Consider the following 57671-nt stretch of genomic DNA (forward strand, 5'->3'; position numbering starts at 1 on the left):
GCCGTTGGATTTCTGGTTGTTCAGAGGCAGCAGCGACAGTGGATTTTGTATCTTCGGTCAACTTTTGATACTTCACCCATTGATACTGAACCTTTCCAACTGTTGTTTCCAATTTTTTAGCAATTTTTCTAAAAGATAACCCTTGTTCACGGTATGCAATAATTTGCTCGAGCATCTTATTCACCTCTGGGAATAATAATTTATGGTTATATGCAGTTGTCACACTATTTATTCTTCTATTTAATGGTATCACCAAGGGTAAAAACCTACAATAAACGCATTTTGTCGCTTTTTGCTGGCCTGCATGGAGACAATGGCAAACACACAAAAAAAATTCGTTTTCTTTTGATTTAACGAGATTTTCAACCGTTCACGAACGGGAAACGACAAGTTTCTTCTATTGTAATCAGACACCTTCATACTATTTTTTCAAAGCTTGGCGATGACACCACCTAGTGAAAAGAAGAAATCTATGCTATAAATAATAGGTAGTAAACTCATACGAGGTGAATTTATGACAACTGTAATCATCAGCCTGCTTTCACTTTCTGCCTTGCTTTTTATCATTTCTTTTTTTCAAAAAGACCGGTATAAAGTGCTGGAAAAGGATGTGGATGACCTGTCAATGAACTTTCTTCAGGAGAATTATACGTTAAAGAAACGCTTAAAAGTGCTGGAGGAAGAATTGCTAATGGATAAGACGCCTGTATTTCAGGCTCCGCAAGCACGCCCGAAAAAGAAAGTGCATGAAATTGTAAAAAATCAAGTCCTGGCTCTACATGCTCAAGGGATGGACCTCGAGCAAATCGCCAAGCAGTCGGCACTGCCATTAAATGATGTACAAGATATTATCAGGGATAGAAGTGTCTGAAAGGAGTTTTCATGAATAAGCAAAGTACGAGGGCTTTTGCCGCAGGGATTTTTCTTTCTGCCATCATATTGATTATTTATCATTATTTTATGGATAATCCCCAGGATCCAAAAAACGTTTTGGAAGATCAGGGGTATGTCATCCTGACTCAGGAAGAAGCAAAGGAACACAATGAAAAGGTGTCGGACTTGGAAAAACAGGTAGATGCCTTGACTCAAAATCATAAGGAAGATACCAATGAAGTTCAAGAAGGTGCAGATGATAATACTGCTGATCGAAAGAAAATCACACTGACCGTATCTTCAGGAATGACACCGTTAGAAATTGCTGATGAACTGGAAAGCAGCGGCATCATAAGAAATTCAAGTGATTTAAACAGTTACCTGACAAACAGCGGCTTGGCCGATAAAATACAAATCGGAGAATATGAGCTTCATTCTGAGATGACTCTTGAAGAAATCTCCACCCTTTTAACAGAGTAAAAAGGCAGCCCGGCGGCTGCCTTTTCTTGTTCCCTATGTGTTTAAATCGAAGCGTCTGCCTTTAACTAGATAGAATACTCCTTCTGCGACATTTGTTGCATGATCTGCAGCACGCTCAAGGTAACGGCAGATAAAGGATAGTTGTGTAATCTGGTCTGTGAATTCGGGCTTTTGCTTATTTAATGTCAGTAATTCCCTAATGGTTTCACCATACAAATCATCGACTTCATCATCTAAATCGGCAATTTTCTTCGCTTTGACCACATCTTCTTCTACAAACGATTCCAGCGTCAGGTTAATCATGTTGGATGCCAGGGAATACATCTTTTTGATATTTTGAATTGGTTTGATCAGCGGTTCCTTGCCGATTCTTATGGTGGATTTAGCTATATTTACAGCAAAGTCAGCGATTCGTTCAATATCGGACGCCACTTTGATCGTCACAATAATCCTCCGCAGATCGGTTGCGACCGGCTGCTGTTTTGCAATAAGCAAAATGGCAATATCATTAATTTCCTCTTCAAGCAAATCGGCATGCGTATCATCTTCAATGATTTCCAATGCTTTTTCAATATCCTGTTCTTCAAGTGCTTTGACACTTGCATCGAGAGCTGTATTGGCAAGCCTGCCGAGCTCCATTAACTTAGACTGCAAATCTTGCAAACTCTCATCAAATTGCCCTCTGGCCATGAGTATCCCTCCGAATGTTCATTTTGATTCGTTATCAACCAAATCTTCCTGAAATATAATCTTCTGTTCTCTTATCACCGGGTGTAGAGAAGATTGAATCAGTCTTGTCGAATTCGATGACTTCACCATTCAAGAAGAATGCTGTCTTATCAGAAATACGGGCCGCCTGCTGCATGTTATGAGTAACAATAATGATGCTGTAGTTGTTTTTCAGGTCCTGTACCAGCTCTTCCACCTTTAATGTAGAGATCGGATCCAGGGCAGAAGTAGGTTCGTCCATTAGGATGACATCCGGTTCGATTGCCAGACATCGTGCGATACACAGACGCTGCTGCTGACCGCCTGAGAGACCATATGCATTCTCTTTCAAGCGGTCTTTTACTTCATCCCAGATGGCAGCTCCGCGAAGACTTTTCTCAACAATCTCATCCAGGACCTTTTTGTTCTTAATACCATGAATTCTCGGCCCATAAGCCACATTATCATAAATCGATTTTGGAAATGGATTTGGTTTTTGAAATACCATGCCGACTCTTGTCCTTAGATCCTCTACCGTAAAGGATTTATCAAGAATGCTTTGGTCCCTGTAGGTGATATCTCCGGAAATGCGGACGACCGGGATCAATTCCACCATTCTGTTCAATGTTTTAATAAATGTGGATTTTCCACAACCTGAAGGCCCGATAATGGCCGTGACTTCATTTTCATTTATTGCGAGGTTGATATTTTTTAAGGCCTTGTCTTCTCCATACCAAAGATTAAGATCCTTCGTTTCATATACAATATTCTTCTTTTGGCTGCCAGTTATATCGCCATTCAAAATTACTTTGCTTTTTCGCTCATTATCAGATAGTACTGCCACTGATAAAACCTCCCAAGATTAAATTAAAATCTCTTTTGAAATTTGTTCCTGATGATAATTGCGATTGAGTTCATAGCAAACAACACAATCAACAAAACAACAATTGTTGCTGCTGCTAAAAATGCGTATTCATCTGTTAGCGCAGAATCAACGGTCCAATAGTAAATCTGCATCGGCATTACTGTAAACTTGTCAAAAACACCTTCCGGCAGAGGTATCAATAGTGCTGGAATACCAATAACCACAAGTGGTGCTGTTTCGCCAATTGCACGAGATAAAGCTAAAATCACGCCCGTCAAAATTCCCGGAATGGCAGTCGGCAAAACGATGTTTTTGACCGTCTGCCATTTGGTCGCTCCCATTCCATACGAAGCTTCCCTTAAAAATTGCGGCACGGCTCTTAATGCCTCCTGGCTTGCCACTACAACGATGGGAAGGACGAGCAATGACATGGTCAGTCCACCGGCCAATACAATGTTCCCTAAATCCGCCATCCGGACGAATACGGTTAAGCCAAGAATTCCAAACACTACTGACGGTACACCGGCAAGATTGCTTATGTTCGTTTGAATGATGCTTTTCAGCTTGCCTTCTTTTGCATATTCTTCAAGATAAATTGCCGTACCGACACCAAGGAACATTGTTACTGGCGCCACTACGAGCATCAGCCATAAAGTCCCAAGTATAGCACCAAATATACCGGCTTTTTCAGGATTTACAGATAGCTTCCCTGTCAGGAAATTCAGGTCAATCCAGCCGAGACTGTCATTGACCACACGATAGATTAACGTGATTAAAACTGCTAATCCAAATAAAATGGATAATAAGAAGATCGCTTTGGCAAGTTTATTTGTGAATAAACGCTTGCCCATATTTTTCTGTACTTGTTCTGCGTCTACATACTTCATATCAATATTCCTCCCTGAATCTACGAGAAATATATTGTGCAATCAAATTCATGATGAGTGTGAATACAAATAGTGTCATTGCGACTGCATATAGGCTGTAGTAAATGGTGGTGCCGGCAGCAGCTTCCCCGCCGGTCACTTCTACGATATAAGCCGTCATCGTCTGCATGGACTGGGTGATATCAAACGTGAAGTTCTTATTGCTTCCAGAGGCAATCGTTACAATCATCGTTTCTCCAATCGCACGGGAAATACCTAGCACAAAGGAAGAGATTATACCGGAAATAGCAGCAGGAATAACTACTTTCCAAGTTACTTCGAGCTTTGTTGCACCTAGTGCGAGTGCCCCTTCTCTCATCGAGTTGGGTACAGAACTCATAGCATCCTCAGAAAGCGAAGCAACCATCGGGATGATCATGATTCCCATTACTATTCCTGGACTGAGGATATTAGTGGGTTCAAGAGCAGGAATAAATGATCTTAATAGAGGAGTCACAAATGTGAATGCAAAGAATCCGTATACGATTGTCGGAATCCCCGCAAGGATTTCAAGTATGGGCTTAAGTGTTCTTCTGACTCTCTCAGATGCATATTCACTAAGATATACAGCTGACATCAAACCAACCGGAATGGCAACAAACATAGCAATTACAGAAGAGATGATCGTGCCTGTCAGCAACGGCAGTACCCCAAACTGCGGTTCTCTTCCGATTGGATTTAATTCAGTTCCGGTAAAGAAATCTAAAAATGGAACATCTTTAAAGAAGTGGACCGTTTCAGTTAATAAAGTAATGACGATCCCTATAGTAGTGAAAATCGAAATTGCCGCAATGGCAAACAAAAATTTCGGAACGAATTTTTCCATGATAGAATTGATATTCATGGTACTCTTTTTCTCTTCGATCATTTCACGAACATTCAATTTATCCTGGGTTCCTAGATCCTTCATGGTGATAACCCCTTTCATCCTTCATCCCAGCAGGAATAAAATTCCTCTGTATTACTAACACATAAGAAGATGAGAAGGATTTCGCTTCTCATCTTCCAACCAATTCAGATTCTGACGTACAATTACTTAATCTCTTCTAATTTTGAAAGATTCTCGTCGATTGTCTCATCTGAAAGCGGCGCAAAACCCGTTTCAGCTGCAACGTCTTGAGCGTTATTCATAACAAATTTGGCATAGTCAAGAACTTGAGCCTTTTCTTTCGCCATGTTCACATTCAAGTAGGTGAATACAGGGCGAGTGAATGGTGCGTATGGAGCATCGTCAAGTCCGATTGTTTCGAGACTAGGTTCGACTGGACCGTTGCCAAAGTCAACTGAAACCGCGCCAAGCTTATCTTTGTTGTTTTCATAATACCCATATCCGAAGAACGCAATGGCGTTCTTATCTTTAGATACCAGGTCAACTAGAGTAGAGTATTCTTGCTGCAAGTTGATGCTGTCTACAAAATCTTTTTCTTCCATGATTGTTTCATACATGAATTCGTTCGTACCATGGTTTTCGTTTGGACCCATAGGCTTGATTTCTTCATCTGGCCACTCAGGGTTGATATCAGACCATTTTGTTACTCCGCCTTCAGCAAGGAAGATGTTCACTACTTCTTCTTGAGTCATTTCAGTTGCCCAGTCATTCTCAGGGTTGATGACGAAAGTTAAACCATCAAGAGCAACTTGGAATTCCATTGGGTCGATACCAAGTTCTTCAGCCTGAGCTTTTTCTTCGTCCTTGATTTGACGGGAGGCATCATTGAAGTCTGTACCGCCTTCTTCAACTAAGAACTTCTTAAATCCTGCAGATGTACCTGCACGGCTTACTTCTACAGAAACATTTTCATTTTCAGTCATGTAGTTCTCTGCCATTTGCGCCATGAATGGGTAAACCGTACCAGAGCCGTCGATTACAACGCTTCCTTCAACTGAAGCTGTTTCTTCACCTTCAGCATTACCTCCGGTGTTTCCGCCATTGTCGGCCGCGTTATTACCGTTGTTAGATCCGCAAGCAGCAGTGAACATTACTACAGCAGCCATTACTACTAATAGAAGCAGTCCTTTGAAGTTCTTCATTCCTAAATTCCCCCTAAAGAAATTTTGTTTTATCTTGCCTACGAATACTAGAATAATAGAGAAGTGTTAATCCGGTTTTAATCGAATGTAAAGGTTTTGTAAATTCGACTTTTTTCTTGTTTATTTGACTAGTGAGTGGGCTATGTATAGCCCGGGTTGTACAATGATTTCCCAAGAAAAAAGGGACCTTCCACTTTTGGAAGGTCCCTTTCAGCTTGTAGACAAAGTCCAAGATTTGGACCATATCTACAAGCTTTTTTTGTATAATTAAGTTAACTACTTCTTAACTAAAAACTTGGGTGGTTGGAATGAATAGTTGATTTCCGCTACAGGCGCACGACTCCGCGGGGCGTGCGGTGAGCCTCCTCAGCTTCGCCTGCGGGGTCTCACCTGTCACGCTGGTCCCGCAGGAGATCGTACGCCTTCCACTCCAATCAACCTTTTGTAAATTAAATCTGGTTTTGACACCATACATAAAAAATCTGTGGGGGATTCACAATGTTATCAAAACATGTAGAAGATGGAAGAAATCAAATTGAGATGGTTGCCCTGGACCAGTTGGTCCCGCATGACCACTTAGTTAGGAAGGTTGAACAAGCCATTGATTTTGAGTTCATCTATTACTTGGTCAAGGATAAATACTGTCTCGACAACGGAAGACCGAGTATCGACCCTGTTGTTCTAATTAAAATGGTATTCATTCAATACCTGTTCGGCATTCGCTCCATGCGTCAAACCATTAAAGAAATTGAGACCAACGTTGCTTATCGCTGGTTTATTGGGTATGCCTTTACGGAAAAGATACCCCACTTTTCTACCTTCGGCAAACACTACGTTCGTCGTTTTCACGATACTGACTTGTTTGAACAGATTTTCTACGTATCTTGAAAGAGGCTATGACAAAAGGGTTGGTAGATCCATCTGTTGCTTTCATTGATTCAACGCATGTAAAAGCGAATGCCAATAAGAAAAAATTTTAGAAAAAAGTGGTTCGAGTTGAAACGAGGAGTTACCAGGCTCAATTGGATGAAGAGATTAATATCGATCGTGAGGACCATGGAAAAAAGCCCTTCCCCCCACAGAATAAGGAAGAGACGAAAGAAATCAAGGTAAGTACCACAGACCCTGAAAGTGGATACTATGTCAAAGATGAACGTGAGAAACTGTTTGCTTATTCATTCCATACAGCGAGTGATTCGCGTGGGTTTATTCTAGGCTCCCTTGTCACGGGTGGAAATGTTCATGATAGTCGGATGCTGGATCAACTTGTGGACCTAGTCAGTAATAAAGTTGGAAAAAGGAAGTATTTGTCCTTCCGCACAGATATAGCAGTCGAAATGTTCATTATAAACGTAATCGTATTTCTTTAGGTAACCCTCTTTCGTTCGGGGACGAGTATAGGGCATGACCGGTCTGATTTCTTGGTCCATTAAGAACTTAGAATATGGGGTGTCTTATATCCAGCGTCAACAGCTACAGAAGAAGATACCGTACCACCACAAGAGATGGATAAAACAGTATGCTTCTAATCCTTTAAAATGCAAGGACTGCCCATTATTACAAAAATGTACTCAGAGCCATAATCATACATAGATGATCCATAGACACATTTGGCAGGATTACATAGACGAGGTTGAACATCTGAGGCACACTAATTTGAATAAAACACTTTACGCGCAGCGCAAAGAAACAATTGAAAGAGTTTATGCTGATGCGAAAGAGAAGCATGGGATGCGTTGGACGACCTTGAGAGGTCTGAAAAAAGTTTCAATGCAGGCGATGCTTACGTTTGCTGCCATGAATCTTAAGAAGTTAGCAAACTGGACATGGCGAGGGCCATGTCCAGTTTAATGTTTATGGGCTTTTCCTCAAAAATTAACAAACCCTACTTCAATCAAAAGGTTGAAGTAGGGTTTGTCTACGGTCTGAAAGGGACCTTCCACTTTTGGAAGGTCCCTTTTTTCTTTATTCTTCTGTCGAGCTGTCGCCGCCATTCTCCTCTGCATTCTCTTCACGCGTTTCCTCCTGAAGCTTTTCTGCATCATCCACATTTTCAACTTTGCTTTCAACATCAGAAGAGTTCATGCCTTCCTCTTCACGTTTTTTCTTCAAATCATAGTAAGCGTCCATGATTTTCCTGGAGATGATTTTGTTGATATATGGATCATTTTTGACGTGAGACCAAGGAACGACAGTGGAAAACGCAACCTCAGGCTGATTATAAGGAGCATAGCCTATCAGTGTAGTGTTATAAGTATCATAGTAATTCCCACTGACAGGATCTCTGTATCGGGCTTCAGCTGTCCCTGATTTACCGGCGGCGACATATGGAGCGTCATGGAATTCCTTAGACGCAGTACCGCTAGGATAATTATGGTACACACGGTAGAATCCTCCCTGAACATGCTCAATCTGCCCCTGTGTTACATCTACTTTATTCAAAATCTGCGGTTGTTTGACTGTTTCTACCGGCCCCATGCTTTCTTTTTCACCGCTCGGCTTCCGGATTTCCTTCAGGATATGAGGCTGTACACGATAACCGTCGTTTGCAATCGTCGAAACATATTGGGCAAGCTGTAAAGGTGTATACGTATCAAACTGGCCGATGGCAAAGTCCATCATATTACCAGGCGTATCAAAGGTACCTTTATAACCATCCACTTCACCAGGTAAGTCAATACCTGTCTTAACACCCAGACCGAATTGAGCAAAGTGGTTTCTCATGGTATCAAGATCTTTTGCAGAACCGCTGATCGGGGCATCACGTACATAATACGGATTTCCGGCTATTCTCATGGCGACCTTCCACATATAACCGTTTGAAGATACCTCTAGGGCCTGCTGGTCGGTCAATGTTCTAGATCCCCCATACCAGGATTTCTTGATTGGTGTATCCTTGATCTTGATAGGTTCATCGCGTATTACCTCATTCGGCGTCAACACACCAGTCATATAACCGGTCAATACAGTGGCACCCTTTACAACCGAACCTACTTCATAGAAGCTCGTGTACGTGCCCAAGGCATAATCTTCAATCCTGTATTCCCCTGTATTTGGATCTTTGGCATACTTCTTGCCGACCATCGCCAAAACTTCGCCGGTATTAGGATCCATCATTACGACAAATGCACGGTCTAAATATCTGGATTCTGATTTATGGACATTTTTAAGAAGCTCGTCTGTTACGATTTTCTCGACTTCCTGCTGAAGTTCCATATCGATTGTCAAGACGACATCTTTTCCGCGCTGGCCATCCTGTATCAATACAGATTCCAGGACGCTTCCGTCTTTCGTGATATTCTTAATCTTTTCTTTCTGGCCTTTCAGGACATCCTCGTATTGCAATTCCAGGTACGTCTTTCCAACCCTGTCATTCCGGTTATAATCCCTCGCTAAATAGTAGTCTACCATTTCACTTGGAAGGCCTTCCCTTGAAGAAGACACATTCCCGAGGATAGAACGGAGTGTTTTATCAAACACATAAGTTCTTTCCCAATCCGTTGTCGTATTTACTCCGGGCATCTCGGAAAGATGCTCGCTGACTCTTGCGAACTCCTCTTGTGTTACTCCCTGATTCTTGACCATCTGCGGGGAAAGGGCGTAGCCGCTGTTCATTTCCCGGAAAATGGCCAGGTCTTCCATATCCTGTTTTGATAAGGACTCCAGGTCTTTTTCCGTTATTCTGTCCAAGGTAAGCTGATAAATTTTGGAGTTGATTTCATCTTCGGAAAGGTCCTCGTTACTGCTTATTTTGGCTTTCTCTTTTTTTGAAACCTTTTCATCAGCTTCATCTTTATTATTTAAAATCCAGTAATCCTTTTTGTCACGATCAGTTACTGCTTCCATTTCCATTTCGATCAACTGGGCAAGCTTCCGGGCGACATCGACGATCTCTTCCGTTTTTGTGGACTGTGTCCGTGTATAGGTAATGGCATTCATGGGAGTATTGTCGACAATGACATTTCCTACACGATCATAAATCTTCCCTCTGGGTACACTGTTATTTACAAGTACATCCTCTGTCCTTTCGACTTCACGCTTATATTCTTCTCCTGAAACAATCTGTACAACACCTAGGCGCAGGATCAATAAAGAAAATAATAAAAAGACCGCGAAAAATAAGATGTTCATTCGAACGGGCACATGGGTCTTTTTCTTTTTCTTATTTTTATTCAAGCTCTTCCAGTCCTTCCTCTATAGTAATTCTAAGTAATAATCGATTCACATACTCTTAATAGTATCGAAAAAAAGGGTCCTTTTCCACCCATAACATCTCATGGATATAAAAAAAGTATTTTCCAATTCAAAAAGGAAGCAGAGAAGATCAATCTTCTCTGCCTAAAGACTTGGTCAGGTTGCAGAAAGGTTTACTTTCCTGACAAACAAGTAAATGAGTGTGTGGCCTGACCCTAGGATCAGTAGCAATATCGGTATACTTTTCTCTTGATTAAAAAATGTAATCGTAAATATGAAGGCAAGGATGGATACAATCCTGCCAAGGTTGATAAAAATCTCCCTGACGACAATATATTCGATTCTCATTTCAGCAGCCTTCCACCCTTTTCCAATCACATCATAGGTCATGGAGATATAGGGAACCAGCAAAAGCGGGTATGCGATTGCGATAACTCCTGCATACACAAGCAGCTTTGCATAAGTTAGATCGAAGACGATTAAAAAGATGGCCAAATACAATAACAGGCCGCCAGCCAATATCGATCTTTTTCGATATTTCTTCTTGATCAGTCTTGAAGTCAAAAAGTAACCGATAAACGCGATCCCTGAATTAATCAATCCAAAAGTACCGATGGCAAATTCGCTTCCGGTACTAATGAAAACAAAAACAGAAATAATGAATACAAACGTGCCTTCCCTCAGCCCCTGGAAGAAATGGGCATTTGTAATCAGCCGCCAATTTTCATTATTTTTTCTTTCTTTAAGGATTCGCCTGAAAAAGTACCTCCCATGTGCAGGGCGCCTTTTCAGAAAGAAACTTAAAATCACTGCCAGGGAAAACAAGCCGAGCGACAATCCGAAAACAATTGTATACCCCTGGAATGAAGTGAACCTTGAGATGATATACCCTGCTAGAATCGGACCTACCATTCCTCCTGCAGACGTGAGAGTGCCTAAAAATCCATTAAAAAAATCCCGGGTCTCCGGTTCTGTAATTTCGAAGGTGAGTACATTGAACGCAAGCCAATAAAAACCATAACCGATTCCAAGCAGCGCGCCTAGTATAACAAGGTTGTTACCCGCATTCTCACCAAAAAACAGCACCGATAAGTAAAAAGAAGCCAAAAAAATGACCCCTATCCTTAACACGATGACCCGGTCTATCTTTTTGGCCCACCTGCCGGCCAGGATGAAAGTCAGCGGTTGAAAGATCACAACTGTCAAATTATAAATCCCGAGATCCAGGAACTCTCCTGACTGCTTCCACAGATAAATATTCACAAAGGTGTTTGATAAAGCTACACTCATGGAGTATAACCCACCGATCAACAATAGGAACACAATATCATTTTTTAACTCAATATCACCTAAAAGCCTGTTAAACCTTGTCATTTTATTACTCCCCTTTTTCGTACACTTATTTTTTGAAAAAGGGAGTCAAGTTATACCCATTAAAAAAAGAAGGTCCCGAAAATGGGACCTTCTTTTATGACCTATATTATTTTGCTGCGCTGTAGCGCTTAGCAACTTCATCCCAGTTAACGACATTCCAGAATGCGTTAATGTAGTCAGGACGACGGTTTTGATAGTTAAGGTAGTAGGCATGCTCCCATACATCCAAGCCAAGGATAGGTGTTTTGCCTTCCATTAGCGGGGAATCCTGATTAAGCGTGCTCGTTACTTCAAGTTCTCCGTTGTTCACAACAAGCCAAGCCCAGCCGGAACCAAAGCGGCCAGCACCTGCAGCAGCGAATTCTTCTTTGAATTTTTCGAAGCTGCCAAACTTGCTTTCAATCGCGCTTGCAAGTTCACCATCCGGGTTTCCGCCGCCATTTGGAGACAGGATTGTCCAGAATAAAGAGTGGTTAGCATGGCCGCCGCCATTATTGCGGACTGCAGTGCGCGCACCTTCTGGAACTGCGTCAAGGTTAGCCACTACTTCTTCTACAGACTTGCTGAGAAGTTCGTCGTTTCCTTGAAGAGCGTCATTTAATTTAGTTACGTAAGCATTATGGTGCTTCGTATGGTGGATGTTCATTGTTTCCTTGTCGATATGAGGTTCTAATGCATCGTAAGCGTAAGGTAATTGCGGTAATTCAAATGCCATGATAAATTCCTCCCTATGTAATAGTTAGAATCGTTGGACGATTCCGGTGTATCCATTTTTAGATTACCAAATTAAGCTTATTCCTTCAAACGAAACGCTCTTTTATAGAAAAAAGATTGATGACATCATTATCATCACCAAAATAAAAGAATCTATTCCTTTCAGTTTGTTGAACCGGATTTTAATTTCCACACTTAAATAGCCCACTCTCCAACACAGCCATTATATGACAATGATAAAATAAATAACCATGATCACTTGTATGATCCCCTTGGTGAGAACACTGGAAATGAATCCGACCAGTGAACCTGCTCCTACTTTCAAGGCCTGTTTGAAACTTGTACGATTGACAAGCATCTCCCCGATTACAGCTCCGAGAAAAGGACCTGCAAGGATACCGAAAATCGGAATGACAAATGGGCCAATTAACAAGCCTATTGTGCTGCCCCAGATTCCGGCTCTCGAACCGCCATATTTTTTGATTCCAATGAGATTTGCCGCATAGTCTGCACCGAATAACAAGATGACAAACAAACCCTGTATGCTCCAGAACACCCAACTGAATGGTTCAAAACTGAAAAATACTCCGTACAGAAGAAAGGCTCCCAATAGAACCAGCACACTTGGTATGATCAGATAGACCAGCCCAATAAATGAAGCCGCGATCAAAATGATGATAATACTCCAGAAAACAACCGTCATATTCTTTACCTCCATCCAAAATAAGTCCCCCAGCGCCTTGGTCAGCCCGTTAAGCATTTGGCCAAGCCAGCGGGAAGGCTGCCGACTAATCTCTTGATTGACTACCTTATGACTCGATGCCATGAGTGATTGAGCGTGAAATGGATATCCCAGCTGAAAGAATCCCCATACGTCATTTATTAATTTCAAACTAACAAAAAAAAAGACTGACCGAGGCATTACACCTTTGGTCAGTCCCATTATACCCTATTAATCGTCATTTTCCCCAAGCACTGCTTCTGCAATATTTACGGCGTGATCTCCAATACGTTCCAAGTTGCTGATGATATCAACGAACACAATTCCTGCCTGTCCAGAACATAGTCCTTCGTTAAGCCGCAGAATATGCTTCTTCCGCAGTTTACGTTCCATTTTATCAATCATATCTTCTTTTTCTGCAACTTCACGTGCAAGCTGGTAGTCATTATTATCCAATGAGGAAACAGCCTTTTTTACCGTTTCGATTGTCAATTCAAACATGCCATCCAGGTCAGCCATTGCATCCTCAGTAATCTTGACTTTGTTAGCTTGCTGATACTCTACAAGCTCAAGAATATTTTCAAAATGGTCTCCGATACGTTCAATATCCCTAACGGTATCCATTAAGATCGAGTGTTTCTCTGATTCAGCCTCTGTTAAAGATTCAGAAGAGACATCGACTAAGTAATTTGTAATTTTCTTATCAAGGTTATTGATTGCATCTTCGATTTGGTATGCTACATCGGAGTGTTTATTCTGCTTCGTTTTCAGGAAACAAAGAGCTTCCTCCATACCCTTAACCGCAAATTCACCCATGCGCAGTACTTCTTCTTTTGCTTGTCCCAACGCGATGGAAGGTGACTGCTCGATGAACATAGGGTCCAGATGCTTTGCTTTATAATCGACCAGTGCGTCTTCTCCGGGAATCAACTTGGTTACGACCAGCGCCAGTAACCCGATAAAAGGAAACTGAATGATCGTATTTGTGAAGTTAAAGGCACCGTGGGCAAAGGCAATGGTCATTTCGGGATTAAGACCGAATATATCCTGAAGGAATAACACCAGCCTGTGATACAACGGCAGGATGATCAAGAAAATGGTTGTTCCGATCAAATTGAACAAAACGTGTGTTGCAGCTGCCCTGCGTGCAGCTACGGATGCACCGATTGCAGCCAATACCGCTGTAATCGTTGTACCAATATTATCACCAAACAAAATTGGCAATGCTGCGTTAATATCGACAAGACCTTCAGAGTATAATCCCTGCAGGATACCGATTGTAGCCGATGAACTTTGTACGACCACAGTAAAAACTGTACCGATCACTACACCAAGTATGGGATTTGAGCTCATGCTCACAGTAAGATCATGAAAGGATTCTAATGAACGCAGCGGCTTCATTCCGCCGCTCATCAATTCCAGCCCGTAGAAAAGGCCCCCAAAACCAAATACTATTTGTCCCAGGTACTGTACTTTTTTATTTTTAAAGAAGAATAGCATCACAGCACCCACAGCTATGATTGGAAGTGCATATTCTCCAAGATCGATTCCAATGATGAAGGCAGTAACCGTCGTACCAATATTGGCACCCATGATGACACCAATTGCCTGCCGCAGGGTCATGAATCCGGCACTTACCAGACCAACTGTTATAACGGTTGTACCGCTGCTCGACTGAATGAGGACGGTTACGATAATACCAGCAAGAACACCCATGAAAGGGTTGGTCGTAAATCTATCAAGAATATCCCTTAATCGGTCACCAGCAGACTTCTGCAATCCATCTCCCAGGTACTTGATTCCAAAAAGGAATATCCCAAGACCGCCAAAAAATTGAAATAACATTTCTTGCCAATTTAACTCCAAAGATTTCAACCCCTAAAATAAGATTTCGACATTAAACAACAAAAACCCCTTTCAATTATTAAGGCATATTGAATCTAATGTAAAGACTTTTTTAAAATTTTTTTATTACCCTTTTCTAAAACCCGTTAAACATTCTAACATGAAAAAATTCACCCTATAATGCGCTTGAAGTTTTGGATGCACCAAGCCTAAAATGAGAAAGGATCAATAATTGAGGTGGTGTAATAAACCGATGAATATATTCAAACAGTTATACAAAAGCTTGTATTCTCCAAAGGATATAGCTGCTTTCCGGTTTCAAGGCATCGGCAAGACGATTTTATACATTTTTCTCCTTGTATTAGTGTCTATCTTGCCAGCTGCTTATAATCTTGCAATATTTGCTAATGAGGCAATTGAAGACAGCATTGAAGCAGTTGAGACAGACCTTCCTTCCTTCTCCATTGAAAATGGGCAGCTCATTTCAAAGTCACAAGAACCCATTGTGGTCCAAAAAGATTCACTGACCATCTTGTTCGACAGCACAGGAACTCTTGCAACTTCTACATTACAGGAGGAAATGAATGCTGCTGCTCTTTTGAAAGATGAGTTTGCCATTGTGGCAGCGGGGCAAGTGCAGACGTACCCTTATTCCCTATTCAATGGATTAAACGCTGATAATGATGATCTATCCCGCTTTCTCTCTTCACTTGAGTCGTTAAAGGGGATAATCCTGACAATCTTCATTGCCATAATGTATCTTCTGTCGGCTGCCATGACCTTCATAAAGGTAAGCCTCTTTGCCATCATCTGCCTTTTATTCGCAAATGTGCTGAACAGGAAAATTCCGTACAGGCAGACTTGGAGAATATCAGCATATGGGGTAACGCTTTCAACTATCTTTTTCACTATTATGGAGATGCTAAACACTTTTATTCCTGCAAGCTTCTTTCTTGATTGGATGGTCACATCGGTCGTTCTTTATTTAGCTGTAAAGGAAATCCCCCAACTGAAAAAGAATTAATATTCAAGTATAAAAGGAGACCCAGACTGCATTGGGTCTCCTTTCTATTTCACGATAAATCTCTTCGATATGTAAGCAAGTGAGTCAGACAGCGATTTCAGCTTCATCCCTATTTCATGGGTTGCTTCCATTTCCAAAATCTGCGAACTTCGGTTAATCGACCAAAACCCAAGCAAGCCTCACAAGAATTGGTGTATTCCTCGGATTAATAGACCAATTCTTAAGGAGTGCCATCTAAATTTGGTCCATTCCTCCGATTAATCGGCCAAAACCTCAGCAAGCCTCACAAGAATTGGTGTATTCCTCGGACTAATCGACCAATTCTTCGGCGGGGGCATCGAGATTTGGTGCATTCTTTTGGTTAATCGACCAAATCCCAAGTAAGCCTCACAAGAATTGGTGCAATCCTGCTTGTAGCAAGCATCTCCTCTGTACTGGCAAGGGTTTCTTGTGATACTGACGAAAAGCCTTCTGCAGCCTGTTCCATTTGAGGCATTTCCCATTTAAGCTCATGCAGTGCTGCCTGCATCCTTTCGAGATTAATACTCACCGTACCAACTTCTATCATCAGTTCTTCAAACGAATGACCAGCCTCACTTGCTGTTATAAGATTTCTTTTAATCTTTAAGAGCATTTCATCAAACTCTTCTGCAGCCCTTATCGTAACATCTTCCATCACTGCTATTGAGCCGGTTATATCTTCTGCAGCTAAGGTCGATTGATCTGCAAGTTTTCGAACTTCTTCCGCAACCACAGCAAACCCTTCACCTGTTTCTCCAGCACGTGCTGCTTCATTAGCAGCGTTGAGGGCAAGGAGTTTTGTCTGCTCCGCTACTCCTTTGATCAGCCCCACCAGGTTTGCTATCGAGAAAGCGTGGTTCCTGACCTCCTGTACAGTGGAAGTCATAAGCCCGAAGTCACTTTCAAAGGAATGGAATGCTTCTATTAAATCACTATTGGTCCTTTCTCCCCTTTTGGCCGAGGCATTCATATCCATTGAACTTTTTTGTACTGTATCCATGTTGTCTATCAAAAGCATGACTTTCTGATTCATGGTGATAAACCCATCGACACTCTGTTCCGAACTGCCTGCTGTTTGCTGTGCTCCATGTTTAACAACATTGATCGCCTCGACCAGTTCCCGGCTGTAAGCAAGTGCCCCGGCAGAGGAATCAGCCAAGCTGCTTCCAGTTACCTCAAGTTCAGCTGTAGTGTCGTTGAGTTCGTGTAAAATCCCCCTCATTTGTTCAATCATCATATTGAAGCTCTTCTCTAGAGATTGGATTTCCGGAAGGTTCGTCTTAATAGCGGCTTTCTAATTCAACCGCCCTTCCCGCACTTCCCTCATCACCTTCTGAAGCTGAACCAGGGGTTTGGTGAAGGTGCGGACAAACAGGATGATCAAAATAGTCGAAGCTGCCAAACTGGCCAAGATGATGATAATGGTAAACACGGCCATATCACTAACAGGACCTAAATAAGATCTTTGAGGCACGGATAATATATACTGCCCGCTGATTTCAGCTAGTTGTAAAGTAGATAAGGTGTATTCTTGTCCATTCAAGGTTGTGTGCAAAACGGATTTTGCTTTCTCAGACATCTCCGCAACCTGATTACTTGAAAATGTAAGGTTTGCATCTGAACTCGCCTTAAATGGGACAACCTCATTGTTTCTAAGATAGAAAATGTCTGATTCTATTCCATCTTCTTTTAACTGTTCTTTCTGCTCCTTCACACTGCTTTCGAGTTATTGAAAGAAGTAGTCATCATCACTGACATAAAGAAATTTAAGATTTCCAGCTACAGATTTCATTAAGTCAGCTTCGCGGCTGAGCCTGCTTTCGATGGTATGGACGATTGCTTCTTTCGCTTTTATGTACGAACTTGCCCCCACCACAGTAATAGTGGTGGTCGACAGAAATATGAATAAGACTAGTAACCTGTTTTGCAAACTGATTTTAGAAAGCAGCACACCCCGTTTATTTTGACTCCTTTCATTATTCACCTCATTGCTTTGATTCTTCTTAACTACCCGCTTCACCTGGATCCCTCCTGTAGTATCTGTATGACATTTCCAGGAACATTCTCTCCTGGTTCGACTTTATACCTATTTCATTTTTACAGATAAACATTAAGGGAATGTAAATATCCTGTAATAGTTTATTAAAGTGACGCAGGTCCTGTCGTTTCCATTTTGTCTACAGGCACTATCCGACAAATGTAGAGCCGCACGAAATCAATTAAATAGTAGGAAACAGACCTGTGAGTGCCGAATAGTAAATATAAATAAGTTTGTCCATTCTCGGAAACTTTGTTTAAGCGGAGGCGGGCCATTTGAAAAGATTTTATATATTTTTACTGGTTATGATTATCTCGTACAGCGTATATTATGATTTAAAAGCAGGCACACTCCCACGAGCTGAGAAAGCTGCCGTTCAAGTTAACATCAATAACCCTCTGGAATCTCAGACTGAAGAAGCAGAAACGGATGAGATTGAAATAGATTATAAGACCGTTAAGATAACATCTGGAGATACAATCTTATCCTTAATGGAAGAAACACTTGATGGTCCGCTCCCTGTTTCAATCGATCAATTAATTGAGGATTTCGAGTTTCTTAACGGTGGACAATCTCCACATGATATTCAAGTAGGAAAGGATTATAAGCTCCCTGTATATTGACTCTGTTTATAAAACAACAAGAAATTCATACAGGCAGTTTTTTGCCAACATCTATTTCTTGTCAATTCCAAGCAAACATTGTTACAATACTTTCGTACGCTTATTATTTTGTTTCACTAAAATTGAATTTTTCCAAAGGAGCGAATAACCCTTGAGTGAAATAATCCATCGTTCTAAAACTCGTCCCGTCAAAGTCGGCAACCTGACCATCGGCGGCAACGATGAGCTTATAATACAAAGTATGACAACGACAAAGACGCATGACGTAGAGGCGACGGTTAAAGAAATCCACCGCCTTGAAGAGGCGGGATGCCAAGTAGTCCGTGTCGCTTGTCCTGATGAAAGAGCAGCGAATGCCATCGCTGATATAAAAAAACAGATCAATATCCCATTGGTTGTGGATATCCACTTTGACTACAAGCTGGCCTTGAAAGCAATTGAAGGCGGGGCTGATAAAATCCGGATCAACCCTGGTAACATCGGCCGCAGGGAAAAAGTAGAAGCGGTTGTAAAAGCAGCGAAAGAAAAAGGAATCCCAATCCGCATCGGGGTTAATGCAGGAAGCCTTGAGAGAAAGATCATTCAGAAATACGGATATCCGACAGCAGACGGAATGGTGGAAAGTGCCCTTCACCATATCAAAATCCTTGAGGACCTTGATTTCCATGATATCATCGTCTCCATGAAAGCATCTGATGTCAACCTTGCCATCGAAGCGTATACAAAGGCGGCACAAACATTTGATTACCCGCTGCATTTGGGTATCACAGAATCCGGAACCCTATTTGCTGGCACAGTTAAAAGTGCAGCAGGCCTTGGTGCGTTATTGAGCAAAGGAATCGGTAATACTCTCCGCATCTCCTTGAGTGCGGATCCTGTTGAAGAAGTGAAAGTCGCCAGGGAACTGCTGAAGTCATTTGGGCTTGCTTCAAATGCAGCTACATTGATTTCCTGCCCTACCTGCGGGAGGATCGAAATCGACTTAATCAGCATTGCGAATGAAGTGGAAGAATACATTTCCAAAATCAAGGCACCGATCAAAGTAGCGGTCCTCGGCTGTGCGGTAAACGGACCTGGTGAAGCAAGAGAAGCGGACATCGGGATTGCCGGTGCCCGCGGAGAAGGCCTTCTTTTCCGCCACGGCAAAACAGTCAGAAAAGTTCCGGAAGAAACTATGGTTGAGGAACTTAAGAAAGAAATCGACATCCTTGCTGAAGAACACTACAGGAAACAAGCAGAAGAAGAGAAAAAGCAAGAAATTTAATCTAAGTGCTGGACAATAAGAAAAGCATGGCTGATAAATCAGCCATGCTTTTTCTTTGTTCCCGGAATGCTCCCAATTCCAGGACAATTTTAGATCAGAAGAACGGCAGGACAAAGATTCCGATGATGATGGAGACGGCACCGATACCGATTGCCCAGGCTCCCAGGGCATCCGATCCCCTTCGTCTGGCTACAAACCCGAGGACAATCCCTGCTGCCCCAAAAAGGACTGGAACTATGAAGAGCGACAAAATGGAAAGAGCCAATGCTGAATATCCCAGGATTCGTCCCGAAGTACTCGTTTCTTCTGCCTCATCCCGTTCAAAGTCGCCTCCCAGTGCCATTGGAGTTGTAAGCTCTGCTGCAGTTTCTTCATTGTACTTGTCACGAACCACTTCAACTTCCGGATTGTCATTCACATTGATATAGTCATTATAGATGTCTACATTTTGAAGATCTTGATTAACGCTGTCATTTTTGCGTCTCTCATTATCCACTATGCAATCCCTCGCTTTCCGTGTTCAGGAGCATTTATTATTGTTTGTCAAAGTCTTGTTTTTACCTATGCTAATGATTGTCAATAATAAAGAATGAACAATGGAATAACCTATTATCAGCGAGAATATGGTACACTTTGTTCTGTAGCAAAAACTGAAGGAGATGTACATATGAAGAAACGATTTGGTATAGATATTGATGGCACGGTGACATGCCCGACCTCTCTTCTTCCTTATATTAATAAGGAGTTCAACTTAAATCTGACATTAAACGACATTACAAAATACGAACTCACTGAAGTATTGGATATCACCCCAGAGGTGTTTGGAAACTGGTTCAAAAAAACAGAAGGTACAATCTATAAGGAATCTCCATTGGCGCAAGGAGCAAAATCAGTACTGGATCATTGGAAAGATCATCATGAACTTTACTTTATCAGTGCACGCCCGTCTCACCTATTGGAAATCACAAAAGACTGGTTCAATTACCAGGACCTTTTGTATCACCACATTGAGCTGATCGGCTCTCATGATAAAGTTTCTACAGCCGAGAAATATAATGTAGATATCTTCTTTGAAGATAAACACGACAATGCTGTCATGATACATGAAGAATTGAATATTCCTGTGATTCTCTTCAATACTCCCTATAATCAGGATAAAATTCCTGAAGGTGTCATACGGGTCAACAACTGGAATGAAGCCAGGGAATGGGTGGATGGTTGGTTGAAAACCCCTTGAATCAAATGAAAAAGCCGGTAGACATTCAGTCTCCGGCTTTTATATATTCGGCTGTTTTCTTATACATTGTGACTTTCGGATAAATCTCCCCGGGTTACCAGGGGGTTATTTCTGAACCGTTTCCTGACCGGGATGACTGTCGTGAATTATTGAGGTCTTGTTGACGCAGCAACAAATTTATGGAAAAGAGCATATAGTATATTAACTGTAACTCGTTCGGTTGAACAGCGGGTTTCCCGTTAAACTTTGCCTTCTTCAGCAATGAAACCAGGTTCTTTGCTAATTGAGGTATATAGAGGGAAAAATTCCCCTTAATTAGCAAATAGTATTGAAAACAGCTTAAATAGAGGGAGAAATTCCTCTTATTTGACTCAAAAAACGTGAAAATAGGCAGCTTTGCTTTGTATAAAGGGAAAAACTCCCCTTATTTTCCGCAAAAACCACGTCTACTTTACATCTAACGGTAAAATCTCCCCTTATTTTTCTATTACTCGTTATTCCCCTTCATCTCCCATCTATTGTATCTGGCACTAACGAATCCGCGGACAAATTTGTAACATAAAATGCAGACCAGTTTGCAACACCACATAAATTTATGCGGTAGTGCAAATTGGCCTGCAAATCAGTATGCAGCAATAAGCGAAAAAACACCGAAACCATTGATATGCCGATAAAAAAGCCGATACAAAATGCTAGGCAAATTGTACCGCAAATTACCTTTCAATTTATTGGTTTCTCCCTCTGTACTGAACGGGTTAATATTAACTGCACTCAGGGCATTTTCCATAAATTTCAAACTTATGACCTGAAATATCGTACCCATTCAAGCTCTCCTGAAGGACCTCCATTGGACAAGTATTGATGGCCTTTGTCTTGCCGCAATCCATACAAATGAAATGATGATGATGGTGATTACTTGAGCATGTAAAGCGAAAATGTTTTTCACCGGAGAGTTCCGTTTCTTCCAGGATCTCCAGATCAACAAACATAGAAAGGTTCCGGTAGATCGTATCAAAACTTAAACCAGGATAATCATCCTTCATGTTTTCTAAAACATCCTTTGCAGTCAGGTACTTGTCCGAATAAGAGAACAATTCCAACATCTGCTCGCGTTTTCCGGTATGCTTATACCCTTTTTCCTTCATTAACTTCAATGCTTCATCCAGTTTCATACCTTCACCCCGTATTTTTTCACAGCTGTATTTGATGTGATTTTTTTATATAAAATCGTCAGGAGCAGGATGACAATTGCTGATAGCACAATCGTACCTCCCGGAGCTAAATCAAGATAGTATGCCGAAATCAGGCCAGTAATAACTGACAATTCACCAAATAGCAGCGAAAAGCCGATCGTCTGCTTAAAACCCCTTGCCACTCTGATGCTTGCAGCAACAGGAAGTGTCATCAAGGAAGATACCAGGAGAATCCCGACAATCCTCATGGATGCTGCAATAACTAATGCGACCATGACCATGAAGATAAAATGGATCATCTTGGCTGAAATCCCTGAAGCCTTCGCATACTCCTCATCAAATGATAGTAAAAATAATTCTTTGTATAGGAAAATAATAATGGCAATTACGATGACAGCTACTGCTGCTATCAAATATAAGTCCGTTCTGCTGACAGCACTTACACTTCCAAAAAGATAGCTGAACAAATCTGTATTAAATCCGTCAGCGAGTGAAATGAAAATAACCCCTATTCCGATTCCGCCGGATAAAATGATCGGAATGGCGAGTTCCTGATAATGTTTATAAAGGCTTCTCAGCCGTTCAATAAATAAAGACCCCGTCACAGAAAATGCCATTCCAAGATATAGAGGATTTAACCCTGCCAATGCACTGAAATTTTTACTCAGGAACAAGCTTGCAGCAATCCCTGACAGAGTAACATGGCTGAGGGCATCTGCAATCAGGGATAATCGCCGGACGACAATAAAAGCACCAATTAGCGGCGCAACGATACCAATCAGAAGGCCTGTCAAAAAAGCATTCTGTAAGAATTCATAGTTCAGCAATGCTTCAATCATTTGCCCACCCCCTCTTGGCTGTGAGTATGATCATGATGCAGCAGTTGAACATCATGGCCATAAATGCCTGAGAGGTCGCTTTCCCGCATATTCTCAAACTCCTGGGTATTGCCGTGGAAATGGAGCTGCTTATTCAAACAGGCTACATGGGTGACCTTGCTTGAGATGGTCCCTATATCGTGTGTAACAAGCAACAGTGTAATGTCTAAATCCTTATTCAAGTGTTCAAGCATCTCATAGAACGACTGAACATTTTTGCTGTCCACCCCCACTGTAGGTTCATCCAAGATTAAGACATCCGGCTCGCTCACTAACGCCCGGGCAATGAAGACCCTCTGCTGCTGGCCGCCTGAGAGTTCACCGATATTCCTATTTGAAAAGGCAGACATTCCGACAGACTCAATTGCTTTCTCAATATGGCCCGCATGTTTTTTGCCGATCATCTTGAACATTCCAACCTTTTTCGTTAACCCGCTTAAAACGACTTCCCTGACTGTAGCTGGAAATCCCGTATTGAATGAATTGGCTTTTTGTGAAACATACCCTATTCTGTCCCAATCCTTGAATTTCTGCTGAGCCTGGCCAAAAAGATTAATTTCGCCGTCTTTGGCCTTTAACAGCCCGAGGATCAGTTTTAAAAGTGTCGACTTGCCTGAACCGTTCGGACCAACGATTCCAAGGAACGCTCCTTTCGGAATCGAGAGATTAATGTCTTCTAATACAATTTCTTTGTCATAACGAAAACTTACATGATTTATATCAATAACTGATGTGCTATTCTTCATGAGAAAATTCCCTTCTATAAGAATCATTCCGATTTACAATAAGAAGTATACAGGATGTATAATTTAATGTAAACCGGGAAATCTTGTGCTTCTACATACATTATGTACAAGTGGATATTTATCTGGAGATCACAATCTGCAATTCTTTGCTTAAATATATCCCTCTCGTCTGGGAACAGCATCATTTTCGAATATTTTTATATTGATATACCCCACTGGTGCTGCAAACAGCTCCATACCATAAACTAACCACTTTCAGCGCTCCAGCGAATTTACATAAAAACAACAAGCCTCACCCTTTTTTGTTGTCACATTCACTTTGTCCCTGTCATATGTATCCTATGAGGAGTGATGTGCGATGAAATTATTGCAAAATGTTGTGAATCATAAAATCAATAACATAACGGGTGATGAGTTATTAGGGTATGGAAAGCAGTTTGGTGTGAAAATCAATCCAGAACAAGCTACAAAAATTGCTTCCTACTTAAGAGGAAAAAACATTAACATCTTCAATGCTGCAGAACGAAGCAAAGTCATCAAGGAAATTGCTAAAATCGCCGGACCTGCCACTGCCAAAGAGGTCAACAAAATATTCACTAATTTTACAAACTGAAAACAAGCGAGGACTTCTCAGATGAGAAGTCCTCGCTTGTTTTATTATGATTCCTGGATCTTTGTCAACAAATCTTCATCCCAGGCTTGATTCCTCAGCATCTCTATTTCAAACTTGTAAGGAGCTTTTTTGTTCTTTTTGTCTTCACCAACAAAGGGTGTTTCAAGTATCTTTGGAACACCATCCAATTGAGGATGATGTACGATTCTGGATAAAGCATCAAAACCGATATGTCCAAAGCCGATGTTTTCATGGCGATCCTTTGCTGCTCCACATACATTCTTACTATCATTGATATGGAGTACCTTCAAACGGTCGATGCCGATGATTCTGTCAAATTCATCAAGCACTCCATCAAAGTCATTGACGATGTCATAACCAGCATCATGGGTATGGCATGTATCGAAACACACAGATAGACGATCATTATGGTCTACTCCATCAATGATCATAGCAAGCTCCTCAAACGATCTTCCGCATTCAGAACCTTTTCCGGCCATGGTTTCAAGGGCAATCTGTACTTCCTGGTCTTTGACCAAAACCTCATTCAAGCCCTCAATAATTTTTTTGATTCCTGCTTCCGCCCCAGCCCCGACATGGGCTCCAGGATGGAGAACAATCTGTCTGGCACCGAGGGCAGCAGTCCTCTCGATTTCAGTTTGAAGGAAAGTGACTCCGAGTTCAAATGTCGCTGGATTTGTTGTGTTACCGATATTAATGATGTATGGCGCATGCACGATGATATCATCAATACCGTTTTCTTTCATATGAAGAAGACCCTTCTCAATGTTCAAGTCTTCAATTTTCTTTCTTCTCGTATTTTGAGGAGCACCGGTATAAATCATGAACGTATTAGCTCCATACGCCGCCGCTTCTTCACTTGACCCCAGCAGCATTTTCTTTCCGCTCATTGACACATGTGATCCTAACTTTACCATTTGCATCCAACTCCCTTGTGTTCAAAAATCAGGAATTATTCCGTCTCTTGACTCTTCTTTCACGTTTCTTGATTTGATCCATTTTATATTTCATCTTCTTCTTATATCCCGGCTTGACCTTTTTCGGCTTGCGAACAAGTGACTTCGCCTTCTGGTCAATGTCATCCTCGGCTTTCTGACGGTTCTTCCGTTTATTACGGTCAGCCAGCTCTTTCCACTCTCCTCGGATAAGGTCCTGGTTCTCGAACGTGATCCCCATTTTCTCCAACTGATTCAACGCATCCTCATCGGAAGGCTCATAGATTGTAACGGCCACGCCTGAATGACCTGCCCTTGCCGTTCTTCCCGTCCTGTGAATGTAAAAATCCAGTTCTCCCGGAATTTCATAGTTGATGACATGGCTGACCCCTTCAATATCAATTCCTCTGGCAGCCAGATCTGTAGCAACGATATACTGATACTCCAATGCACGGATCTGTTTCATCATTTTCTTTCTTTCACGAGGAGACAGATCCCCATGGATTCTTCCTACCTTCATTCCCTTGCTCAGCAAGTAATCCGCGACTTCATCCGCTTTCACTTTGGTATTGGTAAAAACAATGGCCAAATATGGATTAAGTGAAGACAGGACCTCATGCAAAAGATTCTCTTTACTTCTGCTCTTCCTTGGCAGCAGGATATGTTTTATGTTCTTCGCAGATATGTGTTCCGGTTCAACATGGGCATACTGCGGGTTCTCCATATATTTTTTTAAAAAAGGCTTTAACTTCTCAGGAATGGTAGCTGAGAAAACAAGTATTTGAAGTTTCTCGGGCATCCTTCCTGCGATTTGATCGACATCGTAGATAAAGCCCATATCCAGCATCAAGTCTGCTTCATCCACTACAAGGATACCTGCCTTGTGGACAAGCAATGCCCCCTCTTTTACAAGATCGTTGATCCTTCCAGGCGTCCCCACAACAATTTGCGGCTGTGTCTTCAATTTATCAATCATTCTTTGCTTATCTGTGCCGCCAATATAACAGCGTGAAGTGATGTCCTCTTCGCCGGTGATTTTTAGAATTTCCTGATAGATCTGCTGAGCGAGCTCCCTTGTCGGTGCCGTTATAACAGCTTGTACCACTTGAGCATCTCTATCAATTTTATTCAGGATAGGCAGGAGATAGGAATGCGTCTTTCCGGTTCCCGTCTGGGATTGCCCGATTGCACTTTCCCCTCTGTTAATTAATGGAATCATTTTCTTTTGAATTTCTGTCGGTTCAAAAAAGCCCAGTTTTTCAATAGCATTATTGATAAATGGCTGAAAATCATATTGTTCAAATTGATTTCCCATTTTATCACTCCTTCATCGTGCATTTTTATTTGAAGAGATTATCTTTGATTTCACTCTTTGTTTATTCATACAGTTTGTTCGTAAGCCTTTGGAATAGAGAATCAAAACGGATAAAATCCTTCCTTATATAACAATACCGTTTTTTCCCGTAAATTCAAAATAAAGCTGCATAATTTGACAAATCAATTCCTTCTCAGACAAAATTCCATCTCTTCATTATAATAAACAATTTTTAAAAGTTCTAGCAGATAGACAAAATAATTAAATTCCGCATTTTCCTTAGACGTTTTGACTCCATTTGCATATTGTATTAGTAGACATTATGAGCGTAAGCAGAAAGGAGGCCAATTATGCCGCCAAGACAGCAAATGCAAATGCCTTTTAACCCAAATTATTTCGGTCAACAGCCTTTTCAGCCGATGGGAGGCATGAGAGGACCTGGCCCTTCAGGGTTCGGGAGAATGAGGCAAAGCGGGATGCAAGGGAATTTTCAAGGAGGCCAGAGATCGGGAGGATTATTATCAAAACTTCTGAACAAGGGCAACTCTTCACAAGCTGCAGCCAGTCAATTCAATCCGCTTCAGGGTGCGGCAGGTTTTCAACGGTCCGCCCAAGCAGGTGGGGGTTCATTCTTGAAAAACCTCATGAATCCAGGGTCGATCAATGGTTTTCTTAACAATACCCAGTCCGTTTTAAAAACTGCCCAGCAGGTTGGACCGATGTTTCAACAAGTACAGCAGTATGGACCGCTGGTTAAGAATCTTCCTGCCATGTGGAAACTGTACAGGGGTCTCAGTGCAGCAGAAACAGAAAAGGACGAATCAATTGATGATATAGAAGACATAAAGGAGGAAGAGGAAGCCAATGCAGCTTCCAAGCCTCAAAAGAAGAACCACCTCAAAAAACCAGAAAAGGACCTGGCCTCGGATAAACCAAAGAAAAAAAAGAATAATGGTGGTTCACAACCAAAGTTATATGTCTAATCTACGCTCTCAATCGAGGGCGTTTTCTAATTGAAGACGGGATTCATAAAAGTTCCTCTATATTCTCTGTAAAATCTCTGATAATATGGTATTCGCCTGCAGTAAAGATTTTTTGTCATCAACTTCAATCTACTTTATAATGAACCTGTAGGTACAAGTAAACATCCGACTTTATAAACAGGAGGATTTCTAAATATGAAGGTGAAAAAAATTACGCCGAGAGGCTATTGTTATGGTGTCGTTGATGCAATGGTGATTGCCCGCAACGCTGCCTTAGATAAATCTCTGCCAAGGCCGATTTATATCCTTGGTATGATCGTCCACAATAAACATGTTACAGATGCCTTTGAAGAAGAGGGTATCATTACATTGGATGGAAAAAACCGCAAAGAGATATTAGACCAGGTAAATGAAGGCACTGTTATTTTTACAGCTCATGGTGTTTCTCCCGAAGTAAAGAAGCTTGCAAAAGAAAAAGGGCTTGTCACTCTCGATGCTACATGCCCCGACGTAACAAGAACCCATGATCTGATCAGGGAAAAGGAAGCTGAAGGCTTTGATGTCATTTACATCGGGAAGAAAGGCCACCCTGAGCCTGAAGGCGCTGTCGGGGTAGCCCCGGAAATCGTTCATTTGGTTGAAACGATGGAAGATGTAACCAAACTTGATATCAAAAACAAAAAAATCATTGTCACAAATCAAACAACAATGAGTCAATGGGACGTTGCCGATGTGATGGAAAAAGTGAAAGAAAAGTATCCTCACGTGGAAGTGCATAAAGAAATCTGCCTTGCTACCCAGGTAAGACAAGAAGCGGTTGCAGAACAAGCAGGCGAGGCCGATGTCCTGATCGTCGTCGGAGATCCGAAAAGCAATAACTCCAACCGCCTTGCTCAAGTTTCAGAAGAGGTCGCTGGAACAAAAGCCTACCGTATAGCGGATATTAGCGAGCTTGAAGTGGATTGGATCAAAGATGCTGAGCTGGTTGCGGTGACCGCTGGGGCTTCAACACCTACTCCGATAGTCAAAGAAGTCATGAACTTTATAACACAATTTGAGCGAGAGAACGAAGAAACATGGACTCGCGAGAAAAAGGTTCCATTGAGCAAGATCCTTCCAAAGGTAAAAAAACCAAAAAAAATCGCAGAATAAATAGAGAAGAAGGCATTCCCGGCGAATGCCTTCTTCTCTATATTATAGAAATGTAAAAGGATCGGTATTGACTTCAGACACAAGGTATTCAACATCCATACCCAGTTCACGGCTCTTTTCAGTCATCCACCGGGCCACTCCTTCTTTCATCACTTTCTCGATATGATGTCCTGCATCCACCACATTCAATCCAAGCATCATGGCGTCATGAGCAGTATGATAATATAAATCCCCGGTAACAAATACATCTGCACCGCCGAATTTGGCGCTATGGATGAATTTATTCCCATCACCGCCGAGGACAGCCACTTTATGAATGGAGTCTGTCAAAGTACCGGTTACCCTCACATTAGCTACATGAAGCTTTTCTTTTACATAAGCAGCAAATTCTTTCAAGGACATAGGCTTCTCAAGGGTTCCGATCCTCCCGAGCCCAAGAGTTTCTCCTTTATTTTCCACCGGTAAGATATCATACGCCACTTCTTCATAAGGATGGCTGTTAAATAGGGCTTTCAGCAGCTTCTTTTCCAGCTTATCGGGATAGATCGTTTCGACTTTCACTTCACCTGCTTCTTCCAGCTTCCCTCTTGTCCCTATATGAGGGCGGGCGCCTTCTCCAGGCAGGAATCTCCCGGTACCTTCACTCGAAAAAGAACAATGACTATAGTTTCCTATATGGCCCGCACCTGCATCCCCCAATGCCTTTCTGACTCTCTCTGCATCTTCGAGAGGGACAAACACCGCCAGCTTCTTCAATTTTTCTTGAAAGGTGGGAAGCAAGACCTGGGCATCCTTCAATTCAAGAGCATCAACCAGTAAGTCATTCACCCCGCCCCTGGCTACATCCAGATTAGTATGGGCTGCATAGACTGAAATATCGTTTTTTATCAATTTTTCAATCATCCTGCCTTGAACACTGTCCGTTCTTACTGCTTTTAATGGCCGGAACAGAGGCGGATGATGGGCGATAATTAGTTTTACACCTTTCTCAACCGCTTCATCCACAACTTCCTCAAGGACATCCAAGGTCATCATCACTTTATCAACTTTATGGTTCAGGCGGCCAATCTGCAATCCGATTGGATCACCTTCCTCCGCCAGCTCTTTAGGGGCAAGCGTTTCAAATAAAGATATGATTTCATGACCGTTAACGGTTTTCATCGAATACCTCCTCAACAATGTTGATTTTCTTCTGAACCTGAGCTTTTCTCTCTCTTAATTCCTGAGAGTCTTCTGCATACTTCATCTTCTCGACAATGTTCTTCCACTGTTTCAGCTCCTGTTCCCATTTCTGGTAAAACACTGAGCTTTTCTCTTGTAAAAGAAAAGGACCAAGAAGGAGTTCACATTCCGTATGTTTATAAGGAGCCGTTGGATTCCCTCTATCAGCCGCTAGAATTTCATAGACCTTACCATCTTCTTCCAAAATATGCTCTGCTTTCAACTCCCAGCCGTTCCCCAGAAGCCACTTCCTAATGGAAATCGCCCCCACATTCGGCTGGAGGATCAGCCTTCGGACACCTTCAAGCTTATCTTTTCCGCTTTCCAAAATGCTGGAAATCAAAGCGCCGCCCATTCCGGCGATGGTGATGCAATCCGTCTCATTTGGAGAAATGACCTCCAGGCCATCTCCTTTTCTGACAGAGATGACATCTTCCAGCTTTGAATATTTCACTTGTTTTACTGCCGATTGATACGGACCCTCTGCCACCTCCCCAGCTATGCCGGAAACAGCGATTCCTTTGTCTACAGCATAACAGGGCAAGTAAGCATGATCAGACCCGATATCGGCTATTCTGGAGCCTTCAGGGATAAACGATACGACGGTTTCTAGTCTTTTAGATAATTTATCTGCATTCATGTTTTCACCTTTTTATATGTATTTGTTATATGTATGTTTGTGTTCCTTTGAAGAACCCGCTACGTTACTCATTCTAACCAAGTTTCCCCACAAAAAAAAGTTCTTTGCACATGCAAAGAACTTTTTTAGAATTATAATGACATTAACCATTCAGCCATAGCATCTTGGTTTTCAGGTGGCACTAGACCTGCTGGCATTCCGCCCTCTTTACCATTTTGAAGAATATCCTTGATTTCGTCTTTGGAATAGCGGTCGCCGACACCTGTAAGCGCAGGACCTACACCGCCTTCATAATTCTCTCCATGACAAGAAATACATGCCTGCTGGTAATGTCCCTCAGGGTCGAACTCGCCGCCTTCAGCAGTTCCGCCGCCTTCAGCTTCACCTTCAGCCCCTTGCTCACCATGTTCTTCTGCCATTTCCTCAGAATTATTCAATCCTTCTAAAGACATAAAGAAAACTAGGCCGATTCCAAATACCATAATCAAAATGAATGGAATAATCGGATTGCGATTCATAGATTTAACCTCCCTTATGTAACGATTGTTAGTTTAGGTTGTATTGTTTATTATAAACAATATTTATTTTACTGTAAAAAGGTTGAAAGTAAAAGTCCTAACCCGCACTTTTTCGACCTTTGTCGCAAAATAGACATAAACTAAAGCGGAATATCCCCGTTCAGCCAGGTATGAACTCTACGCAGTGCAGGAGAAAAAGGAAACCACTAGAACAAAGTGGGTTGGTGTTCATTTCCGATGAACAAGAATGATCACTGAATTAAATCGATGTTGACGGGAAAAGAACCAAAAACCGATTTCCTGCAGTTTGTCATTGCAGCTCGATTCACTGGGAGTGAGGCTGAAGCCTGCTAGGTAGAGGCAGCAGCTGCTGGAAAAATGGAAACGGAACGTCCGTGCAGCAGCGTTCAGAAAGGAGGTGATTACAGGCCTTTCTTTCTTCATCGCCAGAGTATTTTAGAGAGATCAAGGTGAAACCTTGTGGTTCATATGATGTAGCAATAAAGGTTAAAAAGGGCCTTTCGTAACGACTCCAATTGACAAAGACATAATAAAAAGCCCGGGAGAAGAACCCGGACTCAAATCACTCGTATTAACAGCCAATCAAGCGGGAAATAACCATTCTTTGCACTTCGGAGGTTCCTTCCCCAATTTCAAGAAGTTTTGCGTCACGCATATAACGCTCCACCTCATACTCCTTCATGTAACCATAACCGCCGTGAATCTGGATGGCTTCATCGGCAATTTCCATTGCAACTTCGGATGCATACAATTTACACATGGACGCTTCCTTCGCAAACGGTCTGCCTTGGTCCTTCAGCCAAGCTGCTTTAAAAATCATATTCCTGGCCAACTCTATCTTCATTGCCATGTCGGCAAGTTTGAATTGAGTCACTTGGAATTGAGACAATGTTTTGCCAAATTGTTTCCTTTCTTTTGAATACTGAAGGGCTTTTTCAAAGGCAGCTTCAGCAATCCCAAGAGCCATTGCCCCGATGCCAATCCGCCCGCCGTCAAGTGTGGAAAGGAATTGCTTGAATCCTTCCCCTTTTTGCCCAAGAAGATTTTCTTCCGGTACCCTTACATTCTCCAGGACAAGTTCCGTTGTATTGGAAGCATTCAGGCCCATTTTTTCGTAGTTATCGACAACCGTGAACCCTTCGGCATCCGTCGGAACGATAATGGCACTGATTTCTTTGCTTCCATCCTCTCCTCTAGCCGTAATGGCTGTCAGGGCAAGATGTTTGGCATAGCTTGCGTTGGTAATGAAGCTTTTATTCCCATTGATTACATATTCAGTTCCCTCTTTGACAGCCGTTGTTTGAGTTCCGCCTGCATCAGACCCTGCGTTTGGTTCTGTAAGTCCGAATGCCCCGAAGGACTCTCCTGTACATATAGGTGTAAGGTACTTTTGTTTCTGCTCTTCCGTACCAAACATATTTATAGGAGCACCACCTAATGATATATGGGCAGAATAGGTGATTCCTGTGGATGCACAGGCTTTGCTCAATTCCTCTGTAACAATGGCAAAGCTTACGGTGTCACCGCCCGCCCCGCCGTACTCTTCAGGAAAAGGAAGACCCATCATCCCAAGGTCTGCTAACTTCTTAAATGCTTCCTTTGGGAATTCTTTCGTTCGGTCCCTTTCTAATGCTCCGGGAGCAACTTCCTCCCTGGCAAAGTCCCTGATTGTTTTTTGGATCATCTTTTGTTCTGAAGTCAAATCAAAATTCATATCCATCCCCCTTAATATGCGAAACATCTGTGCAGCTGACAGATTAAAGTGTTACGTACAATAACTACAAATTATAAAAATCTCTTTAGTTAAAACGTTTTGTACGCGCTTACACTTCCATTATAAAAGGAGTGCTGTAATTTTCTCAACTTTTAAAAACTTCCTAAAATTAAGAAATTATATTACTATAGAAACGATTAAAATAAAGCTGCCCAAAATACCAGCTAAGGTAAAATACCAATACTTAAAATAAATGCCTGTCAATATCCATGCAAAACAATTGAAAAATAGGACTGCGTATGTAATAAGTATATTTTTATTAAAGAAGACCCCCGTCAGATGAACAGAGTATATCAAGATGATCATAGCAGCCGTTATATAAATAACAGGCAAAAGCATCTCTTTTTTAGAATAATAAATTCCTGCAAAAAATAAAAAGACGACAAAACCCGTCAAAATCGCTGTTTGCAAAACGAATGACAATTCAGTAAAATAAATGACAAATAATGAAAACGGAATCAGTGTTATTACGAGGCCTGCCAAAATCCAGGCTGCCATAGAGGCAGTGGAGCCTTTTGTCCCTTTCATATCCGTATATTCCCCTTGATTATAAAGGGCCAGGAGATAGTCGCAATACTGCTCAGGAAGCATTTTGTTTCTTTTCCAGAACAGAATTTCATTAATGATTATGTTGGTTTTTTGATTTTTAGTATCCATAGTTCCACATCCTGTATTCTAATTTTCGCCGCAGATGCTTTAGAATCCTTTTTTATCAAGGCTTTTTTCTTAAATTGTTGCTATTTAATACAAATTTCAACTAACACGGGTAAGCAAGAAAAAATGGCCAATCTCCCTTGCTTAGAGAGAAACCTTCAGTATCCAGGCAGGAAAGCCCCGCATCCAGGTTTTTTCCCGAAAGCGAGAACTACCGAAAACAGCCTTTATTATGGGTAATAGTAATTAAGATCAAAGGGGATGCACTTTGTTCGCCCTGACAGGCAAAAAACCAGCCGGCGGGATGGTTGCTCTTTAACGTACTTGACAGATCAGCTTATGACCGAGGGCTGGGCACTGGAGCTGGATGCAGGAATTCAGCCTTTAAGAACCACTCCCCAAAGCTTTAAACGTTTTCTTAACAACAAAAAAATAGTTTACTCCCCCCGAAAGGGAAGTAAACTATCTGATGAACTATTCTATTCCAAGAAGTCTTTCAAGCGCTTGCTTCTGCTTGGGTGGCGAAGCTTTCTCAGTGCTTTCGCTTCAATCTGACGGATTCGCTCTCTTGTGACGCCGAAGACCTTTCCAACCTCTTCCAGGGTTCTCGTACGCCCGTCATCAAGGCCAAAACGCAGTCTCAACACATTCTCTTCTCTGTCCGTTAATGTATCGAGAACATCTTCAAGCTGTTCTTTAAGCAATTCGTATGCAGCATGTTCAGAAGGAGACTGGGCTTCTGCATCTTCAATGAAATCACCAAGATGTGAATCATCTTCTTCACCGATCGGTGTTTCAAGTGAAACAGGCTCCTGGGCAATCTTCAGGATTTCACGTACTTTTTCAGGTGTCAGGTCCATCTCTTCAGCTATTTCTTCAGGTGAAGGTTCACGCCCTAAATCTTGCAGAAGTTGACGCTGGACTCTAATCAGTTTATTGATTGTCTCAACCATATGGACCGGAATACGAATCGTTCTTGCCTGGTCAGCAATCGCACGGGTAATCGCTTGACGAATCCACCATGTCGCGTATGTGCTGAATTTGAAACCTTTACGGTAATCAAACTTTTCTACTGCTTTGATCAGACCCATATTACCTTCCTGGATTAAATCAAGGAACAGCATTCCGCGACCGACGTATCTCTTCGCAATACTTACGACAAGTCGAAGATTGGCTTCAGCAAGACGACGCTTTGCTTCTTCATCGCCATCTTCTATACGGTTAGCCAGAGAGATTTCTTCCTGTGCAGACAGCAGGTCGACTCTGCCGATTTCTTTCAAGTACATACGCACTGGGTCATTGATCTTAACACCTGGAGGCACGCTTAAATCATTAAGATCAAACTCTTCATCATCCGCTTTATTCAGCTGCTGGACATTCGGGTCGTCATCTTCCTCATTTTCATTGATGATTTCTACCCCTTGTTCACCAAGCTGTTCATAAAACTCATCCATCGTATCTGATTCTAATTCAAAATTCGCTAATTTTTCAGCGATATCTTCATACGTTAATACTCCTCGTTTTTTTCCGAGTTCCATTAACTGTTCTTTCACCTGGTCTACTGTAACTTCTGACTCTACCTCTTTGGAACGCGCTGACTTTTCAGCCATTTGTTCCCCTCCTTCCAACTTCCTTGCAATTGATTCCAATTTATAACGATTTTCTCAGCTGCACGATTTCCATAGCAATCAAGGCAGCTTTGTTATAATCTTTTTGTCTTTCCGCTTCTTTTTGGGCTAGTTGTTTTTCTTTTATTGTCAACATCTTTTGATGTTTTAACACCTGATTTACATAATCAATTAATTCCTGTTCACTGCACTCGTCCGAAATTGACATCATTCCAATTTCAGATACGACCCTCCTGAGCCTGCTGTCTGGAAGGAATTGAATAAATCCACTGGAATCTGCCTCATTTCCCTCTTCATAAAAGCCAAATAAATAGGTAATGATTGCTTGATGCTCGTCAAGGTTAAATGAGTTCCCATCCAGCAGATTCTGCACCTTAAAGCAGATTTCTGGATTCTTCATCATGTGGGCAATCAGTCTTCTTTCCGCTGTATGATACGCAGGGAACAGTTTAGTTTCAGCTTTAGGCTGTATCGGGGGCGAAAAATCGTTCTTCCTCTGCTCCCTCTTATTCGATTTCTTGTTGGCGAAATAAGTTTGTTTCTGCTGCTGTTGAATGGCCTGCAGCGATAATGAAAATTCATCTGCAATCTGGCGTAAATAGTAATCACGCTCGATATGATTTTGCAGCGCACTTACTTCTCTTAATACTTCTTCTATATACTGAAGCCTATCTCCTTCATCATTCAGATTTTTTCCCTGACGAAAATAAATAAGTTTGAATGCCATGAAGGTCAAGCTTGCCCCTATTACATCATTTTGAAATTTTTCAGCGTTATACTTTTTGATGTAGTCATCAGGATCCATCTTCTCAGGAATCATAGCCACCCTTATGTTGAACTGATCTTCACTGAGCATTTTGGCAGCACGGAAAGCTGCCTCAAGTCCGGCTTTATCACCGTCATAACATATAACAATTGAATCGGTTACCCTTTTAAGCATTTGCATATGTTTCGGGGTCAATGAGGTCCCCATCGAAGCAATCCCATTCTCAACCCCGGCCCTATCGGCAGATATCACGTCTGCAAAACCTTCAAACAGTATGGCCTGGCTTTTCCTTCTGATTACCGGCCGGGCATTATGAAAGTTATAAAGGACAGCGCTCTTATTGAAAATCTTAGTTTCCGGACTGTTCAGGTACTTAGGCTCTTCGCCGCCCATGGCCCTTCCGGAAAAAGCAATCGTTTTTCCGCGATGATCATGGATCGGAAACATAACCCTTCCCCGGAACCGGTCAAAGTAGTGGTCTTCATTTTCTTTTTTAACAAGAAGGCCCGCTTGTTCCATTAATGCCGGGGCAAAACCGCGTTTGGTTAAAAAGTTCACCGTGAATTCCCAGCTCGGGAGACTCCAGCCAATTTGGAATTTATCAATGCTTTCCCGGGTGAATCCTCTTTCAAGCAGATACTCCAGCGCATCCTGGCCTTCTTTTGTATTTACAAGCAAATGATGATAGAATTTACTTAACAGTTCATGAGCTTCTATCATCTTTTCTTCGTCTTTGCTGGCTGTATTCTCAACAGGATTCACATCGATTGAGAGCTCCTGTCCGGTTTTCCCGGCAAGCTTCACAACCGCTTCTTGAAATGAAATACCATCTATATCCATTAGAAAAGTATAGGCATTCCCGCCTGCTCCACAGCCAAAGCAGTGAAAGATTTGTTTATCAGGTGAAACAGAAAAAGATGGGGTGCTCTCTCCATGAAAAGGGCAGAGGCCAAAATAGTTCCTTCCCTGTTTCTTCAGTTGCACGTAATCACTTATGACATCCACTATATCAATGGACTGACGAATTTCGTTGACTTTTTCTTCAGGAATTCTCCCTGTCACCAATACATCACCTGATCATTTTTTATTCCTTAAATATTGCATTCGATAAATCCTATTGATCTCCTGCAAAATTCGACAATATTTTATTAAATACAGAGACGAAACGCTCTTTATCCTCAGATGTAAATGGCTTCGGCCCCTTTCCGTACTTGCCTTTCCGTCTTTCTTTGGCTGACAGGTACCGGAAATCCAAAGCCGTAGAGATGGTTTCTTCTCTAAACTCTTTTCCCCTCGGAGAAGTTGCATAAACGCCTTTCGGCAATACAACACTCGCAAGCCCAATGTCCTGGGTGACGAGTATATCCCCTTTTTTGGAATGGTTCATGATATAAAGATCTGCTGCCTCTTTGGATGAATCCACGTACACCCATTCGCCCGCCTCAGGATCATTCTTTCTGTGAGCGTTGGATGCAATGAAAATCACTTTCAAACCGAACACTTTTGAAATGCCTGTGATTTCCTCTTTCACAGGACACGCATCAGCATCCACAAAGATTACAGCTTCACCGTTTCTCCTATTACCTATTCTGCATCACCTCAAAATATCCTTCTTCTTATGACATCTTTCACATTGATCATGAGAAAGAAAGCATTTTGTCGATTTTTTTCTTCATCAGCGACTTGACATATCCCAATAATTAGTTTATTCGTTTACACATGAGTCTAAACCTATTTTGAATATATTTTTATCACAATTTTTTATTATAGTATATCTTCTTCTGTTTGACCACTAAAAACCCCGTTTACAATATATTTTTTCTCTGTTGTTCATATACCTGATTCATCTACTTTATTTTGGCGTATTTTTTACAAAGGCTCATTCCCTTAAACCTGGTGCTATTTCATACCCATTTCAAAAGAGCAGCTCTCCTTGTTGAGAGGTCCATTAACCAGGAAACATTCCGGATCTTGGGTTATTCCGAAAGCAATAACCTATATGAAAATAGTCATGAAAAAAATAGGATGACACCCAAAATGTCATCCTTAGTTTGATCTTTGAATTTTATTCATGATGATATTGGCTGTTTCTTCTACAGCTTTGTTAGATACATCAACCACTTCACAGCCGATCTTTTCTACGATTTTCTCGAAGTATTCAATCTCATGCTGTATTCTATCAAGATTAGCGTAGCTTGCTTGATCATTCAGTCCAAGTGACTTCAAACGTTCCCTCCGGATACTGTTCAGCTTTTCTGGTGCAGCCTTTAATCCAAAACATTTCGAAGGAGAGACTTTGAATAGTTCTTCCGGCGGATCGACTTCAGGTACCAATGGAACATTTGCCACCTTCAGTCTCTTAAGGGCCAGATATTGTGACAATGGAGTTTTCGAAGTCCTGGAAACACCAATTAATACGATGTCCGCTCGTAAGAGGCCGCGGGGATCTCTGCCATCATCATATTTCACTGCAAACTCGATGGCCTCCACCTTCTTGAAGTAATCTGCATCAAGCTTATGGACAACACCAGGTTCATTCAAAGGAACCTTTTCATATTTTTCCTGATAGATATCCATGATCGGTCCCATGATATCGAAAGCATATAATTGCTCTTTTTCGGCTTGTTCCTTAAGATATTTTCTCATTTCTGGTTTGACCAGTGTATAAACGATTAATCCATTATTCAACTTTGCCAATGAAAGAACTTCATCAAGATGAGAAAGTTCTTCTACGTATGGGAAGCGCTTGATTACTGTGTTCGATCCGTCAAATTGACTGATCGCTGCTTTTGTAACGAGTTCAGCGGTTTCCCCAACTGAATCGGAAACGACATAAATGTATGGTTCTTTCAAAATCCTCACCACCTGAGTCAAGTTTCTGCCTAAATATCTTCTGCTAACGCGACGAATGCTTTAGTAATGTTCGTCTTTGTAATCCTGCCGGTTACTTCAAGATCCCCGTTTTCCGTTACATTGACAACGGGCACAGCATCAATCTGTTTTTCAATCAGGCTTTTTGCTACGTCAATCAGCAAATCATCCTTTTCACATGTTGTGATGTTAGGCATCCTGGTCATAATGATATTCACCGGTATTGAATTCAGCTCCTGTTTGCCTATGCTGGCACGAAGCAGGTCTTTCCTGGAAAGCACACCCACCAAATGGGTATTCCCATCTATAACAAATAAGGTTCCTACATCTTCAAGAAACATTGTCACTATTGCATCATATACTGAAACATTCTCATTCACAACTACTGGAATGGATTGATAATTTCTCACCAATATTTTTTTAAGGTTTTCGGTCAAAAGCTGCGTTCCCGTTTTACCCGAATAAAAATATCCAACACGAGGACGTGCATCCAAATAGCCAGCCATCGTCAATATAGCTAAATCCGGACGGAGTGTCGCCCGGGTCAGGTTCAGCCTCTCGGCAATCTGCTCACCGGTTATAGGGCCGTTATCCTTTACAATTTGCAGAATATGCTCCTGCCGATTATTTAATTCCATCTTGCTCACCACCTAACGGACAATGTATAAAAATAAGTGTTATACTTTATACTAAATATTATATACTATTAAAAGAAAAAGAAAAGGAAGACTTTTCGCGAACAGCTCTTTTAGCCTAATTCATCCATCTTCATTCATTTAGGTTAGCTGTTTAACCAAAAGACTGCAATTATTTTGTTTGTTCTTCAATTGTTGTATATTTTAAAAGAAAGTGATAAAATTATCCCATCTTTCCAAGAGTACTTTCTGGGAATTCAACTGAATTATGACAAATGCGCTGACGGAAATATAAGTACTTGCACTAAAGCGATCCAGGGATGGTGAAAGCCTGGTATGCAAGGAAACGGCAATCCTGAGCATCTTTAACCGAAAGTGGATATACATCAGTATATCAACTAGGGTGGAACCGCGGGCAAAAGCTCGTCCCTAGGCCTCGAGCCTGGAGACGTGCTTTTTTTATTTCACTTTTTTAAAAACCAAAGGAGTTGCATACTATGTCAATGGAAGAAATCGTAAATTTAGCAAAGCACAGGGGATTTGTGTTTCCCGGTTCTGAAATATACGGAGGCCTTGCAAACACATGGGATTACGGTCCCCTTGGTGTTGAACTGAAAAATAACATCAAAAAAGCTTGGTGGAAAAAATTCATTCAGGAATCACCGTATAATGTCGGCCTGGATGCTTCCATCCTGATGAACCCGCAAACATGGGTTGCCTCAGGGCATGTCGGAAACTTCAATGACCCCATGATTGACTGTAAAAGCTGTAAAACACGCCACCGCGCGGACAAGATCATTGAAAATGCCCTTGAAGAAAAAGGCAAAGAAATGGTTGTTGACGGACTTCCATTTGAAAGAATGGCTGAAATCATTGATGAATATGACATTGCCTGCCCTGAGTGCGGAAGCCGGGATTTTACGGACATCCGACAATTCAACCTTATGTTCAAGACTCACCAGGGTGTAACAGAGTCTTCTACAAATGAAATCTTCCTCCGTCCGGAAACGGCACAGGGAATCTTCGTTAACTTTAAAAATGTCCAGCGGTCCATGCGCAAAAAGGTTCCATTCGGTATCGGACAAGTCGGAAAAAGCTTCCGTAATGAAATCACTCCTGGTAACTTCACTTTCCGGACCCGTGAATTTGAACAAATGGAACTTGAGTTCTTCTGCAAACCAGGTGAAGACCTTGAGTGGCACTCTTATTGGAGGGAATTCTGTAAGAACTGGCTGTTAAACTTGGGAATGAAGGAAGACAATATGAGACTTCGCGATCATGATGATGATGAATTATCTCATTACAGTAATGCGACAACGGATATTGAATATAAATTTCCATTTGGCTGGGGCGAGCTATGGGGTATTTCTGATCGTACTGACTTTGATCTTAAACGCCATATGGAACATTCAAATGAAGATTTCCATTACATGGATCCGCAAACCAATGAAAAATTTGTGCCTTACTGTATCGAACCGTCACTTGGTGCAGACCGGGTAACACTGGCTTATCTTTGTGATGCTTATGAGGAAGAGGAGCTTGAAAAGGAAACAAGAACGGTCCTTCGTTTCCATCCCGCTCTTGCTCCTTTCAAGGCAGCAGTACTGCCCCTTTCAAAGAAGCTTTCAGATGATGCCTTCAAGGTATATGAAGAGTTGTCCCAAGATCTGATGATAGATTTCGATGAGACAGCATCCATCGGCAAACGCTACAGACGACAAGACGAAATCGGCACACCATTCTGTATCACATTTGACTTTGATTCAGTTGAAGACGGACAGGTAACCGTTCGTGACCGTGACACAATGGAGCAGGTCCGCATGCCGATCAGCGAGGTAAAAGGATTCCTTCTGGAGAAAATCAACTTCTGATAGACCATCAATTTAAAGAGGCAAGGGATTATTTTGTCCCTGCCTCTTCCTTATTTGTATCTGAATGTATAGAAATTCTCCATTCACCAAGGCAGCATTTGTCTGAGTTGTCTTTCTCGGAAAGATTCCAGGGACCGGATGTTCTCCCTAAGTACGCTTTCTGATAAGGGAGAGCGGTCTTTTCTTTCATACCTGACAGAATATTTCGGTCATATACCGGTACAGTGCGAATAAGAAAACATAAAAAAGCTGACGTCCATTGCGTCAGCTTTAACTTTTTTTCACATCATATCTTTCATTCTGTCGATCTGATCCAAAAACTTTCTTGATTTAAGGTAAAGCCCGGAGTAGTCATCGTAATACGTCCTGATGATTTTCTTAATTTCTTCTTTTGTAGAATCTTTTACGGATATCTTCCCTAAACGATTCATATCAAAATGATAAAAAAGCCTTAGGAGTTTAATTGTTTGGGGCGATACCTTATAATGATGCGGATCATTCCCCAAACATCTGTGGCAGATGATTCCATTTTCCTTAAAGGAGAAGGAAAAATCCCCTTCTGTTTCACCACATACAGCGCACTTATCCAATGAAGGATGCAGGCCTAAAACAGGGAGCATTTTCATTTCAAAGATATTGGTGACGATATCCGGATCATATTCTTCATTGATGTAAGTCAGTGTCTGAAATAACATCTCAAAAAGAAATGGATTCGGCTTACGGTCTTCACTCCCTTTATCAATGAGTTCAACTACGTAAGTGGCATAAGCAGTCTTGAAAAGGTCTTCCCTGATATTTCTCATGGACTCAATTGTTTCAGCCTGCTGCAACGACCCCAGTCCGCTGCTCTTATGAAATAAAAAATATCCATATGTAAAAAGCTGAGAAACTGAGGACAATCGGCTGTTTGTTTTTTTTGCCCCTCTTGCCATTACCCCCAGTTTCCCATTTTCTCTTGAAAAGATGGTTACAATTTTATTCGATTCACCATAATTATTTGTCCTGATGACAATTCCTTCACATTTTTGCAGCATACAGCCACCTCCCGAGGGAATAGGTTAAATCGGGTGACAGCCCAGGTAATCAATCCTACATTTTTTTTAAATATACGCAAGCATTATTCAACACATCAGCTTGCACTTAAGAGATAGGATGGTCTAACTCTGCTAGTTCTTCATCATAATCCAGGATTCCATCGTCATCAGATGACTCAAGTTCTTTGAAAAGTAAATATGTGTCTATACTTCCGGTTTGCGAAAATACCTTCCAAGTAAAGTCCAACATAAAAACCCCGCCTTTCATGTTTTAAACTAGCTCTTTCCTTTGTGTTATTAGAGTGACCCGTTAAACCAAAAACATGAGACGTAAATATTGTAAAACTTACACAAAATAACAATCAATAATCATCATTGAAGCCAAAATCACGCAGGTTTGACAACTTATTGCGCCAATCCTTTTGAACTTTTACCCATAGTTCCAAATAGACTTTGGAACCAAGGAGATTTTCGATATCGACTCTTGCCCGCTTTCCAATTTCCTTGAGCATTCCGCCTTGCTTGCCGATAATGATTCCTTTTTGGGAGTCCCTTTCGACGACAATAGTCGCCATCACATCAATGACATTATTATTTCCTCTTGTTGAGATTTTTTCAATGACCACTGCAAGGGAATGAGGAATCTCCTCCCTCGTCAAATGCAAAGCTTTTTCACGAATGAGTTCTGAAACGATAAACCGTTCAGGGTGGTCTGTAATCTGGTCAGCAGGATAATATTGAGGGCCTTCCGGCAGTTCTTTCCTGATCACTGAAATCAGATTCTCAACATTATTTCCTTCAAGAGCAGATATAGGTACGACCTCTGCAAAATCATATAGAGCATTGTATTGTTTTATCATTGGCAGCACTTCATCCGGATGCAGCTGATCGATTTTGTTGAGAACCAGGAAAACAGGTGTTTTTACATCTTTGAGTTTCTCGATAATGAATTCATCGCCACGGCCGTATCCTTCCTCAACATTGATCATAAATAATATAATGTCTACTTCACGAAGAGTATTTTGGGCAATTTTCATCATGAAATCCCCAAGCTTATGCTTAGGCTTGTGGATCCCAGGCGTGTCAATGAAAATCATCTGCGAATCATTCGTGGTGTAAACCCCTTGTACCTTGTTTCGTGTCGTCTGAGGCTTATCACTCATGATGGCAATCTTTTGTCCAATGACGCGGTTCAAAAATGTAGACTTGCCTACATTAGGTCTTCCGATAATGGATATAAATCCTGACTTATATACTTGTTGGTCGCTATTACTCATTTAAATCCTCCGGTGAAAATGCTCCTGGCAAAATTTCTGCTACAGTTAACTCTTGTATATCCCCTTTTAGATTGCTCAAAACCACTTTCATATCAGGGGGGCATAGTTCTGAAATTACTTGCCTGCAGGCTCCGCAGGGAGGCACAGGGCGTTCAGTATCCGCTACCACTGCCAGCTTCTGATAATTTTTGTCACCTTCCGAGTAGGCTTTAAACAATGCTGTTCTTTCAGCACAGTTACACATGCTGTAAGCGGCATTTTCAATATTGCATCCATGATAAACTTTCCCTTCTTCTGTCAGCAGTGCCGCTCCGACACCAAATCTTGAATAAGGGACATAGGCTCTATCTCTTGCTATTTTAGCTTCTGCAATTAACTGTTCGTTGTTCATATAAGATCTCCTTTTAGTACCCACTTTCTATTTTACTACATCTTACGTAAAATAAAATGGGCTGTTACCATTTTGTTATGAAATAGTTAGATAATTCCCACAAATGGACAACCAATTCCATGTGTGTGAAACCATTTTATCCAATAATTTCTTAGAATTCAAATTCCCTCAAAAAAAGATTACAGAAGAAGGCCCTTCTGCAATCTTTCCAATAAGTATTTTCATGTGAAAATTGCCCACAATTCAGGCAGGAAGATAATCAAGCCGATGATGACCGCCCCTGCAGCATAGCATAATACCGCTCCAGCAGCTATGTCCTTCGCCTGTTCAGCCAAAGGATGATACTCCTTTGTAATCAGGTCCACTGTTCTTTCTATGGCCGTATTCAGCATCTCCAAGGCTAACATTCCCGAAATAAGAAGAATGACAATAAGCCATTCGATTCTCGAAATTGACAAAGTCAAACCGGCTGCCACGACCGCAACTGAGACGGCAATGTGCACCATAAAGTTCATTTCCTTTGCGGACACGAGCTTTATACCATTTAAGGCGAATTTAAAGGAACGAATAAACCTCTTCCTTTTTGTCGGATTATCTTTGTAATCCATATCCATCAAGAAGTTCCTTTTGTCTGTCGAACATCTGTTTTTCATCTTCTTCATTCATGTGATCATAACCGAGCAAGTGAAGGAATCCGTGTAAGGCAAGGAATCCAAGTTCACGGGAAAATGTATGGCCATACTCATCAGCCTGTTCTTTTGTTTTTTCTACAGAGATAATGATATCTCCCAAAATGCGCGGAATGCCATCGCCGACAATCCTCGTCTCATCTTCGCCTAATTCCTCCAGAGCAAAAGATATGACGTCTGTCGGCTGGTCTTTATCACGATATTCTTTATTTATCTCCTGAATACGATCATTCGTCACAATCGAGACAGTCAATTCGCTAGCCGGTTCAACATTCTCCTCCTCTGCTGCAAAATCCAGCAGACTCTGAACAAGTTCCCTGTCCGATTCAGTGAGCTGGTTGGTTTCATCCAGAAAATCAATCTCAAGATTCATGCGCTAACTCCTTTTCCTTCGCTTCCGGATATTCGATCCGGGAGTGAAATATTCCATTTAGTGTTTCACAAAACGTTTTTTTGACGGTATCCAGTTCCTTTAAAGTTATATCACATTCATTGAACTGGCCATCTTGAAGCCTGTCTTTGACGATATTATCCACAAGTTTTTTGATTTCATCAGTCGTCGGATTTTTCATAGACCTGACAGCTGCCTCCACGCTGTCAGCGATATTAATGACTGCAGCTTCCTTCGTCCTCGGTTTCGGACCGGGATATCTGTAGGACTCCTCATCAATCTCATCATTTTCTTTCAAAGCCTTATAATAAAAGAATTTCAATAGAGTAGTGCCATGATGCTGTTCAGCAATATCGATAAACTCCTTCGGCAGTTTGTACTTCCTCAACATGTCAGCACCATCTGTAGCATGGCTGATGATTATATCCCGGCTTCGTTCAGGAGACAGATGGTCATGCGGATTACCGGCGTTCATCTGATTTTCAATAAAGTAACGCGGGCGGACAGTCTTACCAACATCATGGTAGTAACAACCTACCCTTGCAAGCAAACCATTCGCTCCGATTGCTTCACAGGCTGTCTCAGCTAAATTGGCCACCATCACACTATGATGGTAGGTTCCTGGTGCCTCTGTAAGCAGTTTCTTCAAAAGAGGGTGATTTGGGTTGGATAGTTCAACAAGCTTCATTGCCGTCAAGATGCCAAACCCTGCTTCAAAAAATGGCAGGAATCCGATAGTCAGCACTGCAGACCCAATTCCGGACACAAAACCATAAACCACAAAATACGCATACTCCATATTTGAATAGCTTACCCCCCGCAGGAAAAGCAGAAACAGTATAATCAAAACATTTACCAGGGATACAAATAAACCTGCCTGCAAAATATTGGTGCGGTTCTTTCGGCTTGATAAAAACAAGACACCCGCAAGGCCGCTGAACATAATATAAATTGCCATCTCTATATCAATAGCACCGGTGATCTCATAATGAAATACAATGCTCCCGCAGGCTGCAAGGATCATGACCATCAGCATGGCAATTCGTTCATTAAGCATGATTCTTATCAGCATCCCTGCCATCGCTGCAGGAAATAGGAACCCTACCCTGTCGAGGTCCAGCTCCTTCATTAAAGCAATTATCTTCATCAGGATCAGGCTGATAACAAATATCAAGCTAAGCAGGATAAGGCGGTTTTGTTTTCGTTCTTCAGGAAGATCCCAGTTATTGAAATGATAATAAATCGCGCCGATTGCCAATACTACGAAAATCCCCAGTCCGACAAAGGGCTTAATCGGAGTTTCAGAAGAAAGCAATCCCAATAATTCCAGCTGTCTGTAATCATCGTGCGTAATCATTTGGCCTTGCTGGACAATGACCTCTCCCTCGATTATCTGCTCATCACTTACCTTCTCCATCGCTTCCTGTTTCTTTTCATCCGTCAATTCCTTATCAAAAATCTCTGTAGGCGTAATGGCCAGACGGCTTAAAGAAAGGGAAGCATCAATCATCGGTGCCGGAAGATTGAGGGCTCTTAGTCTTGTATCCAATTTTTCATAAACAGAATAAAGGTCTTCCTCATATATTTTACCGCTCATGGTGGATTCTATTTGAGAGATTACCACCGTATTGACCCGGTTCAACTCCTCATCACTCAAGTTAAGGAGAGTTTTGAAAACGTTGTCAGGAATGCTCTGGGTAATGCTGTCCCTGACATTGACATTTTTCGTAAGCTGGGTTTTCAAAGAGTCCAGCTTTTCTTCAATGGTGGGCTCTTTGACAGGATCATCCGCCTCTGAATCCCCCTGCTGATCTGCTGCTGGTTTTTTTACTTCTTTAGTGATTTCAAAAATAGAGTCGATGAGAGACACCCGATTTTCAACAACATCCGGCTGGCGTGTATATTGATTAGGCACTTCTTCTGCAGCCTCTTCCCGCTTCTTCTCTGTTAAAACTCCATCTGTAATCGTTTTAGGAGATCTGATGGTAACATCTGATGTTTCAAAAACATTTACGTCATAATTTTCGGGTCTGACGTTGCTATAAAGAACTCCGTAAAGCAATAAACCCAACAAAAAAAATATTAGCAGTGTAAACACTTTATAGCTCAATATTGAACGAACTTTATTGATATATGGCTGAAACTTCATCAGAATCCTCCCGGCTGGTTTGTCGAAATGTTTCGAGGGTGAAAATTCTATTAATTATGTAAAATGATAACAGTTTTTGCAGGGGATTGCACCCTCTATTTTCATCATTGTATGTTTTTTCCAGAAGCAGTCCGGATATGGCGCCAGGTCTCGGACAGGTCCACGAGTTCAGCAATCCACTCCCGAAAACCTGCACATAAAAAATGCCTGCAGATATTTCCACAGGCATTATTATTACATGGTATTTTTGTCATAAGCATTGATGATTTTCCCAACGAGGGGATGGCGCACTACATCGGTTTGTTCAAGATAGACAAAGGCTAGTCCATTGATTTCCCTTAGGATCTTTTCCGCTGTCACCAAACCTGACTGGGCCCCTTTAGGTAAGTCGACCTGAGATCTGTCACCATTGATGATCATCTGTGAATCAAACCCAAGTCTTGTCAGAAACATCTTCATTTGTGCCTGAGTTGTATTCTGCGCTTCATCCAGAATGACAAAGGCATCATCCAGCGTTCTTCCCCTCATATAGGCAAGGGGAGCAATTTCGATTGTTCCTCTTTCAATCAGTCTCTGGGTATGTTCTGCCCCCAACACATCATTCAGGGCATCATACAGCGGCCTCAGATAAGGATCGACCTTTTCTTTCAGGTCGCCAGGAAGAAATCCAAGGCTTTCTCCTGCTTCTACCGCAGGCCTTGTAAGAATGATTCGTTTGACCTTTCCGTTCTTTAGGGCATGAACCGCCATGACCACAGCCAGATACGTTTTACCTGTACCGGCAGGACCGATTCCAAAGACGAGGTCGTTGTTCCTGATGGCATGGATGTATTGCCGCTGTCCCAGAGTTTTAACACGTATTGGCTTGCCTTTAGCATTCTTCGTTATTTCCTCATTGTAAAGATCCTCAAAATATTCCAAGGTTCCCTGCTTGGCCATTTGCAGAGCGTACGTGACATCCCGCTGGCTTATATTGATTCCTTTCCGGATGACCAACAGAAGCCGGTTCAGGATATCCTGAGCCATTGTAACATCTGGGTCTGCACCAGAAATATAGACAGACTCCCCACGGGTAACAATTGAAATGGACAGTTCTTTCTCCAATGTTTCCAAATTTGAATCAGAAACACCGAATAGGGCTATGGCTTCGTTTGGATTTTCAAGTTGAATATTGGTAGTATTTAGTTCATCTGGCATTACTCAGTCTCCTTGAATGATTGGTTGTCCGACAGCTATGTCTTCTATTACCTTAAAGTGTACGTTTAACCTTACTTTACCATTTTGGATCTGTTCGTGTAAAATCTTTTCCCCAATAACCTTGGCATTTTCAGGAAGGCCGGCTTTCACATTATCCCTTGCCAGCTCCTTAGCTGTTGCAACTGCCTCTTTCTTTGAATATTTCCTTGTTACGTCTTCCTTTTCCTTTACTGTCTTTTCCACATATGTTATGGGGATTTCCCATTTAAGGAACTTGACTTTGTGTTCGCGGGTTTCTTGTACACTGTTTTTATATTCTATCTTTCCCCAACCCCAGATTGGTAATCTGAATTTGCCGAAGGAAATATAATGCTTAACTTTTTCTTCTCCACTAAAAACTTCAAAATCTGTTGACAATGGTAATTCCACATTGGTTATATACCACACTTCCCCACGTATTATACCCTTAGCAACAACTGCCTTCTTTTTTTCCTGGTCTTCCTTCCCAATCAGTCCTGAAACCAATAGCTGCCCCTTCTGTACGTGGTCATTCACTTCAACCTGCGGCATTCCTTCTTCCACAAATACTTCTTTAATAACCGCCTTTTTATTAGCAACAAGGTTCCTTGCTCCGATGTGCTCTTCTGCTTCCGGTTCATTCTTCTCCACAACTTGAAAGTGATAAGTTGTCCCTTTTAACTCGACACCAACCCACGTGATGTTATTCATTCTATTGCTGAGTTCGCGCTGGATACTCTCTACATTTGGTATTGAAAACTGGAACTTCCCTTTTTTGATGCCCATTTCTTTCAGCTGCTGTTCAATTTCATATTGTGTTTTGGGACTGGCACCTTTGATGCTGATCCCCCAGACCATATTGGAAAACAGCAGGATCAAAAAGAAAAATGAAATCGCCCCAATTAGAAATCCACTGTTCTTCAATGTCCTCTTCCAGAGGAAAGGGGAACCTTGTCCTCTCAAAAAAGTGACACGGCAGTCAAACCTCCTGACTGCACGCCTGAAATTATGTAAATCATTGAGGGATAAGTAAAAAGTATAAGTCTGTTCCCCTACTCTTTTCACTTGCCAGACAGCAATCTTAGATCTTGTCATTTCATTAATGAATCTCTCGATACCTTTTCCTTCCACTTTAACAAGCACTTTGCCTGTGAAAAACGTCATCCACTGGTTCTTCAAACCAAACCCTCCTGTTTCTTTACTGATCGAGATAAACGACTTCCACGATTTTTCCTTCCAGCAGAATTTCTTCTGGGAGAATCATCTTTATAACAAAAGACTGACCTTTTATGAGGAGCTGCCCTTGTTTAAGGAGCAGACGTACTTCATTATCAGTGAAGGTCAAAAGCCCTCTGTGATTTTCTATATAAATATGAATCTGTCCAATCATTGTGATGCGGGGAAGGTCCATCATGACATCTTCCGGAAGGTCCATTGTTTTGGTCATCCACTGGCGTGCTTTTTGAACCCAATTTTTTGCCATACAAAAAGAACCCCCTTTCATCTCATATTTATGAAATAAAAGGGGGTTTCATCACTGTTATTTTATTTTCAGCCTCGCCAGTTCCGTTTCTTGGCCCTTGGCGGCCCCAGCACTTCTGATAAAACGATCCCTTTGACAAGATCATCGCTTCCCAGGTTCCTGAGACTGACTGCGGCAGCCTTCTTTCTTACAGGAGACTGACGTGTTTTCGCACTAACACTTTCAGCACGCTGATTATAGACTTGTTCCTGAGACTTCAAATCTGCAATCCTTTGCCTTGCCTCTTTCTGTTTTTCAAGAAATTTGTTCTTTCCTTGCGTTTGAATCGTTTCTACTCCTTTGTCCAATGCAGCTTCGGTTTCCTTCGCAATTTCTTGCCAGACTGGACCTGAATCTGATTCAGGACGCTGTGGACGGGGAGATTGCGGTCCCTGTTCGGAAGGATCCCGCTTCATCTTGTTGAAAAGCATACTCACCAGTCCTGCGATGATAAAAAATATTATACTTTCCATAAAAAGATCCCCTTTCTCAGAAGAGAAGATCTATTCATCTTGGCCCTCTTCATTCTTATCTCCAGTCAATTTGCCGATGGAGCCTCTCATTTCGGTATCTGCATCGATATTTTTATAATTCATATAATCCATGACACCAATATTTCCAGATCTCAGGGCTTCTGCCATGGCAAGAGGTACTTCGGCCTCGGCTTCCACAACCTTCGCTCTCATTTCCTGGACTTTTGCAAGCATTTCCTGCTCATTCGCTACCGCCATGGCTCTGCGTTCTTCCGCTTTAGCCTGGGCGATGTTCTTATCAGCTTCCGCCTGCTCAGTTTGCAGTTCTGCACCGATATTCTTCCCGATATCAACATCCGCGATATCAATCGAGAGGATTTCAAACGCGGTTCCGGCATCCAGCCCCTTAGTAAGAACCGTTTGGGAAATCATATCCGGATTCTCCAGTACTTTCTTATGGTTGCTGGAAGAACCGATTGTCGAGACAATCCCTTCCCCTACACGTGCTACAATTGTATCTTCACCAGCACCACCGACTAGGCGGTCGATATTCGCTCTTACCGTAATACGTGCTTTGGCTTTCACTTCAATTCCATCCATCGCCACACCGGCAATGAACGGGGTTTCAATCACTTTAGGATTAACACTCATTTGAACCGCTTCAAGCACATCACGGCCTGCAAGGTCGATCGCAGCGGCTCTTTCAAACGTTAACTCGATATTCGCCCTGTGCGCAGCAATCAAAGCATTTACCACACGGTCGACATTACCGCCTGCAAGATAATGACTCTCCAGCTGATTGATGGTGACAGTCAGACCTGCTTTGTGGGCTTTGATCAACGGGTTGATGATACGGCTTGGAATAACCCTTCTTAATCTCATCCCTACCAACGTGAAGATACTTATCCTGACTCCGGCAGCTATAGCTGAAATCCACAGCATCACCGGCACAAAAGTAAATAGCACTCCCAAAAATATGAGTCCGGCTACGACCGCAACTAAAACTAATATGGTACTTGCATCTAGAACCATTCCATTTCCTCCTTCAAATTAAACTTTCTCTGATTCAATTTCTCTTACTATCGTTCTTGAACCTTCTACCTTAACGACTTTGACAGGTCTGTTTGGAGCAATGAAACCGCCTTCGGTGACCGCATCAATTCTTTCATCGTCGATAATGACCGTTCCTGATGGACGCAGAGGCGTTTTCGTAACACCGGTAGCTCCTATTAATTCCAGGCGGTTAACATTTGAGACATATCCACTTTCCGTATTCGTAGAATCTTTTAAAATAATTTTATTAAAGAAATTCATCCTTTTACCAAACACTTTCACAAACACCACCATTGCAATGATTGCGACTGTCAGCGCGATCAATAATGAAATTCCCATTGTAACAACATTGCCTCCTGCCATCAGAATGCTTCCAATGACAGCTCCTAACCCTAATATCCCGGCAATGCCTCCAGGAAGGAAGAATTCGGCAACGATTAAGCCAATTCCGATAATAAACAAAATCAATGTTTCATAACCTGCAAGCCCGGCTACCAAGTGACCGTAGAAAAACAGCAGCAGAGATGCCAGCCCGATTGATCCGGCAACACCGAAACCTGGAGAATACAGCTCAACGACCAACCCTAAGCTTGCAAGAGAAAGAAGGATTGGTACAACGACCGGATTGGTTATGAATCTAGCAAGGGTTTCTGCAAAACTTTCCTCAACATTAACCACTTCAGCATTTTCCAGGCCAATCCTCTGTAAAAGATCCTCCATGCTGCTAACAGTGCCCTCTGAATAGTTTACTGACTCTGCGGTTTTTGCATCCAGCGTCAAAAGTTCACCATCAGCCGCTCCCACTTCTGGCAGATCAACCGTTTTATCAGCCATTGCCAGTGCATACTTTGGATCTCTGTGACTGGTTTCAGCCGCACTTTTCATTGCTGCCAGCCAGTAGCTTTGTGCTTTTTCATCAGCCGAATTCCCTGCTTGATCAATGATGGCAGCAGCTCCCATTGTTCCGTTCGGCACCATGTAGATTTCATCTGCATGAAGAGAAATGAATGCACCTGCAGAAAGGGCACGATTATCCACAAAGGCAACGGTTTTAATCTCTGTATTATCCAGGAGTTTTCCTATGTTTCCAGCAGCATCCACCAATCCGCCTGGGGTATCAATATGGAATATGATTGCATCTGCACCTGCCTCGCGCGCATCCTCAATCCCCCTGCTTAAAAAAGCATAAAGACCTTTTTCAACTTCTTTTTCTATCGGTATGACGTAAACCGTTTCGTTTTGAGCTTTGGTGTTGAATGGAAAGGACCCAACCAGTGAAACTGCAAGAAGAAGCAGCAAACCACTTACATAGATTTTCCTTAATAATATCAAAATCTCACCCCTTCCGGTATATCAAGAAAATATGACAAGTTGCTTATATTATGTACGAATGCGAAGGAAAAAGGTTTCATTTTAATATAAATTTTTCTTTTTTATTGCCTTTTCGTAAACCTTTGCTGCTATTTTATATGAATGGCGGAATATATCACCCTACTTCAACAGAAAGATCTCAAAAAATAAGAAAGAAAAGCTCTTTCATTCAAATATGGAAGCCCCACTATCCAAGGGAAAAATCGTGCCCTTGGGATTTCTCCAAAAGTGGACAATCAATACCAAGACAGCCTTTTGATTTCCATTCCCTGCTTGGACTTACGCACAAAAGAGGAAGCGCCTAATTCAGTCCCGACAGGCATAGGATAATGCGGCGATTAATCTACTTGACGCCCGCTTTAAGACACGAGGGGGTGGGTGATGGAGCTGGATGCAAAAATCAATCGCATTTGAATTTCAAAAGAATATAAAAAATGAGAAGCGGAATTCCGCTTCTCATTTTTCAGTGTTACGATAAATGATGTTGAACAAGTTTATTGACGAGAGCTCCATCAGCTTTCCCTTTAACTTTAGGCATGATAGCCCCCATCACCTTACCCATATCCGCCTTTGAAGATGAACCTGTTTCCTCAATTGCTTGCTTGACGATTTCAGTTACTTCTTCTTCAGACATCTGTTCAGGCATATATATTTCGACGTAAGTCAGTTCCGTTTGGATTTTCTCTACGAGATCTTCACGGCCTGCGTTTTGAAATTCCTGGAGGGAGTCTTTGCGTTGCTTCACTTCTCGAGAAAGGACAGTCAACTCTTCATCATGAGAAAGCTCCTGTTTTCCATGCTTAATCGCTTCATTTTGCAATGCAGCTTTCAGCATGCGGATAACAGACAGTTTTTCTTTCTCTTTGTTCCTCATAGCTTGTTTCATATCATTATTTAAACGATCGAGAAGACTCATATCTACACCCTCTCTTAGAACTTACGTTTTCTGGCTGCTTCAGACTTCTTCTTACGCTTCACGCTTGGCTTTTCATAGAATTCGCGCTTTCTGTACTCTTGCAAAGTTCCTGTTTTAGAAACTGAACGTTTGAAGCGACGAAGAGCATCTTCAAGCGATTCGTTTTTACGAACAACTGTTTTTGACATCTCTCTTTCCCTCCCTCCGAAACACTGCACTTACATGTTCAAGTAAAGACCTTGGCAATTTGCCATCCACTAAGGGCATCTGACAATACCTAGCTGCCCTTCACTTTGCTGCTAATAAGTACAGCCTTTTACAGAAAGTAATCTTTCTGTATGGATATTTAAATCCATTCACCTTGCAATTATAATATAAGCATTACATAAGGTCAACAATTTCCGATGATTTGCTTGTATATTTAGACATGTATAAGGATCCTCCCTAATAAAGTATAGTAGGAGGGTGAGGACATGCTGCATTTATTATTTCTTATTTTACTGATCATCTGTTTTTTGATTGGTATGTTTTGGCTGAAAAGCGGTTTATACAATATGGCTGGAGCGAGGATGAAAGGCATGATTTCCAAGTGGACAGATGCTACTTGGAAAGGCTTCATCATCGGTATTTTTGTTACGGCGATTCTTCAGAGCAGTTCTGCTGTCATGGTCCTCACTATCGGATTTGTTTCTGCAGGTATCCTTACGTTCAGGCAATCAATAGGAATCATACTCGGGACTAATATTGGAACTACCTTGACTTTGGAAATCATTTCTTTGGATTTGGGCTTCCTAAGCCTGCCTTTGGTTTTTTGTTCATTATTCCTCCTCATACTCCCTAACGGGAACACCAGGCCGCTGGGTATATCATTAATGGGACTGTCCCTGATTTTTGTCAGTATGCGTGGTTTTGAGGCACTGGCCAATCCTCTGGCAGACCAGAACTTCATTCACAGCCTGATGGAAAATGCTAATGCTTCTGCATTATTCTCTATCCTCCTGGGAGTGGTATTGACCGGACTTGTACAATCAAGCACCGTCATAACAGGGATAGCCATGAGTTTTGCGGACGCCGGCATCATAACTATCTTCGCGGGAATTGCCATCATGCTGGGGGCAAACATTGGCACTTGCGTTACTTCCTATCTCGCAGGAATCGGAAGCGGGAGGACCACAAAGATGACCGTCTATGCCCACATTTGGCTGAATGTTATCGGCGTGTTGGCTTTCTTTCCATTCATCGATGAGGTAGGCCGATTCGTTACAGCTGCAGCTCAAAGTCCCGAATTGCAGCTTGCCCACGCCAGCCTTGCCTTCAATGTTATTTGTTCGGTGATCGTTCTGCCGTTCTCCGGGCTTTTTGCAAGGATGATTGAACGCCTGCATGGCAAGGGGTAACGTTGTCCCGGGTGATTTTGATTCATCTTGTTGTTTCAGAAATTTTTATGGACTTCCCACGGGATTACCTAATCTGCTGTTTTGTCGTTTGGGGGGTTTCATGAATTTCCTTTGCGACACCCTGATTTTATTTATGACTCCTTTGGGTCCTCATAAACCTCTTATGCGACACCTGACCTGCTTTTTGGGGCGTTTGGGTGTCTCATGAACCTCCCATGCGACACCCTAATCTGCGGTTTCGCTCGTTTGAGTGCCTCATGGACCTCCCATGCGACACCCTAATCTGCCTTTTCGCTCGTTTAGGTGACTCATGAACCTCTCATGAGTCACCCTAATCTGCTTTTTGGCTCGTTTGGTGTCTCATGAACCTCCATATAACACCCTAATCTGCTTTTTGGCTTTTTAGTGTCTGTCAGTGTTCTCCTTACTCGCCAGCTCCAAAATATCTTCGCTGCAAACCCCTTCTAAACTAAAAAATAAGACAACCCGAAGGCTGTCTTATTTTAGTAATCTGAATCACTTGTCAAACCTTGAACAATTTGAACGCCGGAGCTTGCTCCGATTCTTGTTGCTCCTGCTTCGATCATATTTTTAGCATCTTCAACGCTTCTTACACCGCCTGAAGCTTTGACACCGATCTCCGGGCCAACTGTTTTTCTCATCAGCTTAATATCTTCCACAGTTGCTCCGCCAGTTGAGAAACCAGTGGATGTTTTCACATAATCTGCTCCAGCTTCAACAGCAAGTTTGCATGCTCTTTCTTTTTCTTCGTCAGTAAGAAGGCTTGTCTCAATGATTACTTTTGTCAGAGCCTTTTCCTTTGCAGCGGCTGTTACTGCCTGGATATCCTGCTTTACTAAATCATCGTTACCATCTTTTAATGCACCGATATTGATGACCATATCAACTTCTGTTGCACCTTTTTCAATCGCATCCTGGGTTTCGAATGCTTTTGTTTCCGACGTTGCAGCTCCTAGAGGAAAACCGATAACGGTACAAACCTTTACATCAGTGCCTTGCAGAAGTTCTGCAGAATATTTTACCCACCCAGGGTTAACGCAGACAGAAGCAAAGTTGAACTCTTTTGCTTCCTCACAAATCTTTGTTACTTGATCCTTAGTTGAGTCCGCTTTCAATAATGTATGATCGATCATTTTTGCGACATTGTTTTCCATTCGTTACACTCCTCCAACAAGTTGTCCGTACCTCTTTATTGTAACAAAGGTTTGATGAATATACGACATATTTAGGGAAACTTCAATACATTTAGTTTATCCAAACAGAAAAAAAGATCACGACGAGTCATGATCTTTTTAAATGAAATTCCAACGGGCTTTTGTTTAGGCCAATCTATACACCCTTGCTTCATATGGCTGCATTGTGAATTGGTTCAAATCGCTGTGCTGCTCTACTTTTCGATTGCTTAAAAGCAGCCTTTCTGAGGTTACGTTGAGTTGTTCCAATTTGACTACCGCTTTCTCTGTGGAAAGGTTGGTCACAACAAGCACTTTCTCATTTTCCTTAGTTCTTGTATAGGCAAAAATTTGCTCATGCTCCGGCAGGATCAAATCGTACGTTCCATAAGTGAAAATGTCATGATCTTTCTTTAGCGCAATCAACTTTTTGTAGAACGAAAGAATGGAATGTTCATCATTAGATTGAGCTTTGACATTTATGGTCTTATAGTTAGGATTACTATTCATCCAAGGGGTCCCTTCTGAGAATCCCCCATTTTTATCATCTGACCATTGCATTGGTGTACGGCTGTTATCCCTGGATGAGGCCCAGATGATGTCCATGATTTTCTCATGGGAGATGCCTTCCTCGCGTTTAAGGTTATAGAGGTTCTTCACTGCAACATCATCATAGTCTTCTATGGAAGGGAACTGTACATTGGTCATACCGATTTCCTGGCCCTGATAGATGAATGGAGTTCCCTGCATCAAGAAATACATTGCTGCCATTGCAGTTGCGCTTTCTTTCCAAAATTCATCATCATTTCCCCAAGTTGAAACAACACGGGGCTTATCATGATTTTCAATGAACAAGGCGTTCCAGCCATCCCCTTCAAGACCTTTTTGCCATCGGGTCAACACTTTCTTCAATTCCACAATATCAAGGTCTGGATTTGTTTCTGCATCCCATAATCCCAGGTGCTCAAATTGGAAGATCATATCCATTTTACCGTTTTCTTCTCCAACCCAAAGTTCTGCTTCATCTGCCGTTACTCCATTGGCTTCCCCCACCGACATCACATCATAGTTTGCATAGGTTTTGTCTTTAAATTCCTGCAGAAACTGATGAATACCTTTTTGGTTCATATGCATATCAAACGATGATACATATTTTTTGTTTTTTGGATTCGGCATGTCCGGCAGTCCTGAACGCTTCTTTATATGACTGATAGCATCAATCCTGAA

General features: G+C 41.9%; 57 protein-coding genes and 2 pseudogenes (2 of these 59 cut by a window edge). 12 read left to right on the top strand and 47 right to left on the bottom strand.

The window, feature by feature from the left end; translation table 11 throughout:
* Positions 1-223 carry the beginning of a DUF4912 domain-containing protein gene (locus AC4E8A_RS16435; RefSeq protein WP_490194479.1) on the bottom strand. The gene continues 518 nt to the left of window position 1, outside the view, so 223 of the gene's 741 nt are visible here — the first part of the coding sequence; it begins with the start codon at positions 221-223; its stop codon lies beyond the left edge, outside the window.
* A gap of 291 nt (positions 224-514) precedes the next feature.
* Between AC4E8A_RS16435 and AC4E8A_RS16440 the strand changes: the two genes are divergently transcribed.
* The gene (locus AC4E8A_RS16440) at positions 515-871 is read left to right on the top strand and encodes a hypothetical protein (protein WP_490194480.1); all 357 of its coding nucleotides are present in this window, start codon (positions 515-517) and stop codon (positions 869-871) included.
* A gap of 11 nt (positions 872-882) precedes the next feature.
* Positions 883-1353, top strand: coding sequence for a hypothetical protein (locus tag AC4E8A_RS16445; RefSeq protein ID WP_490194482.1), 471 nt, complete (start codon positions 883-885; stop codon positions 1351-1353).
* A gap of 33 nt (positions 1354-1386) precedes the next feature.
* On the opposite strand, the gene phoU is transcribed toward AC4E8A_RS16445, so the two are convergent.
* From phoU to AC4E8A_RS16470, 5 genes are all read right to left on the bottom strand, one after another.
* Positions 1387-2043 carry a phosphate signaling complex protein PhoU gene (gene phoU, locus AC4E8A_RS16450; RefSeq protein ID WP_490194484.1) on the bottom strand — a complete coding sequence of 219 codons (657 nt, stop codon included), beginning with the start codon at positions 2041-2043 and terminating at the stop codon, positions 1387-1389.
* A 34-nt stretch (positions 2044-2077) separates the two neighbouring features.
* The gene (pstB, locus tag AC4E8A_RS16455) at positions 2078-2851 is read right to left on the bottom strand and encodes a phosphate ABC transporter ATP-binding protein PstB (RefSeq protein WP_490198907.1); all 774 of its coding nucleotides are present in this window, start codon (positions 2849-2851) and stop codon (positions 2078-2080) included.
* A 77-nt stretch (positions 2852-2928) separates the two neighbouring features.
* Positions 2929-3813: a phosphate ABC transporter permease PstA gene (gene pstA, locus AC4E8A_RS16460; RefSeq protein WP_490194486.1), complete on the bottom strand. Its 885-nt coding sequence runs from the start codon at positions 3811-3813 to the stop codon at positions 2929-2931.
* Position 3814: 1 nt separating this feature from the next.
* Complete coding sequence (gene pstC / locus AC4E8A_RS16465; RefSeq protein WP_490194488.1) at positions 3815-4762, bottom strand: phosphate ABC transporter permease subunit PstC; 948 nt, start codon at positions 4760-4762, stop codon at positions 3815-3817.
* Positions 4763-4884: 122 nt separating this feature from the next.
* The gene (locus AC4E8A_RS16470; RefSeq protein ID WP_490194490.1) at positions 4885-5883 is read right to left on the bottom strand and encodes a PstS family phosphate ABC transporter substrate-binding protein; all 999 of its coding nucleotides are present in this window, start codon (positions 5881-5883) and stop codon (positions 4885-4887) included.
* Between the two features lie 498 nt (positions 5884-6381).
* Between AC4E8A_RS16470 and AC4E8A_RS16475 the strand changes: the two are divergent.
* A pseudogene (locus AC4E8A_RS16475) lies at positions 6382-7734 on the top strand (transposase).
* A gap of 114 nt (positions 7735-7848) precedes the next feature.
* On the opposite strand, the gene AC4E8A_RS16480 reads toward AC4E8A_RS16475, so the two are convergent.
* The 5 genes from AC4E8A_RS16480 to AC4E8A_RS16500 form a co-directional block, all read right to left on the bottom strand.
* Positions 7849-10014, bottom strand: coding sequence for a peptidoglycan D,D-transpeptidase FtsI family protein (locus tag AC4E8A_RS16480; RefSeq protein WP_490198909.1), 2166 nt, complete (start codon positions 10012-10014; stop codon positions 7849-7851).
* Between the two features lie 219 nt (positions 10015-10233).
* Complete coding sequence (locus AC4E8A_RS16485; protein WP_490194492.1) at positions 10234-11451, bottom strand: MFS transporter; 1218 nt, start codon at positions 11449-11451, stop codon at positions 10234-10236.
* 106 nt (positions 11452-11557) lie between these two features.
* A complete protein-coding gene (gene sodA / locus AC4E8A_RS16490; protein WP_490194494.1) occupies positions 11558-12166 on the bottom strand; it encodes a superoxide dismutase SodA in 609 nt (202 codons plus the stop codon).
* Positions 12167-12388: 222 nt separating this feature from the next.
* Positions 12389-12868: a DUF456 domain-containing protein gene (locus AC4E8A_RS16495; RefSeq protein ID WP_490194496.1), complete on the bottom strand. Its 480-nt coding sequence runs from the start codon at positions 12866-12868 to the stop codon at positions 12389-12391.
* 249 nt (positions 12869-13117) lie between these two features.
* Positions 13118-14731 (bottom strand): Na/Pi cotransporter family protein, encoded by a 1614-nt coding sequence (locus tag AC4E8A_RS16500; protein WP_490198910.1) that lies wholly within the window; start codon positions 14729-14731, stop codon positions 13118-13120.
* Between the two features lie 253 nt (positions 14732-14984).
* Between AC4E8A_RS16500 and AC4E8A_RS16505 the strand changes: the two genes are divergently transcribed.
* Positions 14985-15755: a DUF1189 domain-containing protein gene (locus AC4E8A_RS16505; RefSeq protein ID WP_490194498.1), complete on the top strand. Its 771-nt coding sequence runs from the start codon at positions 14985-14987 to the stop codon at positions 15753-15755.
* Positions 15756-16116: 361 nt separating this feature from the next.
* Here the strand turns inward: AC4E8A_RS16505 and AC4E8A_RS16510 are convergent.
* The 3 genes and pseudogenes from AC4E8A_RS16510 to AC4E8A_RS16520 form a co-directional block, all read right to left on the bottom strand.
* Positions 16117-16620 (bottom strand): annotated as a pseudogene (locus tag AC4E8A_RS16510) (methyl-accepting chemotaxis protein); the annotation flags it as partial.
* Positions 16621-17070: 450 nt separating this feature from the next.
* Entirely contained in the window at positions 17071-17490 is a 420-nt protein-coding gene (locus tag AC4E8A_RS16515) for a hypothetical protein (RefSeq protein WP_490194500.1), read from the bottom strand.
* A gap of 12 nt (positions 17491-17502) precedes the next feature.
* Positions 17503-17796, bottom strand: coding sequence for a hypothetical protein (locus tag AC4E8A_RS16520; RefSeq protein WP_490194501.1), 294 nt, complete (start codon positions 17794-17796; stop codon positions 17503-17505).
* Between the two features lie 293 nt (positions 17797-18089).
* Here AC4E8A_RS16520 and AC4E8A_RS16525 point away from each other — a divergent pair, with 293 nt between their 5' ends.
* The gene (locus AC4E8A_RS16525; RefSeq protein WP_490194503.1) at positions 18090-18437 is read left to right on the top strand and encodes a hypothetical protein; all 348 of its coding nucleotides are present in this window, start codon (positions 18090-18092) and stop codon (positions 18435-18437) included.
* Between the two features lie 151 nt (positions 18438-18588).
* The gene (ispG, locus tag AC4E8A_RS16530; protein WP_490194505.1) at positions 18589-19701 is read left to right on the top strand and encodes a flavodoxin-dependent (E)-4-hydroxy-3-methylbut-2-enyl-diphosphate synthase; all 1113 of its coding nucleotides are present in this window, start codon (positions 18589-18591) and stop codon (positions 19699-19701) included.
* 94 nt (positions 19702-19795) lie between these two features.
* Here ispG and AC4E8A_RS16535 read toward each other — a convergent pair whose 3' ends face one another.
* A complete protein-coding gene (locus AC4E8A_RS16535; RefSeq protein ID WP_490194507.1) occupies positions 19796-20197 on the bottom strand; it encodes a DUF4190 domain-containing protein in 402 nt (133 codons plus the stop codon).
* 171 nt (positions 20198-20368) lie between these two features.
* On the opposite strand from AC4E8A_RS16535, the gene AC4E8A_RS16540 reads away from it, so the two are divergent.
* The gene (locus AC4E8A_RS16540) at positions 20369-20938 is read left to right on the top strand and encodes a hypothetical protein (protein WP_490194509.1); all 570 of its coding nucleotides are present in this window, start codon (positions 20369-20371) and stop codon (positions 20936-20938) included.
* A gap of 761 nt (positions 20939-21699) precedes the next feature.
* On the opposite strand, the gene AC4E8A_RS16545 is transcribed toward AC4E8A_RS16540, so the two are convergent.
* The 3 genes from AC4E8A_RS16545 to AC4E8A_RS16555 are packed head-to-tail and all read right to left on the bottom strand — an operon-like array spanning position 21700 to position 23755.
* Positions 21700-22110, bottom strand: a complete 411-nt coding sequence (locus tag AC4E8A_RS16545) for a Fur family transcriptional regulator (protein WP_490194511.1) — start codon at positions 22108-22110, stop codon at positions 21700-21702.
* Positions 22107-22970 carry a metal ABC transporter permease gene (locus AC4E8A_RS16550; protein ID WP_490194513.1) on the bottom strand — a complete coding sequence of 288 codons (864 nt, stop codon included), beginning with the start codon at positions 22968-22970 and terminating at the stop codon, positions 22107-22109. The genes AC4E8A_RS16545 and AC4E8A_RS16550 overlap by 4 nt, the downstream gene beginning before the upstream one ends.
* Positions 22967-23755, bottom strand: coding sequence for a metal ABC transporter ATP-binding protein (locus AC4E8A_RS16555; RefSeq protein ID WP_490194515.1), 789 nt, complete (start codon positions 23753-23755; stop codon positions 22967-22969). The genes AC4E8A_RS16550 and AC4E8A_RS16555 overlap by 4 nt, the downstream gene beginning before the upstream one ends.
* A gap of 358 nt (positions 23756-24113) precedes the next feature.
* On the opposite strand from AC4E8A_RS16555, the gene AC4E8A_RS16560 reads away from it, so the two are divergent.
* Complete coding sequence (locus AC4E8A_RS16560) at positions 24114-24368, top strand: DUF2624 domain-containing protein (protein WP_490194517.1); 255 nt, start codon at positions 24114-24116, stop codon at positions 24366-24368.
* A 44-nt stretch (positions 24369-24412) separates the two neighbouring features.
* On the opposite strand, the gene AC4E8A_RS16565 is transcribed toward AC4E8A_RS16560, so the two are convergent.
* Complete coding sequence (locus AC4E8A_RS16565) at positions 24413-25306, bottom strand: deoxyribonuclease IV (protein ID WP_490194519.1); 894 nt, start codon at positions 25304-25306, stop codon at positions 24413-24415.
* Positions 25307-25334: 28 nt separating this feature from the next.
* Positions 25335-26639: a DEAD/DEAH box helicase gene (locus AC4E8A_RS16570; RefSeq protein ID WP_490194521.1), complete on the bottom strand. Its 1305-nt coding sequence runs from the start codon at positions 26637-26639 to the stop codon at positions 25335-25337.
* Between the two features lie 350 nt (positions 26640-26989).
* On the opposite strand from AC4E8A_RS16570, the gene vrrA reads away from it, so the two are divergent.
* On the top strand, positions 26990-27622 hold the full coding sequence (gene vrrA, locus AC4E8A_RS16575; RefSeq protein ID WP_490194523.1) for a VrrA/YqfQ family protein: 633 nt from the start codon (positions 26990-26992) through the stop codon (positions 27620-27622).
* Between the two features lie 195 nt (positions 27623-27817).
* Positions 27818-28774, top strand: coding sequence for a 4-hydroxy-3-methylbut-2-enyl diphosphate reductase (locus AC4E8A_RS16580; RefSeq protein WP_490194525.1), 957 nt, complete (start codon positions 27818-27820; stop codon positions 28772-28774).
* Between the two features lie 42 nt (positions 28775-28816).
* On the opposite strand, the gene AC4E8A_RS16585 is transcribed toward AC4E8A_RS16580, so the two are convergent.
* The 10 genes from AC4E8A_RS16585 to ccpN all read right to left on the bottom strand — a co-directional run bounded on the left by AC4E8A_RS16585 (position 28817) and on the right by ccpN (position 39505).
* The gene (locus AC4E8A_RS16585; protein ID WP_490194527.1) at positions 28817-29935 is read right to left on the bottom strand and encodes a Nif3-like dinuclear metal center hexameric protein; all 1119 of its coding nucleotides are present in this window, start codon (positions 29933-29935) and stop codon (positions 28817-28819) included.
* Positions 29922-30635, bottom strand: a complete 714-nt coding sequence (locus AC4E8A_RS16590) for a tRNA (adenine(22)-N(1))-methyltransferase (RefSeq protein WP_490194529.1) — start codon at positions 30633-30635, stop codon at positions 29922-29924. Before AC4E8A_RS16590 ends, AC4E8A_RS16585 begins: the two co-directional genes overlap by 14 nt.
* Positions 30636-30766: 131 nt before the next feature.
* A complete protein-coding gene (gene cccA / locus AC4E8A_RS16595; RefSeq protein ID WP_490194530.1) occupies positions 30767-31153 on the bottom strand; it encodes a cytochrome c550 in 387 nt (128 codons plus the stop codon).
* Positions 31154-31745: 592 nt separating this feature from the next.
* Entirely contained in the window at positions 31746-32888 is a 1143-nt protein-coding gene (locus AC4E8A_RS16600; protein ID WP_490194532.1) for an acyl-CoA dehydrogenase family protein, read from the bottom strand.
* A 177-nt stretch (positions 32889-33065) separates the two neighbouring features.
* Positions 33066-33605, bottom strand: a complete 540-nt coding sequence (locus AC4E8A_RS16605) for a hypothetical protein (RefSeq protein WP_490194534.1) — start codon at positions 33603-33605, stop codon at positions 33066-33068.
* A 476-nt stretch (positions 33606-34081) separates the two neighbouring features.
* The gene (gene rpoD / locus AC4E8A_RS16610; protein WP_490194535.1) at positions 34082-35212 is read right to left on the bottom strand and encodes an RNA polymerase sigma factor RpoD; all 1131 of its coding nucleotides are present in this window, start codon (positions 35210-35212) and stop codon (positions 34082-34084) included.
* A gap of 40 nt (positions 35213-35252) precedes the next feature.
* Entirely contained in the window at positions 35253-37058 is a 1806-nt protein-coding gene (gene dnaG / locus AC4E8A_RS16615; protein WP_490194536.1) for a DNA primase, read from the bottom strand.
* A gap of 52 nt (positions 37059-37110) precedes the next feature.
* Positions 37111-37548, bottom strand: a complete 438-nt coding sequence (locus AC4E8A_RS16620; protein ID WP_490194538.1) for a YaiI/YqxD family protein — start codon at positions 37546-37548, stop codon at positions 37111-37113.
* Between the two features lie 494 nt (positions 37549-38042).
* Positions 38043-38852, bottom strand: coding sequence for a pyruvate, water dikinase regulatory protein (locus AC4E8A_RS16625; protein WP_490198911.1), 810 nt, complete (start codon positions 38850-38852; stop codon positions 38043-38045).
* 26 nt (positions 38853-38878) lie between these two features.
* Entirely contained in the window at positions 38879-39505 is a 627-nt protein-coding gene (gene ccpN, locus AC4E8A_RS16630; RefSeq protein ID WP_490194540.1) for a transcriptional regulator CcpN, read from the bottom strand.
* A 494-nt stretch (positions 39506-39999) separates the two neighbouring features.
* Here ccpN and AC4E8A_RS16635 point away from each other — a divergent pair, with 494 nt between their 5' ends.
* A complete protein-coding gene (locus AC4E8A_RS16635) occupies positions 40000-41373 on the top strand; it encodes a glycine--tRNA ligase (protein ID WP_490194542.1) in 1374 nt (457 codons plus the stop codon).
* 281 nt (positions 41374-41654) lie between these two features.
* On the opposite strand, the gene recO is transcribed toward AC4E8A_RS16635, so the two are convergent.
* From recO to rpsU, 15 genes are all read right to left on the bottom strand, one after another.
* Positions 41655-42407 carry a DNA repair protein RecO gene (recO, locus tag AC4E8A_RS16640; protein ID WP_490194544.1) on the bottom strand — a complete coding sequence of 251 codons (753 nt, stop codon included), beginning with the start codon at positions 42405-42407 and terminating at the stop codon, positions 41655-41657.
* A 106-nt stretch (positions 42408-42513) separates the two neighbouring features.
* Positions 42514-42657, bottom strand: coding sequence for a YqzL family protein (locus AC4E8A_RS16645; protein ID WP_006838301.1), 144 nt, complete (start codon positions 42655-42657; stop codon positions 42514-42516).
* A 112-nt stretch (positions 42658-42769) separates the two neighbouring features.
* Positions 42770-43684, bottom strand: a complete 915-nt coding sequence (gene era / locus AC4E8A_RS16650; protein ID WP_490194546.1) for a GTPase Era — start codon at positions 43682-43684, stop codon at positions 42770-42772.
* Positions 43677-44075 carry a cytidine deaminase gene (locus AC4E8A_RS16655; RefSeq protein ID WP_490194548.1) on the bottom strand — a complete coding sequence of 133 codons (399 nt, stop codon included), beginning with the start codon at positions 44073-44075 and terminating at the stop codon, positions 43677-43679. The genes era and AC4E8A_RS16655 overlap by 8 nt, the downstream gene beginning before the upstream one ends.
* A 221-nt stretch (positions 44076-44296) precedes the next feature.
* Positions 44297-44689 (bottom strand): diacylglycerol kinase family protein, encoded by a 393-nt coding sequence (locus AC4E8A_RS16660; protein ID WP_490194550.1) that lies wholly within the window; start codon positions 44687-44689, stop codon positions 44297-44299.
* Positions 44667-45137 (bottom strand): rRNA maturation RNase YbeY, encoded by a 471-nt coding sequence (ybeY, locus tag AC4E8A_RS16665; protein WP_490194552.1) that lies wholly within the window; start codon positions 45135-45137, stop codon positions 44667-44669. The genes AC4E8A_RS16660 and ybeY overlap by 23 nt, the downstream gene beginning before the upstream one ends.
* A complete protein-coding gene (locus tag AC4E8A_RS16670; protein WP_490194554.1) occupies positions 45127-47304 on the bottom strand; it encodes an HD family phosphohydrolase in 2178 nt (725 codons plus the stop codon). Before AC4E8A_RS16670 ends, ybeY begins: the two co-directional genes overlap by 11 nt.
* 234 nt (positions 47305-47538) lie before the next feature.
* Positions 47539-48501, bottom strand: a complete 963-nt coding sequence (locus tag AC4E8A_RS16675; RefSeq protein WP_490194556.1) for a PhoH family protein — start codon at positions 48499-48501, stop codon at positions 47539-47541.
* A 3-nt stretch (positions 48502-48504) separates the two neighbouring features.
* A complete protein-coding gene (gene yqfD / locus AC4E8A_RS16680; RefSeq protein ID WP_490194558.1) occupies positions 48505-49698 on the bottom strand; it encodes a sporulation protein YqfD in 1194 nt (397 codons plus the stop codon).
* Positions 49699-49717: 19 nt separating this feature from the next.
* The gene (gene yqfC, locus AC4E8A_RS16685; RefSeq protein WP_490194560.1) at positions 49718-50002 is read right to left on the bottom strand and encodes a sporulation protein YqfC; all 285 of its coding nucleotides are present in this window, start codon (positions 50000-50002) and stop codon (positions 49718-49720) included.
* A gap of 68 nt (positions 50003-50070) precedes the next feature.
* On the bottom strand, positions 50071-50514 hold the full coding sequence (locus tag AC4E8A_RS16690) for a YqfB family membrane protein (protein WP_490194562.1): 444 nt from the start codon (positions 50512-50514) through the stop codon (positions 50071-50073).
* A 30-nt stretch (positions 50515-50544) separates the two neighbouring features.
* Complete coding sequence (floA, locus tag AC4E8A_RS16695) at positions 50545-51546, bottom strand: flotillin-like protein FloA (RefSeq protein ID WP_490194564.1); 1002 nt, start codon at positions 51544-51546, stop codon at positions 50545-50547.
* Between the two features lie 18 nt (positions 51547-51564).
* The gene (locus AC4E8A_RS16700) at positions 51565-52896 is read right to left on the bottom strand and encodes an NfeD family protein (RefSeq protein ID WP_490198913.1); all 1332 of its coding nucleotides are present in this window, start codon (positions 52894-52896) and stop codon (positions 51565-51567) included.
* Between the two features lie 511 nt (positions 52897-53407).
* Positions 53408-53854 carry a GatB/YqeY domain-containing protein gene (locus tag AC4E8A_RS16705; RefSeq protein ID WP_490194566.1) on the bottom strand — a complete coding sequence of 149 codons (447 nt, stop codon included), beginning with the start codon at positions 53852-53854 and terminating at the stop codon, positions 53408-53410.
* A 14-nt stretch (positions 53855-53868) separates the two neighbouring features.
* Positions 53869-54042, bottom strand: coding sequence for a 30S ribosomal protein S21 (gene rpsU, locus AC4E8A_RS16710; RefSeq protein ID WP_006838418.1), 174 nt, complete (start codon positions 54040-54042; stop codon positions 53869-53871).
* Between the two features lie 285 nt (positions 54043-54327).
* On the opposite strand from rpsU, the gene AC4E8A_RS16715 reads away from it, so the two are divergent.
* On the top strand, positions 54328-55251 hold the full coding sequence (locus tag AC4E8A_RS16715; RefSeq protein ID WP_490194568.1) for a Na/Pi symporter: 924 nt from the start codon (positions 54328-54330) through the stop codon (positions 55249-55251).
* Between the two features lie 503 nt (positions 55252-55754).
* Here AC4E8A_RS16715 and deoC read toward each other — a convergent pair.
* Together deoC and AC4E8A_RS16725 are read right to left on the bottom strand one after the other, a co-directional pair.
* On the bottom strand, positions 55755-56426 hold the full coding sequence (deoC, locus tag AC4E8A_RS16720) for a deoxyribose-phosphate aldolase (RefSeq protein ID WP_490194570.1): 672 nt from the start codon (positions 56424-56426) through the stop codon (positions 55755-55757).
* A 165-nt stretch (positions 56427-56591) separates the two neighbouring features.
* Positions 56592-57671, bottom strand: the 3' portion of a protein-coding gene (locus tag AC4E8A_RS16725) for a glycoside hydrolase family 13 protein (protein WP_490194572.1). 585 nt of this gene lie beyond the right edge of the window; 1080 of the gene's 1665 nt are visible here — the last part of the coding sequence; its start codon lies off the right edge, out of view — the gene reads right to left on this strand; it ends in the stop codon at positions 56592-56594.

It is taken from the genome of Bacillus sp. SRL337 (assembly GCF_984799155.1).

Excerpts from the sequence above, each read along its gene's own strand:
- AC4E8A_RS16440 (WP_490194480.1), top strand. The coding sequence starts at position 515 with ATGACAACTGTAATCATCAGCCTGCTTTCACTTTCTGCCTTGCTTTTT.
- AC4E8A_RS16445 (WP_490194482.1), top strand. The coding sequence starts at position 883 with ATGAATAAGCAAAGTACGAGGGCTTTTGCCGCAGGGATTTTTCTTTCT.
- phoU (WP_490194484.1), bottom strand. The coding sequence starts at position 2,043 with ATGGCCAGAGGGCAATTTGATGAGAGTTTGCAAGATTTGCAGTCTAAG.
- pstA (WP_490194486.1), bottom strand. The coding sequence starts at position 3,813 with ATGAAGTATGTAGACGCAGAACAAGTACAGAAAAATATGGGCAAGCGT.
- pstC (WP_490194488.1), bottom strand. The coding sequence starts at position 4,762 with ATGAAGGATCTAGGAACCCAGGATAAATTGAATGTTCGTGAAATGATC.
- AC4E8A_RS16470 (WP_490194490.1), bottom strand. The coding sequence starts at position 5,883 with ATGAAGAACTTCAAAGGACTGCTTCTATTAGTAGTAATGGCTGCTGTA.
- AC4E8A_RS16480 (WP_490198909.1), bottom strand. The coding sequence starts at position 10,014 with ATGAACATCTTATTTTTCGCGGTCTTTTTATTATTTTCTTTATTGATC.
- AC4E8A_RS16485 (WP_490194492.1), bottom strand. The coding sequence starts at position 11,451 with ATGACAAGGTTTAACAGGCTTTTAGGTGATATTGAGTTAAAAAATGAT.
- sodA (WP_490194494.1), bottom strand. The coding sequence starts at position 12,166 with ATGGCATTTGAATTACCGCAATTACCTTACGCTTACGATGCATTAGAA.
- AC4E8A_RS16495 (WP_490194496.1), bottom strand. The coding sequence starts at position 12,868 with ATGACGGTTGTTTTCTGGAGTATTATCATCATTTTGATCGCGGCTTCA.
- AC4E8A_RS16500 (WP_490198910.1), bottom strand. The coding sequence starts at position 14,731 with ATGTTATTTCAATTTTTTGGCGGTCTTGGGATATTCCTTTTTGGAATC.
- AC4E8A_RS16505 (WP_490194498.1), top strand. The coding sequence starts at position 14,985 with ATGAATATATTCAAACAGTTATACAAAAGCTTGTATTCTCCAAAGGAT.
- AC4E8A_RS16540 (WP_490194509.1), top strand. The coding sequence starts at position 20,369 with ATGAAGAAACGATTTGGTATAGATATTGATGGCACGGTGACATGCCCG.
- AC4E8A_RS16545 (WP_490194511.1), bottom strand. The coding sequence starts at position 22,110 with ATGAAACTGGATGAAGCATTGAAGTTAATGAAGGAAAAAGGGTATAAG.
- AC4E8A_RS16550 (WP_490194513.1), bottom strand. The coding sequence starts at position 22,970 with ATGATTGAAGCATTGCTGAACTATGAATTCTTACAGAATGCTTTTTTG.
- AC4E8A_RS16555 (WP_490194515.1), bottom strand. The coding sequence starts at position 23,755 with ATGAAGAATAGCACATCAGTTATTGATATAAATCATGTAAGTTTTCGT.
- AC4E8A_RS16560 (WP_490194517.1), top strand. The coding sequence starts at position 24,114 with ATGAAATTATTGCAAAATGTTGTGAATCATAAAATCAATAACATAACG.
- AC4E8A_RS16565 (WP_490194519.1), bottom strand. The coding sequence starts at position 25,306 with ATGGTAAAGTTAGGATCACATGTGTCAATGAGCGGAAAGAAAATGCTG.
- AC4E8A_RS16570 (WP_490194521.1), bottom strand. The coding sequence starts at position 26,639 with ATGGGAAATCAATTTGAACAATATGATTTTCAGCCATTTATCAATAAT.
- vrrA (WP_490194523.1), top strand. The coding sequence starts at position 26,990 with ATGCCGCCAAGACAGCAAATGCAAATGCCTTTTAACCCAAATTATTTC.
- AC4E8A_RS16580 (WP_490194525.1), top strand. The coding sequence starts at position 27,818 with ATGAAGGTGAAAAAAATTACGCCGAGAGGCTATTGTTATGGTGTCGTT.
- AC4E8A_RS16585 (WP_490194527.1), bottom strand. The coding sequence starts at position 29,935 with ATGAAAACCGTTAACGGTCATGAAATCATATCTTTATTTGAAACGCTT.
- AC4E8A_RS16590 (WP_490194529.1), bottom strand. The coding sequence starts at position 30,635 with ATGAATGCAGATAAATTATCTAAAAGACTAGAAACCGTCGTATCGTTT.
- cccA (WP_490194530.1), bottom strand. The coding sequence starts at position 31,153 with ATGAATCGCAATCCGATTATTCCATTCATTTTGATTATGGTATTTGGA.
- AC4E8A_RS16600 (WP_490194532.1), bottom strand. The coding sequence starts at position 32,888 with ATGAATTTTGATTTGACTTCAGAACAAAAGATGATCCAAAAAACAATC.
- AC4E8A_RS16605 (WP_490194534.1), bottom strand. The coding sequence starts at position 33,605 with ATGGATACTAAAAATCAAAAAACCAACATAATCATTAATGAAATTCTG.
- rpoD (WP_490194535.1), bottom strand. The coding sequence starts at position 35,212 with ATGGCTGAAAAGTCAGCGCGTTCCAAAGAGGTAGAGTCAGAAGTTACA.
- ccpN (WP_490194540.1), bottom strand. The coding sequence starts at position 39,505 with ATGGAATTAAATAATCGGCAGGAGCATATTCTGCAAATTGTAAAGGAT.
- AC4E8A_RS16635 (WP_490194542.1), top strand. The coding sequence starts at position 40,000 with ATGTCAATGGAAGAAATCGTAAATTTAGCAAAGCACAGGGGATTTGTG.
- recO (WP_490194544.1), bottom strand. The coding sequence starts at position 42,407 with ATGCTGCAAAAATGTGAAGGAATTGTCATCAGGACAAATAATTATGGT.
- AC4E8A_RS16645 (WP_006838301.1), bottom strand. The coding sequence starts at position 42,657 with ATGTTGGACTTTACTTGGAAGGTATTTTCGCAAACCGGAAGTATAGAC.
- era (WP_490194546.1), bottom strand. The coding sequence starts at position 43,684 with ATGAGTAATAGCGACCAACAAGTATATAAGTCAGGATTTATATCCATT.
- AC4E8A_RS16655 (WP_490194548.1), bottom strand. The coding sequence starts at position 44,075 with ATGAACAACGAACAGTTAATTGCAGAAGCTAAAATAGCAAGAGATAGA.
- AC4E8A_RS16660 (WP_490194550.1), bottom strand. The coding sequence starts at position 44,689 with ATGGATATGGATTACAAAGATAATCCGACAAAAAGGAAGAGGTTTATT.
- ybeY (WP_490194552.1), bottom strand. The coding sequence starts at position 45,137 with ATGAATCTTGAGATTGATTTTCTGGATGAAACCAACCAGCTCACTGAA.
- AC4E8A_RS16670 (WP_490194554.1), bottom strand. The coding sequence starts at position 47,304 with ATGAAGTTTCAGCCATATATCAATAAAGTTCGTTCAATATTGAGCTAT.
- AC4E8A_RS16675 (WP_490194556.1), bottom strand. The coding sequence starts at position 48,501 with ATGCCAGATGAACTAAATACTACCAATATTCAACTTGAAAATCCAAAC.
- yqfC (WP_490194560.1), bottom strand. The coding sequence starts at position 50,002 with ATGGCAAAAAATTGGGTTCAAAAAGCACGCCAGTGGATGACCAAAACA.
- AC4E8A_RS16690 (WP_490194562.1), bottom strand. The coding sequence starts at position 50,514 with ATGGAAAGTATAATATTTTTTATCATCGCAGGACTGGTGAGTATGCTT.
- floA (WP_490194564.1), bottom strand. The coding sequence starts at position 51,546 with ATGGTTCTAGATGCAAGTACCATATTAGTTTTAGTTGCGGTCGTAGCC.
- AC4E8A_RS16705 (WP_490194566.1), bottom strand. The coding sequence starts at position 53,854 with ATGAGTCTTCTCGATCGTTTAAATAATGATATGAAACAAGCTATGAGG.
- rpsU (WP_006838418.1), bottom strand. The coding sequence starts at position 54,042 with ATGTCAAAAACAGTTGTTCGTAAAAACGAATCGCTTGAAGATGCTCTT.
- AC4E8A_RS16715 (WP_490194568.1), top strand. The coding sequence starts at position 54,328 with ATGCTGCATTTATTATTTCTTATTTTACTGATCATCTGTTTTTTGATT.
- deoC (WP_490194570.1), bottom strand. The coding sequence starts at position 56,426 with ATGGAAAACAATGTCGCAAAAATGATCGATCATACATTATTGAAAGCG.